This is a genomic window from Actinocrispum sp. NPDC049592 (genome assembly GCF_040675465.1).
Lineage (GTDB): Bacteria > Actinomycetota > Actinomycetes > Mycobacteriales > Pseudonocardiaceae > Kibdelosporangium.
In genome coordinates, this window is the sequence record NZ_JBFAPA010000005.1 from 226,557 (window position 1) to 282,627 (window position 56,071).

55 protein-coding genes (2 of these 55 only partly in view) are annotated in these 56,071 nt (G+C 68.8%); 25 read left to right on the top strand and 30 right to left on the bottom strand.

The genetic code is table 11. From position 1 onward, the window contains the following. The 6 genes from AB0J95_RS15700 to AB0J95_RS15725 all read right to left on the bottom strand — a co-directional run. Nucleotides 1-1,165 carry the 5' portion of a glycoside hydrolase family 48 protein gene (locus AB0J95_RS15700; protein WP_364757559.1) on the bottom strand. 1,736 nt of this gene lie to the left of the window's left edge, so 1,165 of the gene's 2,901 nt are visible here — the first part of the coding sequence; the start codon lies at nucleotides 1,163-1,165; its stop codon lies off the left edge, out of view. A gap of 10 nt (nucleotides 1,166-1,175) precedes the next feature. Continuing rightward, nucleotides 1,176-2,078, bottom strand: coding sequence for a hypothetical protein (locus AB0J95_RS15705; protein WP_364757561.1), 903 nt, complete (start codon nucleotides 2,076-2,078; stop codon nucleotides 1,176-1,178). Then, complete coding sequence (locus AB0J95_RS15710) at nucleotides 2,063-3,073, bottom strand: lytic polysaccharide monooxygenase (RefSeq protein WP_364757563.1); 1,011 nt, start codon at nucleotides 3,071-3,073, stop codon at nucleotides 2,063-2,065. The genes AB0J95_RS15705 and AB0J95_RS15710 overlap by 16 nt, the downstream gene beginning before the upstream one ends. Nucleotides 3,074-3,297: 224 nt before the next feature. Then, the gene (locus AB0J95_RS15715) at nucleotides 3,298-4,650 is read right to left on the bottom strand and encodes an RICIN domain-containing protein (RefSeq protein ID WP_364757565.1); all 1,353 of its coding nucleotides are present in this window, start codon (nucleotides 4,648-4,650) and stop codon (nucleotides 3,298-3,300) included. Between the two features lie 175 nt (nucleotides 4,651-4,825). Beyond that, complete coding sequence (locus tag AB0J95_RS15720; RefSeq protein WP_364757567.1) at nucleotides 4,826-6,196, bottom strand: PHB depolymerase family esterase; 1,371 nt, start codon at nucleotides 6,194-6,196, stop codon at nucleotides 4,826-4,828. Between the two features lie 604 nt (nucleotides 6,197-6,800). Next, nucleotides 6,801-7,442, bottom strand: coding sequence for a TMEM175 family protein (locus tag AB0J95_RS15725; protein ID WP_364757569.1), 642 nt, complete (start codon nucleotides 7,440-7,442; stop codon nucleotides 6,801-6,803). Nucleotides 7,443-7,799: 357 nt separating this feature from the next. Here AB0J95_RS15725 and AB0J95_RS15730 point away from each other — a divergent pair, with 357 nt between their 5' ends. Then, complete coding sequence (locus tag AB0J95_RS15730; protein ID WP_364757571.1) at nucleotides 7,800-8,096, top strand: hypothetical protein; 297 nt, start codon at nucleotides 7,800-7,802, stop codon at nucleotides 8,094-8,096. Between the two features lie 108 nt (nucleotides 8,097-8,204). Here AB0J95_RS15730 and AB0J95_RS15735 read toward each other — a convergent pair whose 3' ends face one another. The 9 genes from AB0J95_RS15735 to AB0J95_RS15775 all read right to left on the bottom strand — a co-directional run bounded on the left by AB0J95_RS15735 (nucleotide 8,205) and on the right by AB0J95_RS15775 (nucleotide 17,863). Then, entirely contained in the window at nucleotides 8,205-8,693 is a 489-nt protein-coding gene (locus AB0J95_RS15735) for a roadblock/LC7 domain-containing protein (protein WP_364757573.1), read from the bottom strand. Further along, the gene (locus AB0J95_RS15740) at nucleotides 8,690-9,064 is read right to left on the bottom strand and encodes a hypothetical protein (protein ID WP_364757575.1); all 375 of its coding nucleotides are present in this window, start codon (nucleotides 9,062-9,064) and stop codon (nucleotides 8,690-8,692) included. The genes AB0J95_RS15735 and AB0J95_RS15740 overlap by 4 nt, the downstream gene beginning before the upstream one ends. Nucleotides 9,065-9,295: 231 nt before the next feature. Continuing rightward, on the bottom strand, nucleotides 9,296-10,462 hold the full coding sequence (locus AB0J95_RS15745) for a hypothetical protein (RefSeq protein WP_364757577.1): 1,167 nt from the start codon (nucleotides 10,460-10,462) through the stop codon (nucleotides 9,296-9,298). Between the two features lie 48 nt (nucleotides 10,463-10,510). Beyond that, nucleotides 10,511-10,927 (bottom strand): hypothetical protein, encoded by a 417-nt coding sequence (locus tag AB0J95_RS15750; protein ID WP_364757579.1) that lies wholly within the window; start codon nucleotides 10,925-10,927, stop codon nucleotides 10,511-10,513. A gap of 321 nt (nucleotides 10,928-11,248) precedes the next feature. After that, nucleotides 11,249-12,925 carry a CBM35 domain-containing protein gene (locus AB0J95_RS15755; protein ID WP_364757581.1) on the bottom strand — a complete coding sequence of 559 codons (1,677 nt, stop codon included), beginning with the start codon at nucleotides 12,923-12,925 and terminating at the stop codon, nucleotides 11,249-11,251. A 26-nt stretch (nucleotides 12,926-12,951) separates the two neighbouring features. Continuing rightward, a complete protein-coding gene (locus tag AB0J95_RS15760; protein WP_364757583.1) occupies nucleotides 12,952-14,832 on the bottom strand; it encodes a beta-L-arabinofuranosidase domain-containing protein in 1,881 nt (626 codons plus the stop codon). 15 nt (nucleotides 14,833-14,847) lie between these two features. After that, complete coding sequence (locus tag AB0J95_RS15765) at nucleotides 14,848-15,648, bottom strand: carbohydrate ABC transporter permease (protein ID WP_364757585.1); 801 nt, start codon at nucleotides 15,646-15,648, stop codon at nucleotides 14,848-14,850. Between the two features lie 5 nt (nucleotides 15,649-15,653). Continuing rightward, on the bottom strand, nucleotides 15,654-16,571 hold the full coding sequence (locus tag AB0J95_RS15770; RefSeq protein WP_364757587.1) for a sugar ABC transporter permease: 918 nt from the start codon (nucleotides 16,569-16,571) through the stop codon (nucleotides 15,654-15,656). Nucleotides 16,572-16,576: 5 nt separating this feature from the next. Then, nucleotides 16,577-17,863: a sugar ABC transporter substrate-binding protein gene (locus tag AB0J95_RS15775; protein WP_364757589.1), complete on the bottom strand. Its 1,287-nt coding sequence runs from the start codon at nucleotides 17,861-17,863 to the stop codon at nucleotides 16,577-16,579. Between the two features lie 155 nt (nucleotides 17,864-18,018). On the opposite strand from AB0J95_RS15775, the gene AB0J95_RS15780 reads away from it, so the two are divergent. After that, nucleotides 18,019-19,050, top strand: a complete 1,032-nt coding sequence (locus tag AB0J95_RS15780) for a LacI family DNA-binding transcriptional regulator (protein ID WP_364757590.1) — start codon at nucleotides 18,019-18,021, stop codon at nucleotides 19,048-19,050. On the opposite strand, the gene AB0J95_RS15785 is transcribed toward AB0J95_RS15780, so the two are convergent. After that, a complete protein-coding gene (locus AB0J95_RS15785; RefSeq protein ID WP_364757592.1) occupies nucleotides 19,047-19,505 on the bottom strand; it encodes a helix-turn-helix transcriptional regulator in 459 nt (152 codons plus the stop codon). The genes AB0J95_RS15780 and AB0J95_RS15785 overlap by 4 nt on opposite strands. Nucleotides 19,506-19,581: 76 nt before the next feature. Between AB0J95_RS15785 and AB0J95_RS15790 the strand changes: the two genes are divergently transcribed. The 3 genes from AB0J95_RS15790 to AB0J95_RS15800 all read left to right on the top strand — a co-directional run bounded on the left by AB0J95_RS15790 (nucleotide 19,582) and on the right by AB0J95_RS15800 (nucleotide 22,843). Continuing rightward, nucleotides 19,582-20,790: an MFS transporter gene (locus AB0J95_RS15790; protein ID WP_364757594.1), complete on the top strand. Its 1,209-nt coding sequence runs from the start codon at nucleotides 19,582-19,584 to the stop codon at nucleotides 20,788-20,790. Between the two features lie 48 nt (nucleotides 20,791-20,838). Beyond that, on the top strand, nucleotides 20,839-22,014 hold the full coding sequence (locus AB0J95_RS15795) for a cytochrome P450 (RefSeq protein WP_364757596.1): 1,176 nt from the start codon (nucleotides 20,839-20,841) through the stop codon (nucleotides 22,012-22,014). Nucleotides 22,015-22,099: 85 nt separating this feature from the next. After that, on the top strand, nucleotides 22,100-22,843 hold the full coding sequence (locus AB0J95_RS15800; RefSeq protein ID WP_364757598.1) for a TerC family protein: 744 nt from the start codon (nucleotides 22,100-22,102) through the stop codon (nucleotides 22,841-22,843). Nucleotides 22,844-23,142: 299 nt separating this feature from the next. Here AB0J95_RS15800 and AB0J95_RS15805 read toward each other — a convergent pair whose 3' ends face one another. Further along, on the bottom strand, nucleotides 23,143-24,924 hold the full coding sequence (locus AB0J95_RS15805; RefSeq protein ID WP_364757600.1) for a DUF1996 domain-containing protein: 1,782 nt from the start codon (nucleotides 24,922-24,924) through the stop codon (nucleotides 23,143-23,145). A 297-nt stretch (nucleotides 24,925-25,221) separates the two neighbouring features. Between AB0J95_RS15805 and AB0J95_RS15810 the strand changes: the two genes are divergently transcribed. Both AB0J95_RS15810 and AB0J95_RS15815 read left to right on the top strand, forming a co-directional pair. Then, nucleotides 25,222-25,893, top strand: a complete 672-nt coding sequence (locus AB0J95_RS15810; protein ID WP_364757602.1) for a hypothetical protein — start codon at nucleotides 25,222-25,224, stop codon at nucleotides 25,891-25,893. 44 nt (nucleotides 25,894-25,937) lie between these two features. Beyond that, entirely contained in the window at nucleotides 25,938-26,216 is a 279-nt protein-coding gene (locus AB0J95_RS15815; RefSeq protein WP_364757604.1) for a hypothetical protein, read from the top strand. Here AB0J95_RS15815 and AB0J95_RS15820 read toward each other — a convergent pair. After that, the gene (locus AB0J95_RS15820) at nucleotides 26,213-27,190 is read right to left on the bottom strand and encodes a LacI family DNA-binding transcriptional regulator (RefSeq protein WP_364757983.1); all 978 of its coding nucleotides are present in this window, start codon (nucleotides 27,188-27,190) and stop codon (nucleotides 26,213-26,215) included. The two genes, AB0J95_RS15815 and AB0J95_RS15820, sit on opposite strands and share 4 nt — an antisense overlap. 115 nt (nucleotides 27,191-27,305) lie before the next feature. Between AB0J95_RS15820 and AB0J95_RS15825 the strand changes: the two genes are divergently transcribed. From AB0J95_RS15825 to AB0J95_RS15840, 4 genes are all read left to right on the top strand, one after another. Continuing rightward, a complete protein-coding gene (locus tag AB0J95_RS15825) occupies nucleotides 27,306-29,036 on the top strand; it encodes a beta-galactosidase family protein (RefSeq protein WP_364757606.1) in 1,731 nt (576 codons plus the stop codon). A gap of 18 nt (nucleotides 29,037-29,054) precedes the next feature. Beyond that, nucleotides 29,055-31,016, top strand: a complete 1,962-nt coding sequence (locus tag AB0J95_RS15830; RefSeq protein WP_364757608.1) for a glycoside hydrolase — start codon at nucleotides 29,055-29,057, stop codon at nucleotides 31,014-31,016. Between the two features lie 83 nt (nucleotides 31,017-31,099). Next, a complete protein-coding gene (locus AB0J95_RS15835) occupies nucleotides 31,100-31,771 on the top strand; it encodes a CBM35 domain-containing protein (RefSeq protein WP_364757610.1) in 672 nt (223 codons plus the stop codon). Nucleotides 31,772-31,849: 78 nt separating this feature from the next. Next, entirely contained in the window at nucleotides 31,850-33,643 is a 1,794-nt protein-coding gene (locus AB0J95_RS15840) for an RICIN domain-containing protein (protein WP_364757612.1), read from the top strand. Here the strand turns inward: AB0J95_RS15840 and AB0J95_RS15845 are convergent. After that, nucleotides 33,631-34,185: a TetR family transcriptional regulator gene (locus AB0J95_RS15845; RefSeq protein ID WP_364757613.1), complete on the bottom strand. Its 555-nt coding sequence runs from the start codon at nucleotides 34,183-34,185 to the stop codon at nucleotides 33,631-33,633. The genes AB0J95_RS15840 and AB0J95_RS15845 overlap by 13 nt on opposite strands. 53 nt (nucleotides 34,186-34,238) lie before the next feature. On the opposite strand from AB0J95_RS15845, the gene AB0J95_RS15850 reads away from it, so the two are divergent. Beyond that, a complete protein-coding gene (locus AB0J95_RS15850) occupies nucleotides 34,239-34,640 on the top strand; it encodes a hypothetical protein (RefSeq protein WP_364757615.1) in 402 nt (133 codons plus the stop codon). Nucleotide 34,641: 1 nt separating this feature from the next. Here the strand turns inward: AB0J95_RS15850 and AB0J95_RS15855 are convergent, their stop codons facing one another. Together AB0J95_RS15855 and AB0J95_RS15860 are read right to left on the bottom strand one after the other, a co-directional pair. Next, nucleotides 34,642-35,157 carry an AAA family ATPase gene (locus AB0J95_RS15855; protein WP_364757617.1) on the bottom strand — a complete coding sequence of 172 codons (516 nt, stop codon included), beginning with the start codon at nucleotides 35,155-35,157 and terminating at the stop codon, nucleotides 34,642-34,644. A gap of 231 nt (nucleotides 35,158-35,388) precedes the next feature. Continuing rightward, nucleotides 35,389-36,000, bottom strand: coding sequence for a TetR family transcriptional regulator (locus tag AB0J95_RS15860; protein WP_364757618.1), 612 nt, complete (start codon nucleotides 35,998-36,000; stop codon nucleotides 35,389-35,391). 44 nt (nucleotides 36,001-36,044) lie between these two features. Here AB0J95_RS15860 and AB0J95_RS15865 point away from each other — a divergent pair, with 44 nt between their 5' ends. Together AB0J95_RS15865 and AB0J95_RS15870 are read left to right on the top strand one after the other, a co-directional pair. After that, the gene (locus tag AB0J95_RS15865; RefSeq protein ID WP_364757620.1) at nucleotides 36,045-36,542 is read left to right on the top strand and encodes a PPOX class F420-dependent oxidoreductase; all 498 of its coding nucleotides are present in this window, start codon (nucleotides 36,045-36,047) and stop codon (nucleotides 36,540-36,542) included. Between the two features lie 9 nt (nucleotides 36,543-36,551). Next, nucleotides 36,552-38,114, top strand: a complete 1,563-nt coding sequence (locus AB0J95_RS15870; protein ID WP_364757622.1) for an acyl-CoA synthetase — start codon at nucleotides 36,552-36,554, stop codon at nucleotides 38,112-38,114. A 3-nt stretch (nucleotides 38,115-38,117) separates the two neighbouring features. On the opposite strand, the gene AB0J95_RS15875 is transcribed toward AB0J95_RS15870, so the two are convergent. Then, nucleotides 38,118-38,492 carry a TetR-like C-terminal domain-containing protein gene (locus AB0J95_RS15875; RefSeq protein ID WP_364757624.1) on the bottom strand — a complete coding sequence of 125 codons (375 nt, stop codon included), beginning with the start codon at nucleotides 38,490-38,492 and terminating at the stop codon, nucleotides 38,118-38,120. Between the two features lie 43 nt (nucleotides 38,493-38,535). Between AB0J95_RS15875 and AB0J95_RS15880 the strand changes: the two genes are divergently transcribed. Next, on the top strand, nucleotides 38,536-39,174 hold the full coding sequence (locus AB0J95_RS15880; protein ID WP_364757625.1) for an alpha/beta hydrolase fold domain-containing protein: 639 nt from the start codon (nucleotides 38,536-38,538) through the stop codon (nucleotides 39,172-39,174). Here the strand turns inward: AB0J95_RS15880 and AB0J95_RS15885 are convergent. Beyond that, nucleotides 39,171-39,836, bottom strand: coding sequence for a DNA alkylation repair protein (locus tag AB0J95_RS15885; RefSeq protein ID WP_364757627.1), 666 nt, complete (start codon nucleotides 39,834-39,836; stop codon nucleotides 39,171-39,173). The genes AB0J95_RS15880 and AB0J95_RS15885 overlap by 4 nt on opposite strands. Before the next feature lie 14 nt (nucleotides 39,837-39,850). Further along, a complete protein-coding gene (locus tag AB0J95_RS15890) occupies nucleotides 39,851-41,386 on the bottom strand; it encodes a carboxylesterase family protein (RefSeq protein ID WP_364757629.1) in 1,536 nt (511 codons plus the stop codon). A gap of 259 nt (nucleotides 41,387-41,645) precedes the next feature. Between AB0J95_RS15890 and AB0J95_RS15895 the strand changes: the two genes are divergently transcribed. The 4 genes from AB0J95_RS15895 to ligD all read left to right on the top strand — a co-directional run bounded on the left by AB0J95_RS15895 (nucleotide 41,646) and on the right by ligD (nucleotide 44,362). Then, on the top strand, nucleotides 41,646-41,861 hold the full coding sequence (locus AB0J95_RS15895; protein WP_364757631.1) for a hypothetical protein: 216 nt from the start codon (nucleotides 41,646-41,648) through the stop codon (nucleotides 41,859-41,861). A 209-nt stretch (nucleotides 41,862-42,070) separates the two neighbouring features. After that, a complete protein-coding gene (locus tag AB0J95_RS15900) occupies nucleotides 42,071-42,748 on the top strand; it encodes a signal peptidase II (RefSeq protein ID WP_364757633.1) in 678 nt (225 codons plus the stop codon). Nucleotides 42,749-42,823: 75 nt separating this feature from the next. Then, entirely contained in the window at nucleotides 42,824-43,276 is a 453-nt protein-coding gene (locus AB0J95_RS15905; RefSeq protein ID WP_364757635.1) for a DUF4383 domain-containing protein, read from the top strand. Between the two features lie 45 nt (nucleotides 43,277-43,321). Continuing rightward, entirely contained in the window at nucleotides 43,322-44,362 is a 1,041-nt protein-coding gene (gene ligD, locus AB0J95_RS15910) for a non-homologous end-joining DNA ligase (protein ID WP_364757637.1), read from the top strand. Here ligD and AB0J95_RS15915 read toward each other — a convergent pair. The 3 genes from AB0J95_RS15915 to AB0J95_RS15925 are packed head-to-tail and all read right to left on the bottom strand — an operon-like array spanning nucleotide 44,348 to nucleotide 46,839. After that, nucleotides 44,348-44,830 (bottom strand): hypothetical protein, encoded by a 483-nt coding sequence (locus AB0J95_RS15915; protein WP_364757639.1) that lies wholly within the window; start codon nucleotides 44,828-44,830, stop codon nucleotides 44,348-44,350. The genes ligD and AB0J95_RS15915 overlap by 15 nt on opposite strands. Further along, nucleotides 44,827-45,228, bottom strand: coding sequence for an STAS domain-containing protein (locus AB0J95_RS15920; protein WP_364757641.1), 402 nt, complete (start codon nucleotides 45,226-45,228; stop codon nucleotides 44,827-44,829). The genes AB0J95_RS15915 and AB0J95_RS15920 overlap by 4 nt, the downstream gene beginning before the upstream one ends. 36 nt (nucleotides 45,229-45,264) lie before the next feature. After that, nucleotides 45,265-46,839 (bottom strand): MFS transporter, encoded by a 1,575-nt coding sequence (locus AB0J95_RS15925; protein ID WP_364757643.1) that lies wholly within the window; start codon nucleotides 46,837-46,839, stop codon nucleotides 45,265-45,267. Between the two features lie 230 nt (nucleotides 46,840-47,069). Between AB0J95_RS15925 and AB0J95_RS15930 the strand changes: the two genes are divergently transcribed. Further along, complete coding sequence (locus AB0J95_RS15930; RefSeq protein ID WP_364757645.1) at nucleotides 47,070-48,854, top strand: sigma-70 family RNA polymerase sigma factor; 1,785 nt, start codon at nucleotides 47,070-47,072, stop codon at nucleotides 48,852-48,854. A gap of 147 nt (nucleotides 48,855-49,001) precedes the next feature. Further along, nucleotides 49,002-49,502, top strand: a complete 501-nt coding sequence (locus tag AB0J95_RS15935) for a PadR family transcriptional regulator (RefSeq protein ID WP_364757647.1) — start codon at nucleotides 49,002-49,004, stop codon at nucleotides 49,500-49,502. Here the strand turns inward: AB0J95_RS15935 and AB0J95_RS15940 are convergent. Continuing rightward, nucleotides 49,499-50,476, bottom strand: coding sequence for a hypothetical protein (locus AB0J95_RS15940; RefSeq protein ID WP_364757649.1), 978 nt, complete (start codon nucleotides 50,474-50,476; stop codon nucleotides 49,499-49,501). The genes AB0J95_RS15935 and AB0J95_RS15940 overlap by 4 nt on opposite strands. A 223-nt stretch (nucleotides 50,477-50,699) precedes the next feature. Between AB0J95_RS15940 and AB0J95_RS15945 the strand changes: the two genes are divergently transcribed. Beyond that, on the top strand, nucleotides 50,700-50,954 hold the full coding sequence (locus AB0J95_RS15945; RefSeq protein ID WP_364757650.1) for a hypothetical protein: 255 nt from the start codon (nucleotides 50,700-50,702) through the stop codon (nucleotides 50,952-50,954). A gap of 373 nt (nucleotides 50,955-51,327) precedes the next feature. Beyond that, on the top strand, nucleotides 51,328-52,869 hold the full coding sequence (locus tag AB0J95_RS15950; RefSeq protein WP_364757652.1) for a glycoside hydrolase family 76 protein: 1,542 nt from the start codon (nucleotides 51,328-51,330) through the stop codon (nucleotides 52,867-52,869). A 280-nt stretch (nucleotides 52,870-53,149) separates the two neighbouring features. On the opposite strand, the gene AB0J95_RS15955 is transcribed toward AB0J95_RS15950, so the two are convergent. Both AB0J95_RS15955 and AB0J95_RS15960 read right to left on the bottom strand, forming a co-directional pair. Then, entirely contained in the window at nucleotides 53,150-53,947 is a 798-nt protein-coding gene (locus tag AB0J95_RS15955) for a methyltransferase domain-containing protein (RefSeq protein ID WP_364757654.1), read from the bottom strand. A gap of 18 nt (nucleotides 53,948-53,965) precedes the next feature. Beyond that, nucleotides 53,966-54,877, bottom strand: a complete 912-nt coding sequence (locus AB0J95_RS15960; protein ID WP_364757656.1) for a LysR family transcriptional regulator — start codon at nucleotides 54,875-54,877, stop codon at nucleotides 53,966-53,968. A 98-nt stretch (nucleotides 54,878-54,975) separates the two neighbouring features. On the opposite strand from AB0J95_RS15960, the gene AB0J95_RS15965 reads away from it, so the two are divergent. Together AB0J95_RS15965 and AB0J95_RS15970 are read left to right on the top strand one after the other, a co-directional pair. Next, nucleotides 54,976-55,584 carry a dihydrofolate reductase family protein gene (locus tag AB0J95_RS15965; protein WP_364757658.1) on the top strand — a complete coding sequence of 203 codons (609 nt, stop codon included), beginning with the start codon at nucleotides 54,976-54,978 and terminating at the stop codon, nucleotides 55,582-55,584. Between the two features lie 19 nt (nucleotides 55,585-55,603). Then, nucleotides 55,604-56,071 carry the 5' portion of a hypothetical protein gene (locus AB0J95_RS15970; protein WP_364757660.1) on the top strand. It continues 81 nt past the right edge of the window, so only the first 468 of its 549 coding nucleotides appear in the window; the start codon lies at nucleotides 55,604-55,606; the stop codon falls past the right edge of the window.

A 56,071-nucleotide genomic window follows, 5' to 3' on the forward strand; every position in this document is an offset into this window, starting at 1 on the left:
AGTAGCTGAACGCCTCGGACGTGGTCTCGTGGCCCTGGTCCGGCGCCTCGACCATCAGCGTCTCCACCGAGTGGTACGGCACCAGCAGGTCGCCGAACTTGCGGAAGTACCCGCTCGACGGGTCCTTGAGCTTGTTGTACTGGGCCAGGAACGCCGTTTTGTACTCGGGTGTGTTCGGATCCAGCTCGGATGCGGTGATCGTCGCCGGTGTGTAGCCGGTGGCGCTGGCCGTGAATGTCGCACTCGCCAACGCTCCGCCGTTGTTCGCCGAGGAGATCGTGACCGGCTGCCCGGTGTTCCAGTTGGTGGTGGTGAACGTCAGCTGGGCCGGCGCCGCGGTCAGGTCCGTGCTGCCGGATGTCCTTGCCACGGCAACGGTGACCGAGGACGAAGGCTGGGTCGCCAGCTTCAAGTCCACTGTGGACGATGTACCCTGCTTGACGCTCACGGTCGACGGCGACGCCACGATCGTCGGCGCACCGAGCACGGTCACCGCCGCCGGGGACGAGATCGACGAAGCACCCTTGTCGTCATAGGCCTTGGCGCTCACCGAGTACTGCCCGGCGGCCGCCCCGGTCCAGCTGAACTGGTAGGGAGCGGACGTGTCCGTGCCGAGCAACGTCGTGCCGTTGTAGAACTCGACCTTCGAGATCGTGCCGTCCGAGTCGCTGGCCGTGGCGGCGAACGGGATGGCCTGCCCGACGGTGTAGCTGGAGTTGTTGGCAGGACTGGTCAACGCGACTGTGGGCGCCTTGTTCGGGCCGACACACGCGGTTCCGTTGACCGCGAAGTCGGTCGGCGCCCGGTTGGCACTGCCTTTGCTGCCGTTGAACCCGAACGCGGCCGAGCCGTTCGCCGGGATGTTGGCGTTCCAGTCGACGTTGCGCACCGACACGGAGGCGCCGTTCTGCGACGGAACCCCGTTCCACAGCTGGGTGATCCGCTGGCCGTCCTGGAACGTCCAGGTCAGGGTCCAGCCGTTGATGGCGTCGGTACCCACGTTCTTGATCGTCACACTGGCGCCGAAACCGGTGTCCCACTGGCTGGTGACCGAGTAGTCGACCGTGCAGGACACCGCTAGTACAGCAGGTTGCGCGACGGCCGGCTGGCTCGCCGCGATGAGCCCCACCGCGACGAACGCGGGCAGGGCGCGTTTGGGTCTCATACTTTCTCCTCTAACGTGCGGGCACGACAACCGTGAACGCGGCGGTGTGCACCTGGCCGTCCACTTGGAACTGTGCGAACAGCCGCCAGGTGCCGCTGGCCGGGAGCATCGCGTTCGCCGTCAGCGACCCGGCGTCGTCCTTGCCGGTGGCCAGGAACCGGGTGAAGGCAAGGTCTCCGGCGCGGAACGCGGTCAGATGCGCATAGCCGTCAAGAAAGCGTTCGACGTGCGGTACCGGCTTGCCGTCCTTGGCGATGCCGATCCGCACGGGCGTGGAAGCACCGGCTGCCGGCTGCCCGGACCACGTCACCGTGAACCCGTCCGCCGTGGCGGTCGTGGCGGCCGCGGGCAGCGGCGTGTCCGCCGGCCGGCCCGGCACGGTGAACGGCTGCGAGAGCGTGTACCGCAAAGGGGTGCCCTGGCTGGAGTCCGGGGCGGCGAAGGTGACGAACGCGCGGTACGAGCCGGGCGCCAGCGCGGGCAGCCGGGCGGTCCACGCCCCGTCCTCGCGCATGGCGGGCTCGAGCAGCTGGAAGCCGGAAAGGTCCGAGCGGATGACGTACAGCACCACGAGTCTGCTCTCGTAGGGCTGGTAGCGCGTGACCGCCCGGCCGTCGGATCCGGTGATCCGGAAGGTGAACGTGTCCGGAGCCGTCACCGCGGCGGCGAACGAGTACCCGCCCGCCGAGCCGGACAGCCCGGTCCCGCCCGGCTGGGCGTCCGCCACCTCCGGCGGCGCCTGGACGCCCGCGTCGTGCGCGTGCACCATTCCCGGCATGTCCGGCATGCCGGCCATGTCCGGCGTCGCCGAAGTGCCGCAGCCGGACAGGAGGACCGCCGCCACCACCGCCATGACCAGGCGGCGCCGCGGGTGCGCCGCGACGCCGCCGGTCATGCTCACGGACTCTGACATGTGATGCTCGTGGGCGCCGCGGGGCTGCCCGGCTGGTTGGCGGTGAACCCGAACGATGTGCTCGCACCGGGTGCCAGGGTCCGGTTCCAGTCCGTGGCCTTCACCGTCGCCAGCGATCCCGCCTGGGTCAACGTGCCGTTCCAGGCACTGTTGACGGTCTCACCGTTGGCGAGCACCCAGCCGACCGTCCAGCCGTACATCGTGGACGTGTTCGGGTTGGTGACGGTGACCTGCGCCTGGAACCCACCCGGCCAGGTGCTGGTGACGGCGTAGGTCGCGGTGCACTGGGCGGCGGGCGGTGGCGGTGCGCCCGAGCCGATCCCGGTGACCTCGCCGTTGCCGCCGTCGAACACCACGTCGGAACAGCCGTAGAACGTCTCCGAGCTGTCCGACCGCGCCCAGACCGAGTAGATGATGTGATAGCCGGTCTTGTTGGCCGGCAGTGCCGCGTTCCAGTAGTAGTAACTGTTGACACTGCCCGGGTTTCCGACCGATGGCGGGTCGGTGACCGAGTAGAACGGCGTGGTCTCCATGTCGGCCCACGTCAGCGGCCGGTTGGGGTTCCAGCCGTCTTTGCTGATGTACAACCGGAACGTGCCCGGGTGGGCCGCCCATTTGTTGTACCGGTACTGGATCGTGGCGCCCGAGGTCAGGTGCGTCTTCGGCCAGTCGGCACCGGCCTGGTCGAACCCGGAGAAGTCGTAGTAGTTGCTGTTGCCGCTGCACAGCTTGCCGTCCGGGATGAAGCCGACCGTGCCGCCGCTGGTGGCGCCGCTGCGGTTGCCCACAGCGAACCAGTTGTACAACGGGGTGACGCCGCTGCGCGTGACCGCCGACTGGCACGCGGGGTTCTGCGGGACGATCTGCCCGGTCGAGGTGATCCCGTCCTGGTAGCACAGGAACGTCCGGCTGCCCGCGACCATCAGGGCGCCATGTGCCTGGGCGGGTCCAGCGGCCAGCAGAGCCATGCTCAGGGCCGCAACGACGGTGATCACGACGGCCCATCGGGATCTGGGTCCGCAAGGTCTGGTGGTCATGCAGGGACCTCCACTCGCATCACTGGGAGCGCTTCCAGAATCCAACGTCCAGAAGTCGTTGTCAACCGCGTGCCAATGTCCGAAAGTTTCTGGGAACGTTCCCAGACATCGGACCTGCGCCGAACACACAGCTGCTTCGCCGTACCGGGCCGTGCGGTACGGCGAAGCAGTCCGTTGCCGTGCTATGCGCGTTGGAGTTGGAACCGCTGGCTGGCACTGCCGGTGTAGGCGGACTGGGAGATGTGGGCGCCGTCGGCGGTCGACGACCCCGCGACACCCATCGCCAGGCCGCTTTGCCGGTTGGTCAGGCTCACGGCGCCGTTGCCCAGGTCGGTCACCTGCCACTGCTGGCTCATGGCGTTGGTGTCCGGCTGCTGGGCGATGTCGGCCCCGGCGTTGGTGCCGGTGGCCTGCAGGACCAGGTTGCTGTGCCGCGCCCTGACCCGGTAGTAGCCACCGCCGGAGTCGATGAAGTCGAACTGCTGGTTGAGACCACCGTTGCTGGGCCACTGGATCAGCACGGCACCGGCGGCGGTCGACGCGCCGTTGATGTCGGCCAGCTTGCCGCTCTGCGCGACCGCCATGCGGTAGTTCACGCCGATCTCCACCGGGCCGCCCGGCGGTGGCGGGTTGCCGGAACCGAACTGCGTGAAGAACTTCCAGACCTCGCCGGACGTCCAGGTCTGCCAGCCACTACAGCCACAGCCGTCACGCGGGCCCGGGTCGTGCCCGCCGTCGAACGCGGCCCAGACGACCGGATACCCGGCCCTGCACCCGGAGTAGGCGGTGACGATGTGCGTCCGGCTGCCCGGGCCGGGTTCCGGCGGGTTCTGCGGGGTGCAGCCGTTGTTGCGGACGAACGTGTCGCGCAACGACCGTCCTTGGGAGATGTTCAGGACGTTGTCCCCGATCCCGTGCATGCCGATGTACGCGACCGGCTGGGTGCCACCACTGCACCCACTGAGGTTCGCGCCGGAGTAGACCGCGACCGCGCGGAAGACCGACGGCCGGGCGCAGGCCAGCGCGTAGCTCATCGCGCCGCCGTAGCTGAAGCCACCGGCGAAGATCTGGGTCGTGTCGATGCACAGGCCCGCCTGCAACAGCCGGAGCAGGTCGTCCACAAAGGTCACGTCCTGACCGCCAGGGTTGGCCCAGCCGTTGTTGTTCCCCTGGGGTGCGACGAAGATGGTGCTGTTACCGGCGTTGTCGGCCAGCCGCCGGAGTCCGTAGTAGGACCAGTTGTACCCGTCGGTCCCGCCCGAGTCGACGTCGTTGGCGGTGCCGCCGAGCCAGTGCAGGCCGACGAACAGGCGGTACGGGTGGTTGTTGTCGTAGTTGCTGGGAATCCTCAGGATGTAGCTGCGGTTCTGGCCGCCGCTCTGGATCGTGTGCGAACCGCTGGTCAGCGTCGGCGCCTTGCCACATCCGGCGGTCGGCGCGGCCGCGCCGGGACCGCCCGCCTGTGCGGTGCCCGCGGCCAGAACGACCAGCGCTCCGGCCGCGACAGCCGCGAACAGGGATCTGTACTTCGACATCAAGCGACTCCTCGGTGTCACGAGAGTTGTTGTGCCGCGCCCTGGTCCGGTGGCAGCCACCACCGGAGTCCACGAGATCGAACTGCCGGCCGGGACTGGACCGCAGCCGGACCGGGCCTCATCGGCCGGACCGGCGGACCGCTCGTGGCGTCGAGCGGGCCGAACGAGCCGGTGATCATCCGGCCGCAAGTCCGGTCACCGCCACCGACGGGCCCGTCCACTTCTGGTTGGCGCCACCGTGACAGGTCCACAGGATCACCCGCGTGCCGTTGGCCGTAGCGGCTCCGGACACGTCGAGGCACAGTCCTGATTGGACGGTGGTGACGGATCCATCCGTGGTGAGCCGCCATTTCTGGGTTGCCCCGCTGTCGCAGGCGGAGATGACGACCGCCGTGCCCGCCGTGGTTGCGCCGCCTTCGGGAGCCAGGCATCGCCGTGATTCCCCGGAGTAGACAGTCAGTTCTCCGGCCGGGCTGGCGGTCCACTGCTGGTTCGTCCCACTCCCGCAGTCCCAGATCTGCAGCCGTGTCCCGGGCGTGGTCGCCTGGCCGGGCACGTCCAGGCACCGGCCCGCGGCCACGGACCGCAGCCGGCCGGTGGTGCCCCCTCCCCCGCCGCCGCTGTCCAGGCCGAGGAAGGAGATCGCGTACGCGATCATCCCCGCCTGCGGCAGAGTGTGGCCGGTACCGGCGATGCTGACACCCTCAACGGTGGCCCGGGTACCGGTGTCGCCGTACCGGGTACGTGTCCAGCTCGACTGCGGATGGTCGGTGAACGCGGGCGTCTGGCTCAGCCCCCGCAGCTGGGTCCACTGCTTGATCTCCTCACCGAAGTTCGGATACGCCAGCGTGGTGTCCGTGGTGCCGTGCCACAACTGCATCCGCGGGTACGCGCCGCTGTAGCCCGGATACATGGCATGGGCCAGATCGGCCCACTGCTGCGGGGTTTTGCTGATGTTCCCACCGGAGCACTGGCTGTTCCACAGCGATCCGTCGGTGGTGGCGAAACACCCGGCCGGCACCCCGGAGAAGGCGGACCCGGCGGAGAACACGTCGGGGTACTCGGCGGCCAGGACGTTGGTCATCATGGCTCCCGAGGAGAACCCGCTGACCACGATCCGTGCCGGGTCGACGTTGTAGCGCTGCCGGGTCCACGAGACCATCGACATGATGCCGGTGGAGTCGCTGCCACCGTTGCGGGTGAGACCGGCCTTTGTGGACACATCGAAGCAGTGGCCGTCCCGGGTGGCCTCCGGCACGACGACGATGTACCCGTACCGGTCGGCCGCGGTCGCGAAGTCGTGCCCGTTGCCGTTGAAGATCGCACCGGCCGAACCACTGCAGTAGTGCACGAGAACGAGCAGTGCCGGCTGGGGCGCCACCCGGTCGGGCACGTAGATGTACATGTTGAGGTTGGTGGGATTGGTGCCGAAGCCGGTGATCCGGGTCAGCGCGGCGGCCGACGCCCGGCCGGCCGTCAACAGCAGCGCGCCGGCGGTGAGCGGCACCAGTAATGCCGCCACCAGGATGCGCAAGACGTGCCTCATCAATGACTCCCTGATGAGTAGCGAATAGTGAATCCGGCCTTGGTAATGCCCCATCAGGCCGTGATGTGGTTTCTCATCAGACTGCGCAACGTGTTCGCGCTACGAATACCGCCCACCCAGCCGCGAATACCACCCCCATGGCCTGCCGCCCGAGCGAACGACCAGGCCCGCGGGAATGCGCCGGAGCCGGCATTGTTCTCCCTTCTCCCGGATGAAGCCCGGCCGCTCAGTCCACAGTAGATACTCCACAATGGACATGCGCCCCGGGCTTTGACCGACGGCAAAGGGTGCTCCATCACATTCGCGCGAATCCTCGGTTCACCTATGTGAACGTTAACACAATGTCACGTGAGCGAACAAGCAGTGATTTCTAGTATTACGTTTGAAACTTTCAGAGCGGCCATCGCGAATATGTGAACGCGAACAGCAGGCCTCCGGTGAACAGGCACGAAACGGCCCGCAGCCGGAAAGGAACAGACCAATCCGGCCGACGGGACCGGGTGAAACCGCCGGAAAAATTCCGGTCGGCAGGTGTCCGATCGGCAGGCGGATGAAAGTTACATCGTCCGCCGGCGGCCGGGCGACCGCGGCCAGGAGCCGGAACTCACCGGTTGCGCAACCGCTCGTACCCGTCGAGGAGTAACCCGATCAGCAGGGCCGCGGGCACCCAGAGGTACTTGACGACGTCGTTGACCACGAACGCGAACGGGATCGACAGCACGAACGCGGACACCGGGACCAGGATCCCGCGGGTCATCCGGGCCGGCCACTCCGGATCGTCCGCCTCGGGCACGACGCCATGCTTGCGCACCAGCCACAGCAACGCGAGCAGACTCAGGCCGACCGCGGCCACGGTCACCGCGTAGAACACGGTCCCGAACGCCGACGAGCCCCGCTCCCCCAGCACCTTCGTGGCGAACGGCAGCACGACGATCGTGAACAGGAAGGCCATGTTCGCCGTCACCAGGCCCGGCGCCATCCCCGTCACGTGCTGGAAGAAACGGTGGTGGGAGCGCCAGAACAGCGCGATCACCACGAAGCTCAGCACGAAGGTCAGGTACTGCCGGGGCAGCAGGTGCACGAAGGACCGCCAGAGATCCTCGTCGGTCTCCCCCTCCGGCACCGGTAGCTCCAGCGCCAGCAACGTCATCGCGATCGCGATCACCGCGTCGGAGAAGAACGCGAGCCGTTCCACGGCCGGGACGGCCTCGCGGGGCGGTGAACCGGCGTCAGTCGAGTGTGTCACGGTTGATCATTGTGCCGCCGGGTGCGGCGATCCCCGGCGGAGATGTGGCCGGTGTTTCTCACGATTTCGCTTCGGCCCCAACACACCTGCCGCGATCCCGGCGCACTGCGCCGACAGCACCAACGCGATCCCAGCCAACTGGCCCCGGCACCCTGCGCGAATTGTCCACTTTGGTCGTTGGGGTGTGGTCCGGTCCCGCGGGAGGATCATGAATCGCGCGAGGCACCGACGGTGTTCAGCAGCAGCCGCCCGGCCTCCCCGGGCTCGGTATGTCCGATCCGGACGAGCCCACCGTGCCAGACATGGTCCGTCATACCGGGATTGTGCGTCGTCGTCCCATCCGGCCACCGCCTCTGGGTGACCCGGTACGACCCGGCCGAGATGCACGCCGCGGGCGACTATCCCAACCAGCACCCCGGCGACGGGCTGGGCGAGTGGGTCAAACAGGAACGCGACCTGGTGAACCAGGACATCGTGGTCTGGCACACCTTCGGCACCTCGCACCTGCCCCGCCCGGAGGACTGGCCGATCATGCCGTGCGAGTACGTGGGTTTCTCGCTCAAGCCCGCCGGTTTCTTCGACCGCGACCCATCACTGGACGTACCGCCACCCACCGCTCACACCACCGCCTCCTGCCACACCCACCAGGACTGAGACCGGCGCCATCAAGTCCGATGTGGACGAACGGCGGTGAGTCCGGCCCGTTGCACGGTAGTCCTGGCCGGCGCGGCGATCGGGTGCCGATCCGCCGCGCCGGCGTTTTCACGAAACTGTGTGCCGGTTGATGGCCATCTGGACCTGGGCGAGGGCTTGCCTTGCCGCCACGGTGAAAAGCCCGGTGTTGGTGTCCCGCTCACCGAAGACCACCAGCAGGATGGCGGTGTCGACCGGGAAGATGCAGACGTGCCCGGACATGCCCTCGAACACCGCCGCCCGCGGCTCGCCCACCATGGCCTGGTCGGTGAACTTGCCCGCGAGCCCGATCGTGGCCGCCGCCATGGCCGCGACGCTCTCCTCGTGCGGCCCGCGGGTGTCCCCGCACAACAGCAGGCCGTCGCGGGAGGCCAGCAGCAGCCCGTTGATCCGGTCGACCCGGCCGCGGATCACCTGCAGTTCGCGGCCCATCGCTTCGGTGTCGACGCGGGGCTGGCTCTGGTGGATCTCGGACACGGCCGACGGGTCCTGTCTTGACTTCGTACGCTCGCGCATGGGCAGGGGGAGGGACACCGGTGACTGTCGGATGTCGCTCATACCAGCAGGTCGGCCTCGATGTGCTTGAGGTAGTGCCGGGCCAGCGCCAGGTTCGCGCGTTCCCGGTCCAGCACGAGGTACAGGAACAGCGAGGACGCCTTGCCCCGCTTGGCATCCAGCAGGCGGATCAGGTGGTACTGCCGGTGCAGGGTGATCAGGATGTCCTCGATCTCGTCGCCGAGCCCCAGCGAGGCGATGACCTGCAGTTTCGCCCGGACGACCTCGGTATTGCCCGCGGCGGCCACTTCCAGGTTCAGCCAGTCGCCGCCGCCGAGCGTGCCGAGCGCCATCCCGCTTTCGAAGTCCACCAACGCGACCCCCACCGCGCCGGTAATTCCCATGGCCTCTTTCAAGGCGGTGTCGATGTTCATTCGCGCCTCCTCCAACTCGGCCCGAAACCCCATGCGCACAAGGGTTTTCAGGTGCGCCGACGGGCCGATCATGTCCGACTGCCGAGCGACCCTACGCCAGATGATCCCCCGCGTACATGAGCATTTGGAGTAAATCGCCGTCACTGATCAGTGCTTCACATTAGCGAACACATTCGTCCACGGAATGCATGGGGCGAATGTTTCTGGCTCACCGCGAATTACACACGCTTTTCATGGCCGGCGCCCGAAATGCGACAGGTAGAGCGCCCGGCCCGCGAGGCTGACCTCGAGGTGGTCCAGCACCGGGTCGAAGAACCTCTTGCGGTGGGCGGCATCGGTGACGATGGTGGCCACGAAGTACAGCCCGGAGAACGCGGCGATGAACAGGCACACGCCGACCAGCTCGTTCGCCATCGGAACCTGGACACCGAAGAGCTTGCCGGGTGTGGGGTCGTGGCTGACCCACGCCTTGATGGCGCCATCGGGCACCGCCAACCGCCCGAGCACCGCGAACACGACGAACACCAGCACGCCGAACACCAAGGCCTGCAACAGCTGGGTGAGCAACAGGATCAGGACCATGTTCGCGCGTTCGAGCCGGCTCAGCGGCGGCACGGTCCCCTCCGTCGCGGTGAGACCGCCAAAGGTCTCCGCGGGCAGGGCTTCGACGCGTTCGGGCCACCGGGCCGCGGCGATGAGCGCCTTCAGCTCCGTGGCGAACACCGAGCTCAGGAACAGTCCACTCAGGACGAGGAAGAACCCGGCCACCAGCCACATCCGGCCGCGGGACACCAGCCCGGCGATCTGCCAGATCTCCGCGGTGAAGAACCCGAACGTCGTCACCAGCAACAGCAACGGCATCGCCCGGCTGGTCATCTCCCCCACCCCGCGCAACTGACGCACGGCGGCCCGCAACGCCCACCCGAAGATCGATCCCACCCCGATGGCGGTCAGTCCGATCAGGACGGCAACCTCGACGAGATCGACCACGATGGTGGCGAACATCTCGGCGTCGGCCAGCACGTAGTCCACCACCGGCCACACCACCACGTACACAGCCGTGACCAACACCGCGGTCACGAACCCGCGGTTGCGCAGGACGCGGTCACGAGCCCACCACGCGGCGAGCCACGCCCCTACGGCCGGGACGACGAGCGACCCGGCCAGCGTCACGGTGTAAAGGGCCTCGAAGGCGTCGCTTTCCAGCCGTGTCTCGAATGCCGCGTCCCCGTCGATCGCGGTCAGCACGTCGTACAACACATCGGACAGCGCGAGCCAGACGACCGCCGGCACGATACGCACCAGCAGGTCACCCTCCAGCCCACGGACCACCGAGGGCAGACCCCGGCGCCGGAACCACTGCTCGGCCCCACGCCGGTCCACTTCGGACATACTCATACCGCGATTAGAGCACGACGACCCCACCACCCACAGTGAGCGTTGTGCTCACCGAACCGACGGTATCCCAACCACCGTGCTGGGTGTAGAGACGCCGACCGCCGCAGCACCGCTAGCGCTCATGGTCAACGAACGCCCCTCACCGGACGCGTAGAAGACCGAGACGGTGTGCGGCCCTGCGGTGGCGTTGATGTTGTTGAACTGCAGGTAGTTGGCAGTCCCGTTGCCCACGTACCCCACCAACGCCCCGCCGGAAGCACCCGGCGAACCACGCACCGCCGCCTGTCCCGCCAAGGTGTTCCCGGCCGCCTCGGCTTCATAGGTGGTTCCTGGTGGCGGCGAACCACCATCCTGAGCGCGCCAGGAGTCGTTGGCGTGGCCGATCGTGAACGTCATCGACGGGCAGTCGAACCGGCTGCCCGCGGGCGGGTTGCCGAGCGAGGAGTTCGCCGGACTCGCGGGCACCCAGGTTCCACCCCGCGACACTTTGATGTCGGTCGCCTCGATGGTCGTGCCCGCCAGGTCCCGGCAGTAGTACCCGGTGCCCGGTCCACGTGTCGGTGCTGGACGTGCGGTGTTCGTCCATTGTGGCCGCTCGGTGACCGTTGACTGTGGTGGTATATGTGGTCAGGAACGCGGAATCCATGTTCACAAGCTTGCCGATCCGGTCCCTCCGCCGCACCAGTCCCAAGCCCACAGCTTCGGCCCGTCGCTTCATCGAGTCCTCACAATATCAGCGATAACACTCCTATGTGGATTTATCGGGCGATCAGGAGAGGTGCGGGGTCAGGTAAGGGTGATGTAGTCGAGCTCGGCGTACCCGGTGGCGCCGTTGAAGAACGGCGCGCCCTTCGCCAGGCGGATCACGTTGTATCCGGCGTGGAGGGTGACCGACGTCGAGACCGTGCCGAACCGCCCCCACCCAGCAGTGGGTGGGTAGCTGACGGTCGACCACGCTCCCCCGTTGTACGCCAGGCCTTGCGTCGAGGTGGCGCCGGTTCCGTTGGCGTAGCCGATGGTCATCGTGTACGCGCGAGCGGTGGGAACGTTCACGATGAAGTCGACGTAGCTGTCGTTGCGCGGGTCACCAGCGTTGTCGATGCGGCCGACATAGCCGCCGTTGGATGCGCTCGTGCTGGTCAGCCGTTGAGCCCGGAACACGGAGGCGTTCTCGGCCTCGTAACGTTGCTGGTACGCGGTGGTGGGCTGGACCACCAGGTGATAGGCGTCGGAAGCCGACATACCCGGCACCGCAACGGTGATCTGTCCATTCGCGACGGTGTAGGTCGACGTGGAAATCGTCGTCGGCGCGGTGACCGCCGTGAACCGGCCCGAGGCGGGCGTCGACTCCAGGGTGACCCGGACACTGCCGCTCAGTTCGCCGAGGCCGGTCACCCGGACGGAGTTGGCGCCGGACTCGTCCCCGAACACCACATCAACCCTGCGCCGGCTGGGATCATAGGCAGCGAACCCGTCGATCCCGCTCTGCGCGGGCGGAATCGTGGTCACCATCGACCCGGCCATGTCGCCGTACCACTTGTACAGCCACCACGTCCCGGTCGGCTGGTTGTTGTTCACCACCAGCCCGTTGACCGTCCCATACTCGTACCAGAACGCGCGATCCGCGGCCTGCACCCCGGCACGCTCGAACTTCGCGATGTAGTTCGCGACCCGCCCTGGCACGTCGACCTCGTCGGTCCACGCGTATTCGTTGATGAAGATCGGCCGCGGGCTGATCCCGAGCGAGGCCTCCAGCGACCGGTAGGCGGAGACATGGGCGGCCACGGACCCGCTGCTGTGGTCCAACTCGTGCCAGATCACGATGTCCGGCAGGACGCCGTTGGCCTGAGCGGTGGTGAGGAACGCCCGCATCCGGTCGGTGTTCCAGGAAGCGTACCCAGGCCCGGCCACCGGGGTGACCGTGTCGCGGGTACGGATCCGCTGGACGGTCCGCACCCAACCGGCGTTGAAGTCGCCCGCTGCCGCGGTGTCCCAGGTCCAGTCGGGCTCGTTCCAGATCTCCCAGGCCGACACGTTGCTGACGTTCGTGGCGTTGCGCCGATCGGCGACCATGGTGTCCACTTTGGCCAGCCAGTCGTCCCAGCCCAGCCACTTGTACGGGAAGTCCGGGTAGATGTCCGGCATCCGGACCACCTGGGCGGCACCGACCCGGTCGGCCTGCGGGGCGATCTTCAACGCGTCGCCGCCGGGCGGCTGACCGTTGGGCTTCTGCCCCACCCGCGGCGGCGGCTGGGTGAGCGTGTTCAGTTTGAGGGGCAACAACATCGAGTCGGCGGGCCGGTTGTTCTCGGCCAGTGCGTACAACCCGCCGGCCCCGACGTGCGTGACCGGTCGGAACCGCGAGGCGACGTCGACCACGAGGGTGTGGCCAGCGGCTTCGGCGGGTGGAGCGAGCAGGGTGGCGAGGACAGTGACGGCGATCCCGAGACTTCGTAGGGACATCGGGTACCTCAGCAGGTGGCAGGGATTCAGGGTGTGGTGACGGGGATCCAGACCCGCATCGGGCCGGGATCCCGGTTGCCCCACAGGAAGTAGGGCACAGCGAGGAGCTGGAGTGGCTTGCCGCGGGGCTTGGCAGGTGCCTCGGGCGGGTACAGCTGGTTCGACAGGGACGGCTCGGCGGTACCGGCCACCCGGAGTGTCACCGGAATATCAGGCAGCCGCCCCTCGATCACTGGAACGGCCGGGTCGATCCGGACGTCCTCCAGCGTGATGTCCGAGGGGAGGTCGGTCTGTTCGACGCAGTAGACGAGCGGGCCGCGGGCGAGCGCGACACAGCCGCGAACGGCGTCGATCCGCGAATGTGGCTGGACCGTGCGGGGCCGCATCGGCAGGTCGAGCGTGACGGTGGCGCCCGCCGACCAATCCCGGCGGACCCGCAGGTACCCGTCGCTGCCCGCGATCGGCTCGCCATCGAGCCGGACCTCCGCCGCCGGGCACCATTCGGGGATCCGCAACGACAGGGTGAGCGGCGCCTCGGTGGTCACGGTCAGCGAGATCCGGCCGTCCCAGGGGTAGTCCGTGTCGATCGCGATCCGGACGGGCACACCGTCCACAGTGGTCTCGACCGAACCGGCGAAGTACAAGTGAACCTGCAGCTCGTGCCGGCTCGTGGTCACCGCGTAGCCGGACAACGAAGCCACCAGCCGCGCGAGGTTGGGCGGGCAGCAGGCGCAGGAGTACCACGGCAACCGTGTGGAGGGCGCGTCCTCGTGCGAACCATCATGATCGGTACGCAGGTGTAAGGGGTTGGAGTAGAAGAAATGCGTGCCGTCCAGTGCTGTCGATCCCGCGATCACGTTGTACAGCGCGCGTTCCATCTCGTCGGCGTGCCAGGACCCGCCGGTCGCCAGCAACAACCGCCAGTTCCACTGAAAGCTCGCGATCGCCGCGCAAGTCTCCCCGTAAGCGCGGTCCGCAGGCAGCTCGTACGGGTCACCGAACGCCTCGTCTCGGTGCCGCGACCCCTGAGCGCCGGTGATGTAGGTCTTCCTGCCGAACGCGTCGTCCCACAACCGGTCGGCCGCGTCCAGCAACGGCTCGTCATGCGTCTCGACGGCCACGTCCACCATGCCCGCGAGCAGGTACAGCTGGCGGACAGCATGCCCGGCAACGCTTTCCGCCTCCCGCACCGGGACGTGGTCCTGCAGGTAGGCCGAACCGAACCGTTCGCCGTTGAGCAACCCGTGCCCGCGCAGGTCGAGGAACCGCCTGGCCATGGCGAGATACGGCTCGTGCCCGGTCACCCGATACAGCTCCACCAGTGCGGTCTCGATGATCGGGTGCCCGTCGAGGTCATCGACCGTGCTGAACCGCTCGACGATCAGATCCGCGAACCGCCGGGCGACCGTGACCAGCTCGGCGCCCACCCCGGCCCGCTGTGCCGCCACGGCCGCCTGGATGAGGTGGCCGGCGCAGTACAGCTCATGGCTCCAGTGCAGCTCCTGCCATCGCTTGTCCGGCTTCACGACGGTGATGTGCGAGTTGAGGTACCCGTTCTCGCCCTGCGCCTTGGCCAGCAGCGCCGCCGTGGTGTCGATGAACGCCCGAAGCTCGGCGCCGTCCGGGCGGCGGCCCAGCTCCCAGGCCGCGGCCTCCAGGGTCTTGTAGACGTCCGAGTCGGCGAACCACATGTTCTGGTAGTCGCCATCGGCCTCACCGGTCACCCGGCGCAGGTTGTCGATGTTGCCCGCCTGCTCGAGCCGGCTCACGCAGTGCGGCAGGGTCCGGGCGGCGTTGCGCTCCTGCCAGTCGCCGAGCAGGCTGCCGGGCGCGAACCGGACGTCGGTGAGCGCGACCGGCCACAGCTCCGCGAGCGCGGTGGGTGTGGGATGGACGGGCTTGGGCATCGAGGTCCTCCCTTGTCAGCCCTTCAGTGCGCCCGAGGTGAAGCCCCGGACGTAGTACCGCTGCAGCACCAGGAAAACGGCGACGCACGGCAGCGCGGACGTGACCACCCCGGCCTGCAACGCGCCGAAGTCGACCGAGCCGAGGTTGCCGGACTGGAGGTTGAACAGCGCCAGCGGCAGGGTGAACTTCTGGCCGTCGGTGAGGAAGATCAGCGGTGCGACGAACTCGTTCCACGCGGCCAGGAACGAGAACAGCGCGACCGTGACGATCCCCGGCGCCACCCCGCGCAACAGCACACGCCACAACGCGCTGGTGACCGTGCAGCCGTCGATCAGCGCGGCTTCCTCGATCTCCGCGGGCAGCGCCTCGAAGGAGTTGCGCATCATGAACAGGCCGAACGGCAACTGCAGCACGGCGATCACCAGGCCCAGCCCGACCAGCGAGTTCTGCAGGCCGAGCCAGCCCAGCAGGATGTACAGCGGGACCAGGATCGTGGTGTACGGCACCATCAGGATGGCCAGGGTGGCCAGGAAAAGCAGGTTCCGTCCGGGGAACTCCAGGCGTGCCATGGCATACCCGCCAAGCGTGGTAGTCACGACGGTCACGATGACTGCGACGAGCGCGACGACGGCCGTATTGGCCAGGTAGAGCCCGATTCCGCTGCCGTAGTGGGCGAGCCGGTCGTAGTTGGCCACCCCGACGCCTTGGTCACCGGCCTCCCGGCCGGTCACCGACGAGTAGACCGTCCACAGTAGAGGAAGCAGGAACAGCACGGCCAGCGCGGCGCTCGTGACGTGGAAACCCGCTCTGCGCATGACTGTCACCGCCCTTCCCGGCGGATCAGCCGCAGCTGGGCGATGTTCACCACGATCAGCACGGCCAGGGTCGCCACCGAGACCGCGGCCGCCCGGCCGAGGTCCTGCGACAGGAACGCCTCGCGGTAGATGTCGATCACGACGGTGGCGGTGTCGTGGCGGCCGCCGGTGAGGATGAAGAACTGGTCGAACGCCAGCAGCGAGCCGGTCAGCGACAGCACCATGGTCAGCGCGAGCGTCGGGCGCAGCAGGGGCAGCGTGACCCGGCACATGATCTGCCAGCGGTTCGCGCCGTCGATCCGCGCCGCCTCGTAGAGCACCGGGTCGATGCTCTGCAGGCCGGTCATCAGGATGAGCATGTAGAACCCGGCGAACCGCCAGGTGATCATGCCGACCGTGGAGCCGAGCGCGCTGCCGTTGGACCCCAGCCAGTCCACGCGCCCCAGCCCGAGAGCCTGCACGACCTGGTTGAGCGGTGACGCATCCGTGTTGAACAACCCGTAGAACAGCAGGCTGGTCGCGGCCAGCCCGACCGCGCTGGGCAGGAAGAAGATCGTGCGATAGGCGCCGACCCGTTCGTGCTGCATCAACAGCGCCAGCCCGAACGCGACCAGCCCCAGCACGATCGTGGTGACCGCGGTGTACTTCAGCGTGAACCAGACCGCGCGCAGGAACAGCGGATCGTCCAGGGCACGGTAGTTCTCGACACCGTTCGGCGCGGACGCCCCGATCAGCGGCCAGTGGTTGACCGACATCCACACCATCAGCACCAGCGGGATGACGAACAACACGACCACCAGCAACGCCATCGGCGTCGCGTACAGCAGCCCCAGCCGCCGCCGGTGGCGTCCGATCGACGCGCCACGGCGGGGTGCCGGCGCCGGGGAGGCCGGCGCCGACAGCCTGGGAGGGGACAACGACACCACGGTCAGCCGCCGCTGGACAACGAGTCGGTGATGGCCGAGTTGTGTTGCCGCAGAACCGATTCCACGTCACCGCCGCTGAACACGGCGTCGATCACCGTGGCGGTCCACGGTCCGTTGGTGTCGTTGAACGTCTTGCCGAAGTTGACCGAGATCGGCGTCTGGCCCTCGCCCGCGAGCTTGTTGAACACGCCCAGCCGCGGGTCCTGCTTGGCGTAGGTGTTGTCGGCCAGGTCCGAGCGCACGGTGATGTTCTTGCTCTTCGCGACCGACTCCACCTGTGCCTGCTCCGAGAGCGTCCAGGAGATGAAGTCCCACGCGGCGGCCGCGTGCTGGCTGTTGGAGCCGATGCCGAGCACGTCCCCGCCGACGAACGAGGAGCTCCCGCCGGTCAGCCCGGGGATCGGTGCGACGCCGACCTGCAGGTCCGGTCCCTCCTTGATGCCCTGCAACGCGGTGGCGCCCATCGGCTGGATGCCGACCTTGCCCTCGCCGAACAGCTGCGTCCAGGTCGGCCCGGACTCGTTCTTCGCCGACGCGGGCACGACTTTGTCGTTGTACAGCTGGCGGAGCACCGAGTACACCTTGGCGGCGACCGGGTTGTCTATTGTGGACGCTGTGCCCTGGTCGTTGAGCACGGTCCCGCCGGACGCCCAGATCATCGGCCAGCTGGTGAACAGCTGGCAGCCCGGGCAGGCGCCGCCGAAGAAGTAACCGCTGACATCGCCGCCGAGGCCCTGGATCCTCTTGGCCGCGGCCACGATCTCGTCCAAAGTGGCCGGTGGCTTGGCCGGGTCGAGGCCTGCCTTGGTGAACAGGACCTTGTTGTAGAACACCGCCGACAGGTCGATGTCGTGCGGGACGGCGTAGTTCTTTGCCTGGTAGGTGGCGGCTTTCATGTGCGCGGGGGCGAGCGCGGCCTTGAACTGCAGCTGGTTCACGCGCGAGGTGATGTCCAGGTACACGCCCTTGGCGGCGTAGTTCGGCGCGTACACCACGTCCGCGGCCAGCACGTCCGGCAGTTGCTTGGCACCCGCCGCGGTGCCGACCTTCTGCTGGTACGAGTCGGCCGGGAAGACCGTCAGCTGGACCTTGTTCTTGTGGCCGGCGTTGTAGGCGTCGATCAGGGTCTGGCTGAAGGTGGCGGTCGGCGCGCGGGTCCACATGGTGATCGTGGTGCCGTCGTCGACCGATCCGGTGTCCCCGGCCGGGGTGGCCGCCGGACCGCTCTGACACGATGTTAGCGCTAACACAGACAAGACGGCGATCACCGCACGGGCGTGCGAAATCATCTTTTCCCCTAACGGCCGCTGGCGCTCGCGGGCTTCGCGGAGATTCGGAAACCGGTTGCCGCCAAGCTAGGGCAGCCGCCGCGACGGTGTCAAGGACCTTGTTTCCGCCAGGTGAACGGCGGTAGTTTCGACAGGCCGCGGGGTAGGGTGCGGTTATGCCCGCGCGGAAAACCACGGAAACTCCCGGAAACGACCGGCCGGCGACGATCTCCGACGTCGCCAGGCTCGCCGGGGTGTCGGCGGGGACGGTCTCCAAAGCGCTCAACGGTCGCGGCACGCTGCGCACCGAGACCCGGCGGCGGGTGCTCGCCGCGGCGGAACAGCTTGGCTTCCAACCCAACCGCGCGGCCGTCGCGCTGAACTCCGGCCGCACCTACACGGTCGGCATGATCACCACCGACACCATCGGCCGGTTCAGCATCCCGCTGCTGATGGGTGCCGAGGACGCCCTGGGCGCGGGCGAGATGTCGGTGTTCCTCTGCGACGCGCGCGACGATCGCATCCGCGAGCAGTACTACCTGCGGACGCTGCTGTCCCGCCGGGTCGACGGGATCATCGTCACCGGCCGCCGCACCCAGTCCCGCCCGCCGATCGGCACCGGGCTGCCGATCCCGGTGGTGTACGCGTTCATCAGCTCCACCGACCCGGGCGACTGCTCGGTGGTGCCCGACGAGGAAGGCGGCAGCCACAAGGCGATCGACCACCTGCTCGCCGTCGGCCGCCGCCGGATCGCCCACATCACCGGCCCTGAGCACCACCATTCGGCCGCCGTGCGGGCCGCCGCGGCCGCGTCCCGGCTCGAGGCGTCCGGCCTGCACCTGGCGCGCGCACCGCTGTTCGGCGAGTGGAGCGAGGCCTGGGGCCGGCAGGCCGCGCGGATCCTGCTCACCACCGCGACCGACTTCGACGCGGTCTTCTGCGGCAGCGACCAGATCGCCCGCGGCGTGGCCGACGCCCTGCGCGCCGCCGGCCGCCGGGTACCCGACGACGTGGCCCTGGTGGGCTTCGACAACTGGGACGTCATGGCGCTGGCCTGCCAGCCCCCGCTCACCAGCGTCGACATGGAACTGGAGAAACTCGGCCGGCACGCCGCCGGCCTCCTGCTGGCCGCCATCAACGGCGCCCCCTCCCCCGGCCCGCACATCCACCCGTGCCGCCTCGTGGTCCGCGACTCCACCAGCGGCTAGAGCGTCCGCGGGTGCAGGGTGACCAGGAGCAGCGCATCCAGCAGGCGCGACCAGTCTGGTTCGCTCAGGTCCCGGCCCGCGACCTCGGCGAACCCGGCCAGGGTGGCCAGGATGCGCCCCGCCAGGCCGGCCGGGTCCTCGCCGAGGGCCTCGGCCATGAGCCGCACATCGCGCCGGAACCGGGTGCCCCGGCCCAGCCGCACCAAAGCGGCGGGCAGGGCGACGGCGGGCGTATCGGGTTCGGCCGTGTCCTCGGTGACGAACCCGATCGTGGCCCGCGTGCCCAGTGCCTGGGCGATCCGGCTGAGCGCGTCGACGGTCGGGTTCCCCCGGCCGTTCTCCAGGTTCGCCAGGTAGGGAACGGACAGACCCGCGTCGGTGGCCACGGCGGCGACCGTCCGCCCGCTTGCCGCCCGCAGTGCGCGCAGCCGCTGCCCGAGCTGACGTTTGTCCATCTGACCCCGTCCACTGTCTTGACAAGATAACAACCATCAGGGCTATCTTCACAGAATAGAGCCTGGGGGTGGTGCTGTGCTCGATGCCCTGCGGATTCGCGACTTCCGGCTGCTCTGGTTCGCGCGGCTGATCAGCCAGCTCGGCTCGTGGCTGCTGGTCGTCGCGGTGCCCGCGCACGTGTTCACGCTGACCGGTTCGCTGGCCGCGACCGGGCTCACGCTGGCCGCGGAGTTCCTGCCGCCGGTGGTGCTCGGCCCGGTCGCGGGTGTGCTGGCCGACCGGTGGGACCGGCGGCGAGTCATGATCTGCGCCGACATCGTCCGTGCCGCGGCCATTGCGCTGCTGTCGCTGGTCCGCTCGCCCGGCGACATCTGGCTCGTGTACCTCGCGCTGGTGGCCGAGAGCGTGGGGACGGTGCTGTTCCAGCCCGCCGCGCGGGCCCACACCCCCGTGGTCGTGGGCACCGGGCGTGCCCTGAGCAGCGCCAACGCCCTGAACGCGATCACCGACGGCACCGTGCGGCTGGCCGGTGCCCCGCTCGGCGGCGTCCTGCTCGGCTGGGCCGGATTCGACCTGCTCGTCTGGCTCGACACCGGCACCTACCTGGTGTCCGCAGCGGCCATCGTGCTCACGACTCCTGCCGGGCGAAGCCGCATCCGGGCCGAACCGCGCTCCGGCCTGGCGTTCCTCCGCGCGGACCGGACAGTGCGGGCGTTGCTGGTGGTCAACACGTTGTTCCTGGCGGCCAACGCCTGCCTGACCGCGATACTGGTCCCCTACGGCGTCACCACACTGGGCGGCAGCGGGCAGATCGGCCTGGTGATGTCGGCCCTCGGCATCGGCTTCCTGCTCGGCGCGCCGGTCATGCGAGTGCTGGTCGACCGGCTGCCACCCGCCTACGTCCTCGCTGGGACCCTTACGGCCACCGGCGTCGGCTTCGTCCTGTTGTTCTCCGCCACGGCACTGCCGGTCGCGCTGCCGGCGGCCGCCTTCGTCGGTCTGACCGGTTCGGTGTCGCTGGGCGCGATCCAGACAACCCTCCAGCGCGTGACACCCAACGACCTGCTCGGCCGGGCCAGCTCCGCGGTGTTCACCGGCGAAGCGATGGCCACGTTCGCCGGGGCGATCGCCGGCCCCGCCATCGCGCAGGCGCTGTCCATGACCTGGGCCGCCTACCTCGCCGGAACGGTGACAGTCCTGAGTGGACTCATCGGGCTGGCGCTGCTGCCCGCTGTCCGATCGGGCATCGCTCCTGACCGATCAGGCACCGGCCGTCACAGGTGACCGCGCGCCGCTGTCTGAGCAGGCGAGCCGAGGAAGGGATTGCCGAGAATGACCGCAGCACCTGACTTCCCGCAGGCACGGACCTGCCCGTACCACCCGGCACCCGGATACGCGGCCTTTCGCGACGGACAGCCGTTGCACCGGGCCACTTTGCACGACGGGCGGCAGACGTGGGTCGTCTCCGGGCATGCCGAGGCACGGCACCTGCTCGCCGACCCGCGGGTGTCCGCGGACCGTGAGCGGGATGGGTTTCCGTTCACCAGCGACCGGTTCGTGGACATCAACTACCAGGCACCCTCGTTCATCACCCAGGACGACCCGCAGCACAGCCGGATCCGGCGGATGCTGATCCCCGAGTTCACCGCGCGCAGGCTCAAGGACCTCGAACCCGGGATCCAGGAGACTGTCGACGCCGCCATCGACAACCTCCTGGCGGCAGGCCCGCCGGCGGATCTGGTCACGCACTTCTCGCTGCCCATCCCGTCGATGGTCATCTGCCGCCTGCTCGGGGTTCCCTACGAGGACCACGGCTTCTTCGAGCAGCAGAGCCGCGAGATCATGCGGGGCGGGGCGGACGAGAACACTCAAGCTCTCATGGCGGTGGCGGGCTACCTGACCGCGATGGCCGAGGACCCGCCGCCCGGCCTGATCGCGCGGCTGAAAGCCGGGCACGTGGACACCGGCGAGCTCACCACCCAGGAACTGGCTTTCAACGCGATGCTGCTGCTCGTCGCCGGGCACGAGACCACCGCGTCGCTGCTGTCCCTGGCGGTGATCACCCTGCTGGAGCATCCCGGCGAGCTGGCGCTGATGCGGGAGCATCCGCGGATGGTGCCCGGCGCGGTGGACGAGCTGCTCCGGTATCTGTCCATTCTGGACGACGGACCGGCCCGGATCGCCACGCAGGACATCGAGATCGGCGGCGTCACCATCAAGGCCGGCGACGGTGTCATCGTTGTCAACTCGGTGGTCAACCGGGACCCGGCGGTGTTCGCCGATCCGGACCGGTTCGATGTCACCCGATCCGCGCGCCACCACTTGGCGTTCGGCTATGGCGTGCACCAGTGTCTCGGCCAGAACCTCGCCCGGATGGAGATCGGGCTGGCCCTTTCCGCGCTGTTCGACCAGGTGCCCACGCTCCGGCCGGCCGTCCCGGTCGAGGAGCTGAACCTCCGCGACGCCACCATGATCCAGGGTGTCGGCAGCCTGCCGGTCACCTGGTGACGCCACTGTCCACAGGGGACTATTACGCCACTATGGGTTTTCCTCGTGTAGATTCGATGGCACGAAGACCTTCGGGGAGGCCTGCGTGGAGTGGATCAGCGATCCGGCGATCTGGGTTGCGTTCCTGACCTTGTTGTTGCTGGAGATCGTGCTCGGGATCGACAACGTGGTGTTCATCTCGATCCTGTCCGACCGGCTGCCGCAGGAGCAGCGCAAGCGGGCGCGGATGATCGGGCTGAGCCTGGCGCTGGTCACCCGGCTGCTCCTGCTGGCCGCGTTGTCGTGGGTGGTCGGGCTGACCGCGACCTGGTTCACCCTGTTCGGCCACGAGATATCCGGCCGGGACACCATCCTGCTCGCGGGCGGGGTCTTCCTGCTCGTCAAGGCGATCCACGAGATCCACCACAGCTTCGAGGGAGCGTCCGGCGACAAGCCCGGCGTGGTGGCCTCGCTGGGCAAGGTCATCGTGCAGATCGTGTTGCTGGACATAGTGTTCTCGCTCGACTCGGTGATCACCGCGGTCGGCATGGTCGACGAGCTCGCCGTGATGGTGGCCGCGGTGATCGTCTCGATGGTGATCATGCTGCTGTCCGCGGGCGCGATCAGCGGCTTCGTGCAGCGCCACCCCACGGTGAAGATGCTCGCGCTGGCGTTCCTGGTCCTGATCGGCGCGAGCCTGGTCGCCGAGGGCTTCGACGCGCACGTTCCCAAGGGGTACATCTACGGTCCGATCGCCTTCTCCATCGTGGTCGAGCTGCTGAACCTGCGCATGGGCGCGCTGAAAGCCAAGCGCGCGGCCGAAGAACGGGCCAAGGCCCCGGTGGAATGACGCAGTCCTGCCGATGAGGAGTGAGTGGTCGGCAGGACTGCGCCGGACCGGGTGGGTTCCAGATGTTGGCGCTAACATCTACGCGATGAGAGAACCCACTGGTCGTGTCCTGGGCTCCACCCGGTGGTCTGGTGGCTCGTCTCGGAAGGTTGCTGGGTTTCTTCGAGGGATCCAGGTTTCCGCTGGGCGTGCGGCCGGAAGGTGCTCGTACCGGGTTGCACTTGGGCCTTTCGGCGGTGCGCCCAGCGGGAAGCCGGGCCGTCGAGAAACCCGGCGAACCTTCCGAGACGAGCCACTCCTCACTCCTTGCAGGACTTGCCGTTGTTGATGCAGTCGACCACGCGGCTCATGATGGCCTGCGACATCACGTTGGCGAAGTCGTCGTGGTCACTGAACGGGTTGTGCTTCTCCTGCGGGAAGGAGTCCACTTTGTACTGACCCTTCACCTGGACGTCGTGCGGGATGTTGTAGGTCAGCGTCACCCGCAGCTGCGGCACCGCCTTGAACCCGTTGCGGCACTTGCCGTTCTGGTCCGGGTAGACGATGTGGTCGCGGTGGTTGGCGCTGTCGGTGTTCTTGCCGTCCCAGCAGCTCGGGAAGTCGTGGATCCGCTTGACCTTGCTGCCCTCGGGGCAGATCGGGTACTTGTTGATCAGCACGCGGTCCTCGAACCCGCTGCAGGTCCACGAGTCGCGGGCGTTCTTCGGGCCGTTGGTGGACACCTTGGCGTCACCGTACAGGATCCGCAGGAACTTCGGCATCGCGGTGACCTTGCCTGCCGGGCTGCCGCGGAAGGTCAGCTCGGCCTTCTCCGGCCGCTGGATCTCGCCGTCGTTGCCCTCGAGCTCGTTGTTGTCCGACTCGTCCGCGCCGCCCTTGAGCCCACACGGGGCCAGCTTGTCCAGGCCCTGCGGCTTGGCGGCGTTGCGGCCGATGGCGATCGCGATCCGGTCGATCGTCGCCACCCGCTTGTCCTTCAACGGACCCAGGATCGCGTTCTGCACGAAGTTCGCGCCGCCCTCGCCCTTCGACGTGATGAGCCGCTTGTTGGCCTCGTCGATCTGGGTCTTCAGCAGGTCCAGGTTGCGCTGGACCTCCGCCTGGGCCTGCGCCGGGATGGCGGGCAGCTGACCGGCGACATCCGGGCAGTCGACCTGCTGGTTGCCATCGTTCTGGCCGCCGTTGTTCTGGTTACCGCCGTTGTTGTTCTGACCGCCGTTGTTGTTCTGGTTGCCGCCGTTCTGGTCTCCGCCACCGTTGCCGTTGCCCAGCGAGCAGGCGGCGAGCCGGTCGAGGCCCTGCGGCTTGGCGGCGTTGCGGCCGATGGCGATCGCGATCCGGTCGATCGTCGCCACCCGCTTGTCCTTCAACGGACCCAGGATCGCGTTCTGCACGAAGTTCGGGCCGCCCTGGCCCTTGGTGCTGACCAGCCGGTCGTTGGCCTCGTCGACCTGCTTGTCGAGCAGGTCCAGGTTGCGCTGGACCTCCGCCTGCGCCTGGGCGGGCACGTCCGGCAGCTCACTGGCCACGTCCGGGCAGACGATCTGCCCGTCCTGTGCGGCCTGCCGGTCGCTGGCTTGCTGCTGACGGCGTTCCTGCTTCTTGGCGGGCGGGTTCTTCTTCCCGCCCTCGTCATCCTTGTCGATCCGGATCACCGGCCAGAAGTACGCCGACTTGTCGCCGTTCTTACAGGTGGTGCCCGCCTTCTCCAGGCTCTTGTTGTTGGAGTCGGCGTTGGTGGACAGGTTGCCGACGTAGTCGTGCAGGTGCTGGGCACCGTTCTTCACGCCGGGCTGGGCGATGAAGTTGTCCGGGTTGAAGTGGCCGTTCTCGTTGCGGCCGCAGTCCACAGTGAACGTTCCCTTGGACGCGTTCCCGGACTGCCGGGCCTGCTTGACGTTCGGCTGCACCTTGGTGATGTCGACGAAGAAGGACGGGTCGGCCGCGTCGGCCCGTGCCGAGCCGGGGTCGCCGGCGGTGGTGATCACGACCAGACCGCCGACGGCGAGCGCTAGGCCCAGTGCGCCGGTGGCGATCTTCGTGCGACGAGTGATGCGATGTCGCCCAGGGTTACGAGACATTGACTCACCTCTGATCGGGAGCAGCGCGAGATGTGCTGTCGACTCGTAATACGGACGTGATCCGAATCCGGCTCAGATTTTCTGCCATGCCAACAGTGTTGAACGACACACCACTTCGGACAGTCATGACATCCTTGTCATAGCAAGGGAAAGCGCCGTCCACGCGCAGCGGCCACCGTTCGCGGGCGTGCGAGGATCCCGCGGGTCCGACCGGCGCAGGACAGATAGTTGACCGTTGAAGTTCTTCTGTCAAGTCCCTTGTTATCGTTAACACGGAGGTCTAAGGTGTGGCGGACCATGGACACGGTCAGATCGATCACAATGGCAGCAGTCGCGCTGGGTTCACTCACCGTTGCCGTCCTGCTCATCGACCCTGGCCGGCCACCGTCGAGGCTCGTTGTCCCCCAACGTGAGGACACCGCCGTACCGACGATCACCCGTAGCACCACGACAGCCGCGCCGACCGGCCTCGGCGCGATCATCCCGGACACCGTGGCACCCCAGGCCGTGACCCAGACCAGGGCAAGCAGCTCAACACCCAGCGGCACAACAACATTGCCACCACCAGCAACGTCGTTGGTCACCAGGCAGCCAGCGCCGCCACCAAGTTCCGGTCCAGCGCCGGTACCGGTACCGCCACCGGTCCCGCCGCCTCCGCCGCCACCACCACCACCGCACTCCCCCACCGTGTCCTGCCCGAGCCCGGTTCAGGCCATCGGCACCGTGCCGTCGGGTGCCCGCGCGGAGGTCGCCGCGAACCTGGCCGAACTGGACCGGCAGATCGCCGAGGCGAACCGGCAGTTGCGTGCCTTGGGTCCCCTGCCCGACCCACAGTTCATCCAGAACACCATCCTCGGCCCGTTGACCGCCCGCCGGATCGCCACGCTCGACCGGATCGCCATCGCGATCGGCCGCTACGGCCCCCGCCCCCAAGGCCTGCAACGGTTCGCCAGCTGCGACGTCGTCTGAAGCGGAAAGCGCCGGCTCGCCGGGCGCATCCCGGATGCGTGGGGATGGATCACGCGCAGACTCCCGGCGGACTGGGCATCACGGTCGGGTACGCCGACGCGCTCACGCGGTGGCGGACCAACGCCGAGCACCGCGAGGCGCAGAAGCGCGGGCGAGCCGAGTGGTACCAGAACTACACCCTGCACGTGGCGAAAGTGGAGCGCAGCCACGGATTCACGCGCGCCTGGATCCCCGCATCCGGCCTACTGCCGCCACACAGACCCCATGACCCGACTGCCGTGATCGGCGGCTGCCGTGCGCCCGATCGCCGGGATGTCGGTTAGTTGGGAGGGGCTGTGCTGGAGCGGACGATCAGTTCGGTCGGCACGCTCACCGCGGCCCGGACCTCACCCGCGATCTCGGCGAGCAGGGCCGCCACCGCAGCACTGCCGACCGCCTCGAACGACTGCCGGACGGTGGTGAGCGGCGGCCAGAAGTACGCGGCCTCGTCCATGTCGTCGAAGCCCACGACGCTCACGTCGGCGGGCACGGATCGGCCCTTTTCGTGCAACGCGTGCATAAGCCCGAGGGCCATCTGGTCGTTGGCCGCGAAGATGGCCGTCGCGGCCGGATCCCCGGCCAGCCGGAGCCCGTGCTCGTAGCCCGACTGCGCCGACCAGTCGCCGGTGAGCACCGGCGGCACCTCTCGCTTGGCTCGTTTCAACGTTGTCTGCCAGGACTTCCGGCGCCGTTCGGCGGCATATGACTGGGGTGGGCCGGCGATGTGCCAGACCGTCCGGTGGCCGAGGTCGAGCAGGTGGCGGGTCGCGGACGCGGCGCCCGCGGCCTGGTCGGTGTCCACCACCGGGTGGGCATACCGGGCGCTGGAGTCGATCACGACCACGGGCAGCCCGGTGGGCAGCTGGATCTCGCTCTCGTCGAGCTGGTGCTGCTCGATGAGGATGATCACGCCGTCGACGGCCTGCTCGTTGAGCCGGGTGAACGCGCCGCTGACCTCGCCCTGGCTCGGCCGGGTCAGCGGCATCAGGCTGATCGAGAAGCTCTCCGCCACGGCCGCGGCGGCGATCGCGTTGAGCGTGCGGCTGTTGCCGAAGGTCGGCACCGCGGCCATGATCACGCCGATGGTCCGGAACCGGCCGATGCGCAGGGCACGCGCCGCGCTGTTCGGCCGGTAGCCGACCCGGCGCATCGCGTCCAGCACCCGCTCGCGGGTGGCCTCGTCCACATTGGTCCGGCCGTTGGCGACCCTGGACACCGTCTGCCCGGACACCCCTGCCTCACGGGCCACGTCGGCCATCGACGGCACTCTGCTGCTCACGACCGGCGACTCCTCGGCGTCCTGGACATGTTCACGTCAACAGGATAGCCTCGGCCCGGTCCATGTTGACGTAAACATCGCCGGGAGAGGCCGGATGCCCGAGTTCACCATCGGCGCGGCCGACTTCATGCTCGACGGACGGCCGCTGCGGATCCTGTCCGGGGCACTGCACTACTTCCGGGTGCATCCGGACCTGTGGGCCGACCGCATCGAGAAGGCCCGGCTGATGGGGCTCAACACCATCGAGACCTACGTCCCGTGGAACGCGCACGCCCCGCGCCCCGGCGAGTTCGACCTGTCCGGCGGGCTGGACCTGGACCGGTTCCTCCGCCTGATCGCCGAGGCCGGGATGTACGCGATCGTGCGGCCCGGCCCGTACATCTGTGCCGAGTGGACGAACGGCGGCCTGCCCGCGTGGCTGTTCCGCGACCGGAGCATCGGCGTCCGCCGGTCCGAGCCCCGGTATCTCGCTGCCGTCCGTGAGTACCTCGACCAGGTCTACCGCGTCGTCGTGCCGCACCAGATCGACCGCGGCGGGCCGGTGCTGCTGGTCCAGGTGGAGAACGAGTATGGCGCGTTCGGCGACGACAAGCGTTACCTCGCAACGCTCGCGCAGTACACCCGGGAGGCCGGGATCACCGTTCCACTGTCCACAGTGGACCAGCCGGACATGCTCGAAGCGGGCAGCCTGGAAGGGTTGCACCGCACCGCGTCGTTCGGTTCGCGCAGCGCCGAGCGGCTGGCGGCGTTACGCGCCCACCAGCCCACCGGTCCGTTGATGTGCGGGGAGTTCTGGAACGGCTGGTTCGACCATTGGGGCGCGCACCACCACACCACGTCGGTCGAGGAGTCGGCGGCCGAGCTGGACGCCCTGCTCGCCGCGGGCGCGTCGGTCAACCTCTACATGTTCCACGGTGGCACCAACTTCGGCCTGACCAACGGCGCCAACGACAAGGGCGTCTACCAGCCGTTGGTGACGTCGTACGACTACGACGCGCCCCTGGACGAAGCCGGTCACCCCACCGCGAAATACCACGCCTACCGCGAAGTGATCGCCCGCTACCACAAGGTTCCCGACACCGTTCCGCCGCCACCTCAGCCCGCACCCACACCGGCCGCACGACTTCGCGATCCCGTATGGTTGCTGGACGCCCCCGCACGGTGGGGCTCCTGGCAGACGTGCGATCACCTGCCAGTGTTCGATGATCTCACGCCGATCCCCCACCTTGCGTTGCTACGCACCACAATCGACGAGCCTGGAGTGCTGACGTTCGGCGAGGTCCGGGATCGGGCGACCGTGTTCCTCGACGGCCGCCAGGTGGGCACGCTGCTACGGGAACACCACGACCGCGCGATCGCCCTGCCCGCGCCTGGCGAGCTCCTCGTGCTGGTGGAGGATCTGGGCCGGGTCAACTACGGCCAGCGGATCGGCGAGCCCAAGGGCATCATCGGCGGCGCCACCCTCAATGGCCGACAACTGTCCACTTGGAACGTCCTGCCGATCGACCTCGCTCAGGTGGCCGGCCTGCGGCCCGCCGCGGACAGCGCGGCCATGTCGGGCCCGGTCGTGATGCGCGCCGAGTTCGAGGTCGCCGAACCCACGGACCTGTTCCTCGACACCATCCACTGGGGCAAGGGAATGGTGTGGATCAACGGTTTCCTCCTCGGCCGCTACTGGCGCCGGGGCCCACAACGGACACTGTACGTGCCTGGTCCCGTAGTGCGGCCGGGTGGCAACGAGATCGTCGTTCTCGAACTCGGCACCATGCTCGACTCCGAGGTCCGGTTCGTGCCCTATCCCCTGCTCGGCCACACCGAATTCTGACCGGAGGGCAGTTCAACGATGAAACGCCTGTTCGCCACCCTGTGTGTCGCCTTGGCCGTTCCGGTGGCCGCGCCCGCCGCGGCGGCCGATTCGGTGACCGTGCGACCCGATCCGACCTACCGCCAGCAGCCGTTCGAGGGCTGGGGTTCGAGTCTGGCGTGGATGGCCGAGGTCACCGGCGGCTACCCGGACCAGATCCGCACCAAGCTCGCCGACATGGTCTTCGGCCCTGATGGCCTGAACTTCACCATCGCGCGCTTCAACATCGGCGGCGGCAACGCTCCCGACGTGCCCAACTACCTGCGTGCGGGTGCTGCGGTGCCGGGCTGGTGGAAGGCGCCCGCGGGAACCACGCGCGACGACAAGGACTGGTGGACGCCGGGCGATCCGGCCGAGTTCAACCCGGCGGCCGACCCGAACCAGCGGTGGTGGGTCGACCGGATCAAGAAGCGGGTGACCAAGTGGGAGACGTTCAGCAACTCCCCGCCCTACTTCCACACCGTGTCCGGCTATGTCTCCGGCGGGTTCAACGCCACCGACGACCAGCTGCGGACCGACAAGATCGGTGACTACACCGCGTACCTGGCCCAGGTCACCAAGGCGCTCGAACGAGCCCACGGCATCACAGTGTCCTCAGTGGACCCGTTCAACGAGCCCAACACCGGCTACTGGAAGACCACGCTCGGCAGTGACGGCAACCCCACCGGCGGCCGCCAGGAGGGCGCGCACATCGGGCCTTCGTTGCAGTCGCAGGTGATCCCGGCGATGGCGCAGGCATTGAGCGGCACCCGCGCGGTGGTGTCGGCGCCGGACGAGACCAACCCCGACCTGTTCGCGGCCGACTGGGCGGGGTGGTCGGCGTCCTCCCGTGCCTTGGCCGGGCGCCTCAACGTGCACACCTATGGCACCAGCAACCGCCAGATTCCCCGGGATATCGCGAAAGGCGCGGGGAAACCGCTGTGGATGAGCGAGGTCGGCGGGTCCTGGCTGGACCGCCAGGACTTCACCAGCATGGACCCGGGCCTCGGCCTGGCCGCTCAGGTCACCGATGACCTGCGGCTGCTCGAACCCAGCGCGTGGGTCAGCTGGCAGCCGATCGAGGACTACAACAACATGAAGCCGGGCGGCGAGTCCGCGCTGGGCATGAACTGGGGCGAGATCCAGATCCCGTTCGACTGCCCGCCGAACGCCACCCTGCGGACGTGTCCGATCAGGACGAACACCAAGTACAACACCATGCGCAACTTCACCCACTACATCAAGCCGGGCGACCGGCTGATCGGTGTGAACGACACCGCCAGCACGGCGGCGATGCGCGGCGAGGACCTGGCGACCGTGGTCCACACGAACGCGAGCACCTCCGCCCAGAACGTGGTGCTCGACCTGTCCGGATTCGCCTCCGTCCACAATGGCGCGTCCGTCACGCCGGTTGTCACCGATGTCGACAACGTCCTGAAGGCCGGCAAGCCGGTGCGCGTGACCGGCAAGAAGGCGACCATCCAGGTCCCGGCACGCTCGGTGGTCACGTTCGTCGTCAACGGTGTCAGCTCCGCCGCGCCCGGCACCGGACTCGGCTCGGGCAAGCCGTTCTCGTTCACCGGCGTGCAGAGCGGCAAGTCGCTGTCCGCGGAGAACGGCGCACTCGTGCAGCGCACCACAGATGCCTCATCCCCTGCACAACGCTGGACGCTCACTGACCGCACCGGCTGCCACGGCAGCCGCGACCAATTCGTTATCAGCAACGCGGCCGGTGTTCTCAGCACGGCGAACGGCGGTGTGACCCTCGCCCCGGCAGGTACGAACAACCCGGCCGCACGCTGGATTCTGTCCAGCACTGGCGACGGTACGTGGACTTTTGTCAACGTTGGCACCGGACAGCTGCTCGACGTGATCGGCGAGTCGCGTGAGGACGGTGCCCGGATCGGGCTTTATCGTCCCACCAATGGCCCGAATCAGCGGTGGGCCGCCGTCAGCCGCTGAAGTCCGAATATCCGGCATGCATTCCGTCCATGATCCTTTGTGGAATGTGCTACTTGTAGTGGAGGCGTCTGGGAGGACATCGAGTGAAGCGCAAGCTGAGGTGGAGTGTGTTCGGGGCCGGTTCGTGCGCGGCCGTGGCCGTGGTGGTCACGCTGCTGCTAAGACCGGCGGACCAGCCGGTCTTAGCACCCATCAGCGTGCCGCAGGCGCAGGACGTGGAGCCGGAGACCACCACCACGACGAAGCCGTCCATGGTGTCCATCCTGCTGCCGTCCGCGCCGGTCGAGGCCCCGCCGAGCCCTCCGGCGCCACCCCCGGCCCCACCGGAACCCCGCCGGCCGGCGACCACCCAGCAACCGGCACCACCGCCCGTGGTGAGCACCGACTTCCAGGCCGAGAACGCCAGAATCCAGTACGGGCAGGTGGATTCGAACTACCCGGGGTTCACCGGCTCGGGATTCGTCAACTACGACAACGCGGTGGGCGGTTCCGTGGAGTGGACGGTGCCCGCATCGGCTGCCGGAAGCGCGGATGTCGTGTTCCGGTTCGCCAATGGCAGTGGTGCCGCTCGCATGCTGCTCATCTCCGTCAACGGGGTGTCGGTCCGGCACATCGCGTTCCCGGCGACGAACGGATGGGCCGACTGGCAGACGTTGACGGTCCACGTGGACCTGGTGGCCGGCAACAACTCCATCAAGGCGATCGCGACGACCAGGGACGGCGGGCCCAACGTCGACAAGATCACCTTGACGTGATTGCCCTCTCACCGTGAAGGCACTACCATCAGGTTCCGGCGCCTATGTTAGCGCTAACATACCCTGCTGGAGGCCGCGATGAAGCTCAGCCTCGCAAGACGCATGCCCGCACTGGTGGCCGCGGTGGCGCTGGCGATCACGATGGTCGTCGCGGTCAGCACGCCGAAAGTGGCCCAGGCTTGGGACAACGGCACAGCCGACACCCCACCGCTGGGCTGGAACAGTTACGACGCCTTCAACTGGAGCGTCACTGAGGCGGACGTCAAGGCGAACGCCGACTACATGCGCGACAACCTCAAGCAGTACGGCTGGCAGTACATCATCGTCGACTGGGCCTGGTACTTCCCTGGACGGCACACCGGCAGCCCGAACCAGGACGCGAACCTCAACCCGCGGCTGCGCATGGACGCCAACGGCCGCCTCCTGCCGGACACCACCCGGTTTCCCTCAGCGGCAGGCAACAACGGCTTCAAACCGCTCGCGGACTACATCCACGGGCGAGGCCTGAAGTTCGGCGTGCACCTGATGCGCGGCATTCCCAGGCAGGCCGTGGCGGACAACGTGCCGATCCTCGGCACCTCCTGCCGTGCCAACCAGATCAACAATGACACCACGGCGGCCTGGCTGAACCTCATGTGGGGCTTGAACATGAGCCAGCCCTGCGCGCAGGCGTACCTCGACTCGGTGTTCCAGCTGCTGGCCGGCTGGGGCGTCGACTTCGTCAAGGTCGACGACATCGCCGCGCCGACCTACCGGCAGGGCGAGATCGAGGGCTACCGGCAGGCCATCCAGCACAGCGGACGGCCGATGGTGCTCAGCCTCTCCCCTGGCCCGACACCGCTTTCCGCCGGGTCGCACGTGCAGGCCAACGCGAACATGTGGCGCATTGTCAACGATCTGTGGGACGACTGGGGCAGCCTCAACGCCTTGTTCGACCAGCTGCGCAACTGGACGCCGTACCGGGCGAAAGGCGCATACCCGGACCCGGACATGATCCCGATAGGACGGTTGTCGAAGGTCGGACCCGTTGGCTCGCCTCGCTATTCCAACCTGACGCCGGACGAGCAACGCACGCTGATGTCGTTGTGGGCCATCAACCGGTCGCCGTTGATGTGGGGTGGCAACCTCGTCGAGAACCGGCCCGCCGACCTGGCGCTGATGACCAACGCGGCAGTGCTGGCCGTGGACCAGAACAGCACCAACAACCGCCAGATCGTCGACGGCGTCCGTCAGGTGTGGGCCGCCGACATCCCTGGCAGCAACGACAAGTACGTCGCACTGTTCAATAGGGACGGTGCCGCCGGGAACGTGTCGCTCAGCCTGGCCGCTCTCGGCGCGGGCTCGGCGGCCGTGACGGATCTGTGGTCCGGAGCCGATCTCGGCACGGTCAGTGGAACTTTCACCCGGTCGCTGCCTGCCCACGGCGCCGGGCTGTACCGGATCTCACCGCGGTCGACCGCCACGGTGTCCACCCTCACGGCCCGTCACAGCGGCAAACTGCTGGACGTCTACAACCTGTCCACTGCGGACGGTGCGGACGTCGTTCAGTGGACCGGCAACGGGCAGAACAACCAGCGGTGGGAGTTCCGCGATGCCGGTGGCGGCTATTCCACCGTGGTCAACGTCAACAGCGGCAAGTGCCTCGACGTGTACGGCGAGTCCACCGCTGACGGCGCCCGGATCACGCAGTGGACCTGCCACGGCGGCACCAACCAGCAGTGGCGGATCCAGGACGTGGGCAGCGGCTACCTCGAGCTGATCGCCCGGCACAGCAACAAATGCCTGGCCATCAAGGATGCCGCCACCACCGACGGGGCCCTGGCCGTGCAAATGCCCTGCGGCAGCCAGCAATGGCAGCGTCAAACGGTCTGAGCCAGCGCGCCTCGGACGACGGTCTCGAAGATCGGCCGTGCGTCGGTCTCCACGTGCCGCGCGATGCGGTTCATGAACAGGCCGTCGAAGCAGGCGGCCAGCGCTTGCGCCGCGGCGTCCGGATCCCGGGCGCCGAGGCGGGCCAGCGCCGGCACGACGAGGTCGGCCATCCTGGCCCGGCCGCGCATGAGCGCCTGCCGCAGGGTCTCGTCATGGGCGCCCTCGACCCACAGCACCATCCGGGCGGCCGTCACGGTGCGGTTCGGGCCGGTCATGAAGTCGATGAGCCGGCACGCCTCGTCCACGAACTCGTCCGCCGATGAGGGCCGGTGGAGCGCGGCGCTCACCGCCGGGGTCTCCTGCTCCAGCATCCACTCCACCACCCCGGCGAGCAGCGCCGCCCGGGTGCGGAAGTAGTTGGACGTGGTGCCTTTGGGCAGTCCGGCCTGTTCGTCGATGCGGGCGTGGGTCAGGGCACGCAGCCCGCCGGTCCCCAGCAGCTCGATCGCCGCGCTGAGGGCCTGTTCTCGCTTCGCGGTCACCCTAACACTATATACCTAGTGTTTTTTCACGACGAACATAGTACGCTCGGGCGATGACAGCTATCGCAGCACTCGTTGCCTGGGTGATCAGCGCCGGTGTCGGCGTGGTCATGCTTCTTCGTTGGCGCCGTGCCGTGCCTCCGCCGCCGGCCGCGCTCATCCACCTCGCCGCCGCGGCGACCGGCCTGGCCCTGTGGATCACGTACCTGTCCACCGACCGGCCCGCCGCCCTGGCCTGGGTGACGTTCGGCGTGCTCATCGTCATCAACGGCCTCGGCGACATGCTGCTGACCGTTCGCTGGCGCGCCCGCCGGGCCAACACCGGCCACGGTTCGGCGATACTCGACTACTTCCGGGCGGCGCGGGAAGTCATGTCCGGCAAACGACCGGCCGCCTTGGCGCACGCCTTCCTCGCCCCCGCCATCCTGGTCCTGGTCCTGGTCACCGCCCTGTGACTCACTTCAGCCGGAAGTCACCGCGCCGGACCTCGGCGGCGGTCTGTTCGACATCCAGGTCCCTGGTGTCGATCACATAGTCCTCAAGCTCGCCGAGCTGCGCGAACGCGCCGTACAACCCGGTAATCGCCGCAACATCCTTCAACTCCCGGCCGGCCCGCTCCCGTGCGCGCGTCAACGTCGTCTCCAGGTCCGGCCGGAGGACCACATAGGACAGTTCGCTGAACGCGTCCCGGAACGGCGCCAGAAACCACGGCCCCACAATGCCATCCACCACCACGTCGTAACCGCCACGTGCGAACGTGCGTGTGGTGCCCACGATCGCCTCGATGACCACCTCGTTCTGCCGCTGCGCCTCGGGCAGGAACGGCAGAACGAACCCCGCGCGGATCGACCGGTAGAACTGGTCGGTCACCAGATGCACCGTCGGCACGCTCGCGTTCGTCGCCAGCACCTCCGCCACGGTCGTCTTCCCCGCACCGGGCGGGCCGGTCAAGATGATCACTTCACCGCTCATGACCAGCGAAGTTAGCCGCGAAATCTCCCGAGAAACAGTCTTTTCTTTCCGGCGGCGCTCAGCCGCCTGCGGCTGTCTGCCGTTGGCACCGCGGGCGACTACAACGCCGCCGGTAGCAGGTCCCTGGCGAGGCCGCGCCGAGGAGGAAGGTGTTCCCAGGCGAGGATTTTCTCAACGTCGCCGCCGGCGGCACGATCCGGAACCGTCGTTGGACCGACGAGCGGGCGGCGGTCATTCCGTGTCGCGGATGGTGATCGAGGCCAGGGCGCGGTGGATGAGGTCCGGGAGTGCTCCGCCGTGGTGGAGCCAGTCGTCGAGGGCGATGCGGACGGAGGCCATCGCGAGGGCGGCGAGCAGGCGGGGGCGCGGGTCGGGGGCGGCATGGGGGTCGGGGAGGTCGGTGAAGCGGGGGGTGAGGAGGTCGGCGATGGCGTGTTCGTAGCGGAGGTAGGCCTGGGCGGTCCAGGCATTGAGGGCTGGGGAGGAACGGGTGAGGCGAGCCAGTTCGCGGATCTGGTCGCGGTAGGCGGGGAACTGGCCGGCGAGCTCGCCGAAGGCCGCGACCAGCGCCTCATGCGCGGGGAGGTGGCCGGGTTGGTGGGCGATCGCGTCGGTGACGAGGGTGAGCCATGGACCGGTGATGCCTTCGGCGACGGCGCTTTCCTTGGTGTCGTAGTACCGGAAGAACGTGGCCCGGCCGACCTCGGCGTCCGCCGCGATCTGGTCCACGGTGGTGTTGCCGACGCCCTGCAGACCGGCGAGCCGGGCCGCTGAGGCGGCGATCCGGGCGTTTGTCGCCCGCCTCTTGCGGACCGCAAGCCCCTCCGGTTCACTGTGAGACATAGTCTCATTCTGGACTAAGTCTCACCGAGCGGCAAAGGGGCCTCATGGGAGTGAACCAGCGCGGTCAGGTCGTGATGTCCGCCGAAGAGATCGCCCAGTTCCTCACCGAGCAGCGCGTCGCGACGCTGGCGACCATCGCTCCGTCAGGGCAGCCACACCTCGTCGCGATGTGGTACGCCGTGATCGACGGTGTGCTGTGGTTCGAGACGAAGGCCAAGTCGCAGAAGGCCGTGAACATCCGGCGCGACAGCCGCGTCACCGTCATGATCGAGACCGGCCAGACCTACGACACCCTGCGCGGGGTCGCGCTGGAAGGGCACGCCGAGATCGTCGACGACCCCGACGCGTTGTGGGCGGTCGGCGTGAACGTGTGGGAACGCTACAACGGGCCCTACAGCGAGGAAGTCCGGCCGATGGTCGAGTTCATGCTGACCAAGCGGGTGGCCGTGCGCGTCGACGTCGCCCGCACCCGGTCGTGGGACCACCGCAAACTCGGCCTGCCCGCGCTCCCGCTCGGCGGCAGCACCGCCGCCCACCTGTGAGGCACGGCAATGGAATTCAACCTGGCCGACCTGTTCGAGCACATCGCCGACGCGGTCCCCGACCGCGAAGCCCTGTCCGTGAACGGAAAGACCCTCACCTACCGCGAACTCGACCGGCGCGCCAACCAACTCGCCCACCACTTCACCGCGGCCGGTATCGGGCCCGGTGACCATGTCGGCTGCCACCTGATGAACGGCGCCGAATACCTCGAGACCATGCTCGCCCTGATGAAGATCCGCGCGGTGCCGATCAACGTCAACTACCGGTACGTCCGCGACGAACTGCGGTACCTCTACGACAACGCGGATCTCGTCGGACTGGTGTACGACACCGAGTTCGCCGACCGGATCGCCGAGGTTCTGCCTGCCGTCCCCCGGTTACGGCACCTGATCGCCGTCGGCGCGGAACTGCCCGGCTCGCTGCGGTATGAGGAAGCGTTGGCGGAGCAGCCCGTCGACCGGACCGGTTTGCCCGACCGTTCCGCCGACGACCTGGTGATCATCTACACCGGCGGCACCACCGGCCTGCCCAAGGGCGTCATGTGGCGCCATGAGGACCTGCTCTTCGGCGGCATGAGTGGTGGCGCGCCACCACTTGCGCGCCCCGAGGACGCCGGGCCTCGCGCGGCCGCCGCCCCTCCCCTGGTGATGTTCGCCGCGCCGCCGCTCATGCACGGCACTGCCGTGCTCGCCGCCTTCATCACGTTCCTTGGTGGTGGCAAGGTCTGCCTGGTCCGCAAGTACTCCGGCGGCGAAGCCGTCCGCGTGATCGAGGAACAGGGCTGCCAGACCATGATGATCGTCGGCGACGCGATGGCCATGCCGCTCGTCGAAGCCCTGGACGCACAGCCCCGGCCGCTGCCGTCGCTGCGGATCATCGCCAGCGCCGGAGCCCTGCTGACCGAACCGGTCCGCGACCGGCTGCGCGCGCACTTGCCCGATCTGTACATTGTGGACAGCTTTGGGTCCACGGAGACCGGACACAGTGGAGCGGGCATGGACCATGGCCTGCGCTTCACCGTCAATGACACCACAACCGTCCTTGACGACACCCTCCGGCCGGTCGCGCCCGGCAGCGGCGTGGTCGGCCAGGTGGCCCGCCGCGGTCACATCGCGCTGGGTTACTACGGTGATCCCGGCAAGACGGCCCGCACGTTCGTTGAAGTCGAAGGCGTCCGCTGGGTCCTGTCCGGCGACCACGCCACAGTGGACAGTGACGGCACCGTGAACTTCCTCGGCCGCGGCGCCATCTGCATCAACTCGGGCGGCGAGAAGATCCACCCCGAGGAGGTCGAGGCCGCGCTCAAGACCCACCCCGCGGTCACCGACGCCGTGGTCGCGGGCATCCCGGACCCGCGCTGGGGCCAGAAAGTCGCCGCGGTACTGCAAATCCGGCCCACCGCGGCCGTGCCGACCCGGCAGGACCTGGAAAACCACCTCGCCCCGCTGATCGCCCGGTACAAGCTTCCCCGCTTCACCCACGTCGTGCCCCAGATCCAACGGTCCCCGTCGGGCAAACCGGACTACCGCTGGGCCACCGAAACCCTCGTCGACGCAGCCCGGGACAGCTGAATCTCAGGTCTCCTCGGCGAAGTACCGCAGGACCATGTCGCTCAAGGCGGTGACGTCGGCCTCCACCATCGGGGCGCCGGTCATGCCGAGGCGGTGCAAGAGTGTGCCGACGACGACGTCGATGAACAACAGCACCCGGTGTTCCGGTTCGCCAAGGGCCTCCTGGGTGGCGATCCGGTACGGGTCCTGGAACCGGCTGGACAGGATCTCCCGCAGCGAAGGGTCGCTGACGGCGTCGACGAACACGCCCGCGAACGCCGCGCCCAGCCCGGGTTCGCCGATCTTGGCCGCGATCCAGCGGATGGCCGACGCCATGTCGGCCCGCGGATCGGCGCCCGTCAACGGAACCGGGCCCAACGCATCCAACAGGCAGTCCACGATCAGCGCGCCCTTCGACGGCCAGCGGCGGTAGATCGTCGTCTTGACGACGACCGGACCGCGGCGCCGCGATCCGCTGGCAGGAGGTGACCTTGCCCGACCGCGAGGTCCGCGTGCGGGTGTACCGGCCGCGGCGCGACGGGGGGATGTCCTGCGGCACGTCCTGGACCATGCCACGGTCTGGGGCATCGATCCGCCGCGGACCGCCCTGTTCGGCGAGAGCTGCGGCGCGTTGATTGCCGCGCTGATCGCGTTGCGCGGCAAGGATATCCGGGCACAGGTGATGGTCAATCCCGCCCTGGACGTGACCGCCAAGATGTTCGACCACGACTCGATGACCCGGCATGCGCAGAGCCCGATGCTGACGATGAACCTGCTGCGGTTCTTCCACACGCTGGCGATTCCGTTGGGCACGGACCCAGAACCGCTGCCCCCCTTGCACGCCGATTTGACCGGCGTCGCTCCGGCGCTCGTGGTGGTGCCGACCGTCGACCCGGTGGCCGACCACGGCCGTCGTTACGTCGAACGGCTCCGCGAGGCGGGCACCCCGGCGAGGCTGACCGAACATCCCGGGGCGCCGCACGCGTTCCTCAGCCTGCCGAACCTGATGCCCCAGGCCAAGATCGCGCGCGCGGAGATCACCGCGTTCCTCCGTGAACACCTCGCCGACCAGTCCTCTTAGGACTGTCGTCGCACCATTTCGGTGATCCAGATCGGCGCGAACGGGGACGTGCAGTTCGGTGGCGTCGGGTAGTCCTTGAGGACTTCGAGGCGCTCGCCGATGTCGATCGCGCGGGTGCGCTGGCCGGGGTGGTCGATGCCGATCTGGGCCAGCGTGTGGTTCATCGCCCATTGCAGGCGGTCGGGGGCCTGCTTCATCTCGGCCTCGATCACGTCGAGCAGCCCCGGCAGGTCGAGACCGTCGGGTTTCCTGGTGACGCGTTCGGTGGTCAGCGCCCAGCCGGCGCTCGCGACCACCGGATCGGGATCGTCGAACCAGGCCAGCCGCAGCTCCTCGGCGTGCGGGCTCTTCTTGACGACGTAGTTCACCAGCCAGTCGTGCACCTTGGGGGCACGCGCCTCGCGCAGCATGGTGTCCAGCTCGTCGCGCGTGAACGCCTTCGGACGGCAGACCAGCAGCGCCAGCAGCCGCGCGGCGGTGTCCCCGGTCGCCCACAGCTCGCGCGCCAGGTCCTGCTGCGTTTTCAGCCGCTTCGCGACCGCACGCAGCTTGCTGAGGTTCAGGCCGTGGTCGTCACCGCGTTTCTCGTTGGCCGCGCGCATCTTCGGGTCCTCGAGCGCGGCCAGCTCGGCCATCACCTCAGCCAGCTGGGTACCGGTCATCCCGGCATCCTGCCCTACCCCGGCAAACCGGACCAGAACGCGCACTTGTGGACGGTGGCGAAATCGGTCTCGACCTGTGGCTTCGGCGGGACCAGCGACAGCAGCGGCTGGGTGGCCGGGGTGAACTTCGGCCAGACCGCGGGCGGCCTGCCGGACGCCGCGAAGGTGGTCCAGGCCTGCCGCATGGCCGCCGCCAGCCGTTCCTGATCGGGCGACAGCGCTCCACCGATGGGCAGCTTGAACAGGTACTCCAGCTCGGTGCCGTGCGCGGCGCCCTGCGGGAAGCTGACCGGCGGGAGCAGCGGCGGCGCGTTCTCGTCGTTGAACTCGTAGCCGAACGTCGGCACGTACTTCGACAGCACCGTGTCCACCTTCAGCGCCGGGCAGGCGAAGATCGCGTCGGTGCCCACCGCGCTTAACGCCAGCGGCGGGCTCGGGTAGGCGCTCAGCGGGTACTGCGCGGCGATGACGTTCGCGACCTGGGCGGGCACGTTGAGGACCTGCTGGATCGAGGCGAAGTAGTTGTCCGCCGTGACCCGTTGACCTGCCAGTTCGGCCTGGGCGACGAACAGCCGCCACTCGTCGCGGTTCGACCCGTTGATCACCGGAACACGCGCGAACTGGCCGGACGCGAACGCGGTGCCGATCGACTGGGTGAGCACCTTGCCGTCGATGTTCGGCTCGTAACCGTCCTGGTTCTGGTGGGCGAGCACCGCGGCCACGGACAGGCCCCGCAGGCAGGCCGCGGACTGGTCGGCGCAGCTGGCCGCCGTGGCGAACGCCTGACCCGCGGCTTCGGCCGACTGCAGGGACCGCTGGGTCAGCGCGTAGGCGCCGCTCTGCGCGATGGCGCGGTCGAACAGTCCCCGTGCCGTCGGCGACGCGAGCTGGGAGAGCACGCTCAGGCCGCCCGCGGACTCACCGAAGATCGTCACGTTGCGCGAGTCGCCGCCGAACCGGGCGATGTTGCGTTCCACCCAGCGCAGCGCGGCCTGCTGGTCCATCAGCCCGTAGTTGCCGGACGGCCCGCCCGGCTTGTCCGCGAGGGCGGCGTGCGCCAGGAACCCGAACGCGCCGAGCCGGTAGTTGATGGTCACCACGACCGTGCCGTTGCGAACCAGTCCAGTTGGGTCGTACAGGTCACCCGACCCGCTGACCAGGCCGCCGCCGTGCAGCCACACCATCACCGGCCGGCCATACGCGGGCCTCGATGGCGTGTACACGTTGAGGTACAGGCAATCCTCGGAGTCACTCGCCCGGCCGAACGGGCCGGCCGGCTGCGCGCACGCGGCGCCGAACTTGCTGGCGTCGCGGATGCCGTGCCAGCGGGCGGCGGGCTGGGGCGGCTGCCAGCGCAACGCTCCGGTCGGCGGTGCGGCGTAAGGAATGCCGAGGAACTGGTCGCTGGAATCGGTGGCCACGCCCCGGACCAGGCCACCTGTCGTAAGCACAAGTGGTGCGTGCGGTGCCGGGCTCGCACTGGCCGTACCGGTCAGCGCCGCCGCCAGTGCGGCCACCACGACACCAAGCCTTCGCGCTCTTGGAGACATCCCCAGGCTCCTTCTTGCGAACGTCGGCGGATACCCCACCTTGGCAGGACCGCCGGACGTTGAGAAGGGGTCAATCGGGGCGGGAGTTCTCCTGGTCGTCGGTCGCGTCCTGCTGCCCGTAGACGCGCTCGATGACGTCAGAACAACGCCATTGCGGGAAGTCCGGGTGTTCCCCCGTCCGGTCCGTGCTCGTTTGGAATGATCAGGCGGGGGGTAGCCGGACCGGAAGAGAGTCATCCCTTCGGAGAGGGAGCAGGCTATGAGCGACGTGAACTTCCTCTACCGCCTCCGCGACATCTACCGGATCATCGACTGTTCCCTGGACGCCCGTGACCCCAAGATGTTCCACCGGGCCTGCAAGCAACTGCGAGAGGCCCTCGGCCGGGTGCAGGTTCTGATCGACGGCGCGTCGGTCGCCGACATCGTGTTGAACCAGCCACCGCACCCCGAGCCGAGCACCTCCGGCATGGCGTAGGTGGCTTCCCAGGCGGACATGGGATAAACACCTGCCCCCTAACGGGACCACAACAGGTTTATAACGGCACGGCCCGGGGGATCCTCGCGGTACGGCAGTCGATCCGTCCGGGCCGGTCGCCGGAAGTGCCGCCCGGCCGCGATGCCGACGTTCCCGAGCGCGCTTTTCCTTGGTGCGCCGGGATTTCCGGTATCCAGCAGGGAGGCGCGATGACCCATGCCCGGGTCGACGGGCGGCAGCAGTCCGCTCGTCTACAGTGGACAGTGTTCGCCCTCGTCGCGGTCATCCTCACCGATCAGGCGACCAAGTGGTGGGCCTGGCGGGAAGTGCCGCACGCGCGGATCAACTTCGGCGGCGACCCCCTGGTCAGCCCGGCGGTCGACCGCTGGTACGCCGGCCCGGTGAGCGGCGCGGTGCTCGACTTCCTCGGCGCCGTCGTGCTCGTCCTCGCCGTGTTCGCCTTCCTGCGCAGGCGGCATCCGGTGGTGCTGCGGGCATCCGCCGCCCTCGCGATCGGCGGCTGGATCAGCAACCTCCTTGACCGGCTTGGCATGCACCGGCTGACCGCGCCGGGCAGCGTCCGCGGCGCCGTCGACTTCGTCCCGATCGGCCGGTACTACTTCAACGTCGCGGACTTCTTCATCATCGGCGCCACGCTCGTGTTCGTCGGTGCCCGCATATACCGTTGGGCCACAACGAGTCTGCCCGCCGTCCGGCCCGAGAAGACCGGCACCCCGGCAACAATGCGGCTGCCCGCGCGCATGGGGGCGGTCACCGGCCTCACCGCCCTGGTCGTCGCCGTGACGCTCGGCGCGGCCCACTACGGCGGTGTCACCGTGCCGCCGCAGCTCGACCACAGCACCCGCGTCCCGGCAACCACGAGCTGACGCCCGTTTCGAGCGATTCCAGCCGGGTAGCCGCTCGCGAGGCCGGGAGACTCCCGGACCGCGCAGGGAGGACTCATGTCCCAGACGCAACGTGTCACCCGAACCCCGGTCCAGGCGGCGGCTCTGGTCGTCGGGATCGTATTCCTGGTGGTGGGGATCGCCGGGTTCATCCCCGGCATCACCACGAACTACGACACCATGACGTTCGCCGGACACCACTCCGAGGCCCAGTTGCTGGGCTTGTTCAACGTCTCGATCCTGCACAACCTGGTGCACCTCGCCTTCGGGGTGGCCGGGATCGCGATGGCGCGGACGGCTTCGGCCGCTCGCGCGTTCCTGATCGGCGGCGGCGTGATCTACCTGGTTCTGTGGATCTACGGCCTGGTGATCGACATGAACAGCGCCGCCAACTTCGTCCCGCTCGACGACGCGGACAACTGGCTGCACCTGGTGCTGGGCATCGGCATGATCGCGCTGGGCATCCTGCTGAGCCGCCCCGCGCGTGCATCCCGCATGACGCAACGCTGATCCGGGCTGGTGCGTAGCCGCTGCACACGCGGGTAATCGGCAGGTGTGACGGACAAGCCGAGCCGAGCCGTGGTGCAGCGGCAGCGCGCTCGCCGGGCCAATGGCGAGGGTGCCGCCGAGCCGGGCGCGGTGGGGCACAGCGACTTCAACGGACCCACCGAGGACGAGCTGGCGGCGCTCGACGCGATCAAGGACACCGGCCGCTGGACGGTCGGCGGTCAGGAGGTCCGGCTGACCAACCTCGGCAAGGTCCTGTTCCCCGCCGATCCGCCGATCACCAAACGGGAACTGGTCCGGTACTACGCCACGATCGCCCCGTTCATGCTGCCGTACCTGGCCGACCGCCCGGTGAACGGCCACCGCTACCCCGACGGCGTCGAGCAACCCGGGTTCTGGCACAAGGAAGTGCCGGGTCACGCCCCGAAGTGGTTGACCCAGTGGCACAACAGGAACGCCGACGAGGACGAGACGCAGTGCTACGCGGTCCTCGACAGCGTGCCCGCGCTGGTGTGGATGGCGAACTTCGGGGCGATCGAACTGCACCCGTGGACGTCGAGCCTGACCGATGTCCAGCAGCCGACGTGGGCGCTGGTGGACATCGACCCGGGGGCGCGCACCTCGTTCGACGAGGTTCTGGTGCTCGCCAGGCTGTACCGGACGGCCCTGGACCACCTCGGTGTGACCGGCATGCCGAAAGTGACGGGGCAGCGCGGCATTCAGGTCTGGATACCGGTGCGGCCGGGCTACACGTTCGACGACACCAGGCAGTGGGTGAAGAAGGTCTCCCGCGCCGTGGGGCACACGGTTCCCGACCTCGTCAGCTGGCAGTGGTACCGCGACGACCGGGCCGGGCTGGCCCGGCTGGACTACACCCAGAACGCCATCAACAAGACCCTCGTCGCACCGTTCAGCGTGCGACCGAAGCCCACCGCGCCGGTGTCCGTGCCGATCACGTGGGACGAGCTCGACGATCCCGGCCTGCGCCCGGATCGCTGGACCGTTCGCACCGTGCTCGACCGCGTCGGCCGGACCGGCGATCCGCTGGCCCCGCTGATCGGCATGGCCCAGGACCTACCGAAGCTCTAGCGCCTCGACGCCCGCGCGCACGCGGTATGGTTCCAGGGTCCGCAGCTGGTGCTCGGCCCGGTCGATCAGCGCGTCGAAGTCGATGTCCGGCAGGGACGTCCCGAGCCCGGCCAGGTCGCGCAGCGTCCCCCACAGCTGCTTCTTGCCCTGGAGGCCCATCACCAGGAACTCGAGCTCCTCGAACCGGCTCAGCGGCGAGTACGAGGCCAGCCGCCCGTTCGGCTTGAGCCGGCCGATCCGCTCGGCCACCATCACCATGCCCACCTTGACCGGGTCCGGCCGGATCCCGAGCCTGCGCATGATGGTCCGGAACGTGTCGACGTCCTCGGCGATCTCCGCCGACACCAGCTCGAGTGCCCGGCCGAGTTCGGAATCCTGGTTGCTGCCCCGCGAACGGCGCGCCAGCTCCCGCCAGGCCACGCCGAGCGCGAGCTGGTCCTTCAGGTAGATACCGAGAAAGTTGGTCACCCCGACGGCGTACCCGTCCCGCGGGCATCGAACCGGGTCAGGCAGGCGATCATGGCCGAAGGCATGCTGGGGTGGATGTTGAGCGCGCCCGTGGCCTCGGTGAGCCGCAACAGCCGCACCATGTGCGGGGTTGACGCGACGGTCAGCATCCGGCGGCCGCTGCCGGCCAGCCGCTTGGTGTGTTCCAGCAGCACCCGGATCCCGGCCGCGCCCATCAGCGTGACCTCGCTCAGGTCCACGATGAGATACCGGCTGGCGACCGGCATCCGGGTGCGCAGCTGGTGGTCCAGGGTGCGGCTGCTGTCGGCATCGACCTCGCCGGACAGGCGCACCACCGTCGTCAGATCGCCGGGCTGCGAAACCGTTGTGATCCGCAGCGTCCTTCCCGTACCGGGCACAGGTCCCGTGTACCCGGCTGTCGGGTCGCGAACCCTTCAGACCCAGATCAAGTGCCGCACATGGGGTTTCGCACCGGGCAAGAGCATGCCGCGGGCTTCGGTTTCGAGGTCCCGGTCGCCAACGGTGCCGCGCTCGACATGCTGGCGCCAGTGTTCGTGCCAGGTCGCCACGGTGAACGTCTCCACGAACAGGCACCTGTCGCCGGTGTCCTGGAACAGACCCCACAAGGTCGCGCCGGTTCGCCGGCGCGAGCGGCGCATGCGTTGCCGCATCAGCCGGCCGAAGGTCTCGGCGTGCGCCGGTTCGACCGGCCACTCCACCATGACGAGCACCGGGCCGGCCTCGGAGTCCACGCTCATCGCGCCGGCCGGCTCCGGCCAGTGCCGCACGGCGGTCACGTCGAACCGGGCCTCCGGCAACGGAAGCGCTCGCACGCTGATCAGGGTCGCGACGAGCAGCCCGGCCGCCGGGATGACGAATGCCGCGGTGAGGCTGCCTTCCGCGACGGCTCCCCAGCCCAGCGCACCCAGCGCCTGGCCACCCATGAACACGAACTGCATGTAGGCCAACGCCCTGGCGCGGGTCCACGCCGGGAGCAGCATCTGGGCGGTGGCGCTGAGGGTCGACTGCACGCCGATCCACGCGATGCCGGCCACCAGCAGCACGCCCACGACCACGATGGTGGAGCCGGACAGTCCGACGGCCATCATGGTTCCGCCGAAGACGGCCATGGCGAGGTTCACCATCGCGCCCGTGCCGATCCGGTCACGCAGTCCCGGGACGACCACCGTACCGATGACAGCGCCGAGACCGACGCCGGCCAGCAGCAACCCGTAGCCGCCCGCGCTGAGTCCCAGCTGGTCGCGTGCCACCGCGGGCAACAGCGCCCACAGACCGCTGGCGAACACCATGAACAGGGCGGACCGGGCGAGCACCGTCGCGAACCGGGGCGCGTTGCGGATGTAGCGCAGCCCCGCCCTGGTCGCGCTGAGGATGTGCTCGCTGCCCAGCGGGCGGCGGTCGGGCGGCCGGTCCCAGCGGTACAGCACGAGCAACACACCGAAGAACGAGACGGCGTTGAACGCGAACGTGGCCGCCGGGCCGACTGCCGCGATCAGCGCACCGCCCAGGGCCGGTCCGGCCGCGCGGGCCAGGTTCATGTTGGCGCCGTTGAGCATCGCGGCCAGCGGGATCTCGTCGCGCGGCACGAGTTCGGGCTGGATCGCCTGGTACGACGGCACCGACACGGCCTGCCCGACCGCCATCACGCCGATCAGCAGGAGCAGCAGCCACGGCGTCATGAGGTGCACGGCGGTCAGGATGGCGAGCGCTCCGGCGCCCACGCCCATGAACGCCTGCCCGGTCAGCAGGAGGCGGCGCCGGTCGACGATGTCGCCGAGTGCTCCGGAGGGAACCACCAACAGGAACACCGGCAGCGTGGTGGCGGTCTGCACGAGGGCCACCGCCAGCTCGCCACCGCCGAGGTCGCCCATCAGCCACTGCGCCCCGACCGTCTGCGCCCACGTGCCCACGTTCGCCACGAACTGCGCCGTCCACAGAGCGCGGAACGCCCGGCGGCGCAGCGGCGCCCACGCCGGCAACGCCACCATCGGCCACTCCCTCCGTATCTCCGGGCCAGGTACCCAGTTGTACGGGAGGTATTCGGTGATACCGGCGGCGGAAGGACATGACGGCCACGACTGTCCATTGCGGACCGGTCGGCCGGCGGAATGATCCGTCGCGCACGAAAGCGCACCAGAAAGAGGGATTCGACCATTCGGACTAAGCGACTCGGCCCACGACGCCATCACGGTTTCCCGGTAAAGTCCCGCCATTACGAATGTCACCGAGAGGGGACGACCGGGTGATCGGGCACCCAGATGAGGGCGAGTTAGAGCGGTGGCGGTCGAGCGACGCGACCGTCTTACGCGCCGATCTCGACCGCGCCCTCGGCCGTCGTCTCGGCACAGCGACCACCGACGCGGAGGCGCGCCGGAGGGCGACGCGTCCGCCGCGGGACAGCTCGGCCGCGATCGTCCGGCCGCCGGACCGGGAAAGGGACCGCACGGCCACCACCAGGTGGACCGAGAACGCGACCGAGGTCATTCCCTCGGACGTCGACCTGATCGAAGCCGTGCGCGGCGGGGACCTCGAGGCCTACGGCAAGCTCTACGCGCGCCACGTGGCTTCCGCCCGCAACCTGGCGCGCCAGTTGTCCCGCTCCCCCATCGAGGCGGACGACCTGGTGTCCGAGGCCTTCGCCAAGGTGCTGTCGTCGCTGCGCGCGGGCGGTGGCCCGGAGACGGCCTTCCGCCCGTACCTGCTGGCCGCGTTGCGGCACACCGCCTACGACAAGACCAAGCGGGAGCGCAAGCTCGAGCTGGCCGAGGACGTCGAGGCCGTCGCGGGCGCCGAGCGGTACACCGCGGTGCCGTTCGACGACACCGCCGAGGAGAAGCTGAACCGGTCGCTGGCCGCCACCGCGTTCTCCGCCCTGCCCGACCGGTGGCAGACGGTGTTGTGGCACACCGAGATCGAGGGTGAGCCGCCCGCAGATGTCGCGCCGCTGCTCGGCCTGACCAGCAACGGTGTTTCCGCACTGGCGTACCGGGCCCGTGAAGGCTTGCGGAAGGCGTACCTGCAGGCGCACGTGGCGCACGCCCCGTCGGAGCGTTGCCGCGCCACGGCCGCCAGGCTGGGGGCCTGGACGCGTGAGGGGCTGTCGAAACGCGAGACCGCCCAGGTCGAGGCGCACCTCGACAAATGCGACAACTGCCGGGCCCTCGCCGCCGAACTGGCCGACGTCAACCGAGCGCTGCGTGCGGTTGTCGCGCCGCTCGTTCTCGGCGCTGGGACCGCGGGCTACCTGGCCGCCACGGCGGGCAAGGCGAGCGCTGCGGCGACGGTCGCCGCCACCAGCGCGACCTTGACGCCTCCCTTGCTCAGCGCGGCGGCCTCGACCGTGGCGCTGACCGTTGCCATCGTGACGGGACTGGGCGGGCCGGCCACCCCCGCCGGGCCCTCGGCCATCGCCAGACCGCCCGCGTCCAGCGTTCAGGGCACGTCCACGGCGCCGGTCGGGCAGACCAGCTCCTCGGCGGCTTCCTCGGTGCCCAGCGGGAGCGTCGCGCCATCAGCCGGTACCTCAGTGGCACCGCCGGGTGCCGGTGGCGGCCCGAGTGCCGGCGCACCCCCGGGCACGCCAGGCACTTCGAGTGCTCCGAACGGCGCACCGGCCCTGACTCCGAACGCCCCTTCCGCGTTCGCGATGACCACCGGCGGCCCGCCCACGGACCTGCCCATCACCATCAGCAACACCGGCACGGGACCCGCACCGGCCCCGACCTTGACGCTGTCGTTGCCGGACAACATCAAGGTGGTCGGACCGGGCAACAACCTCGCCGGGCCGCCGCTGCTGGTGCTCAACGCCGCGCCGCGAACGGTCGGTTGCCCGGCGGGCAAGGGCACGGTCACGTGCTCGTCCGGCCAGCAGCTGGCGCCGGGCGAGTCGGTCACGTTCGTCTTCCGCCTGCACGCGGGCCCCAAGTCGGAGGGCGGCACGCTCACCGCCACCAGCGGCGCGCTGCGGATCACGATCCCGGTGACGGTCACGCCGAAGAAATAGCCGCGTCCACTGTGGACCTCAGTCGAGCATCGTCCATAGTGGACAATTCTCGGCGCCCTTGCTCGACAGCCCGACGTACGCCAACTGCGCGCCGCGGTGGGCGTCACCCGGGCGGTGACTCGCGTCCTGGGGCTCTAGGCTCTGGGCATGCAGTGGGCGTTGCCGGAGTGGGTCGTGCTGGCGTTGGTGGCCGAGGAGCCTCGGCATGGGTTCGCCATCGCCGCGCTGACCGCCGAGGGCGGCCCGGTCGGCCGGGTCTGGCAGATCCCACGGCAGATGATCTACCGGTCGATCGGCCGGCTGGAGACCGCGGGCCTGCTGGAACCGCGCACCGTGGAGTCCGGCCCCGGCCCGCAGCGGACGGTCTACCAGCTCACTCCCGAGGGCCGGGCCGCCGCCGAGGACTGGCTGCGGCAGCCGGTCGTCCACGTCCGCGAGTTGCGCTCGCACCTGTTGCTGAAGCTGGCGCTGCTCGACCGCCGCGGGATCGAGTCCGGTCCGTTGCTGAAACGCCAGCAGGAAGTGCTCGAACCCATCGTCGAAGCCCTTGCCACGGCCCGCAAACAGGACGGCTTCGACGCGGTGCTGCGGGCGTGGCGCTACACGAACGCGGCCGCGGCCCTGCGCTTCGTCGAAGACCTGCTCTAGGCCGAAACGCCTGCCCGGCGGCGGATCCAGGTCTCCGGCTGGCCGCTTTCCCTGGCGATCGCGCGCCAGCTCATCCCCGCGGCTCGGCGATCGGCGAGGTACGAGTCGATGCCGGGGAAACCGAAACGGCTCGCGAGGGCTGCGGCGCGTTCGTCGCGGACCTTGCGTTTGGTGGCGTGCGCGGTCTGCTGGAGGCCGTGGCGGGCCAGGGCCGACTCGACGGCGTTGCGGCTCGCCCCGATCTCGGCCGCGATGGCGCGGACGGTGCACGACCGCACGACATGACGATCGGTCAGATAGCTTGCCACGTCGGCGAAGCCGAGCTTTTCCAGCTTCGGCAGCCAGGGTGCGTCCCAGACCCGGCCGGCCGGGCTGGCCTCGGCGAACCGCGCGGCTTCGGGGTCCACAGTGGACAGATTGCGGCACATCCAGTCCTTGTGCAGCCCGGCTTCCCGGCTGATCGCGGCCAGGCTCGCCCCGGCGGCGACCCGGTCGCGCACCAGCGAGCCGATGTCGGCGAACCCCAGCCGGGTGGCCGCCTCGGCGGCGGTCTGCCGGAGCTGGTCGGCGACCTGGCGCCGCCTGCCCTCGGCGCGCGCCTCCGGTGAGGTGGCGGCGAGGGTCTGCAACGTCTTGCGCCGCCGTTGTTCCGGCTGCGGGCGGCCCCGCGAGGCGTCGGCGGCGGCCTTGGTCAGTGCTCCGGACCGGGCCAGCGCCCGCCCTTGCTCTCCCCCGGCCCGCAACACCGGATCGGCGTCCCGCCGCACCCGGAACGCCCGTTCCCGGCGTTGGCGGGTGGCCATGCCCTCCAGCGACACCCCGCGTTCGAGGCCGAACGCCTCCCGGTAGGCCAGGTGGTCCCAGCCGTGCGAGGGCAGGTGCGCGGTGACCGACCGGAACCAGCGTTCACACAGGTAACACTGCACGTAGTCGCCCTCCCGGACGACCGTCCCCACCACCGCGGCGCTGGACACCGGTCTACACCTCCAACCAACTAGTCACAGAGAGACTAGTTGGACCCGGAGCCCGGAATCAAGATCGGGCTATTCTCAGCGAGGTGCGGGGGCATCGCGGCGGCCGTGGCCGCGACAACGCGGCCGCCCGCAACCGACCCGCCCCGGAGATCACCATTGAGCGGTTCGGCGCGCTTGCTGGCACGAGGCCACGCTGGGTGAGGCCGCCGAGCTCGCCGGGCCGGTGCTGGACCGGCACGTCGCCGCCGCGGTGAACGGCCGCCAGGTCAGCCGCGATCCGTTGCTGCCGCCGGGAGCGGGCGATTCGGTGGCGTTCCTGCCAGCAGGCGGCCGAGCAGGCTCGAAGCGGGAACACTTGAGTCCTGTCCGGACAGTCCGCACCGGACTCAACCTCCTCCGCTTCGGCGCGAGCCACGACGAGGTGGTCGCGGCGCTGAGCCACCGGCTTGCCACCCCGCGCTACCGAAGCTCGGCCTGATCGTCCGCGTCCAGCGCGCAGGTGCTGTGGTCGGGGAGTTCCAACCCAGACCGTGTCAGCCGCTCTTCGGCCGGGGCCGCGATCGTGGTCGTCGACGTCCCACCATGAGCACTCAACCGTGCGCACCGAATCTTGCAACTAGTCCAAAAGGCCTACTCACCAGCACAAACACCGGCGCGGGGGCGCGGCACCATCCGATTCGGCCAGATCCGGCGACGCGGAACTGGACAAAAACCTGTCCGCCCCGGGATGTTGACGTCGCGGGCGGCACGACCCTAGCCTGCGATTGAGAGCGCTCTCACCTTCCATCGGACCACCCACCCTGCTCTGGGGAGGTCTCGTGTTGAGAGCCGTTCTACTCACCTCTGTCATGATGTCCGCGTTCGTTGCCGGCCTGCCCGCTCAGGCGGCGCCGAAGGCCCCGGAGCCCACCGTGGACTGCGACAACTACTGCGATAACCGCGATCCCGCGCTACCGCCCAGCAAACAGCGATCGCCCTACCGGCCCGGCGGCACCCGGACTTCGACGCCGGGCGGCCCACCGTCATCGGGAGCCGCCACACCCGCTCCGCTGGCCGTCATCTGCAACAAGTACTGCGATACCCGCGATCCCGCCCTCGCCCCGGCAGACCGGTTACCCAGCGCCGTCTCCGTCGGTGGACGGCAGGTCTCGTTGCACTTCGACGACGCGGACGCGATGGGATGGGCCGCGATCAACGGTGGCGGGCAAGGGGATGCCGTCTGGCTGGACCGGTCGTTCGACGCCGGGGTCAGCTGGGGTTCGGGATCCAAGCTCGGCAACACAACGGTTCCGCCGGGCTACGGCGGCTGGCGCACCCTGATGTACAACGTGGACGATTGGGCCAACCTCGGCGTCGGCCTGCTGCGCGCCTGTGGCCAGCCGGCCGGGTCGCCGTCCATCGCCTGCACCAGTTGGTATCGCACGACTTGGAACGCCGGTGAACGCCGGACCGCCGCGGCCACGGCGTTGATGGAACGCTACAACCTCGGCAACGGCCTGTTCGACACCACCGGCTGGTGGAACTCCGCCAACGCGCTCACCGCGACCCTGGACAACATCCGGGTCACCGGGATGGGCAGCTACCGCTACACCATCGCCCGCACCTACGACCTCAATCTCCCGGCCTGGCAAGGCAACTTCATCAACGACTACAACGACGACGTCGCCTGGTGGGGCCTCGCGTGGGTGACGGCCTTCGACCTGACCGGCGACAGCCGATACCTCAACACCGCCCGGGCGGACGCGGATCACATGTTCCGGTACTGGGATTCGGTGTGCGGCGGCGGTGTGTGGTGGAGCTCAAGCAGGACCTACAAGAACGCCATCACCAACTCGTTGTACGTCCAGCTCAACGCCGCCCTGCACAACAGGATCCCTGGCGACACCGCCTACCTGCAACGCGCGCGGACCGGCTGGACCTGGTTCCGCGCCAGCGGCATGATCAACAGCGCCAACCTGGTCAACGACGGCCTCACATCCACCTGCACCAACAACAACCAGACACCCTGGAGCTACAACCAGGGCGTCCCGCTCGCCGCCCTCACCGAACTGTCCAGGGCCACCGGCGACAGCAGCCTGGTCACCCAGGCCCGCACCCTCGCGAACGCCTCCACCACCAGCACGTTCCTCAACCCCGGCGGCATCCTGTTCGACAACGGGGGCGGCGGAGACGTCCCCTCCTTCAAGGGAATCTACGTCCGAGGACTGTCCACACTGAACAGAACTCTGCCCGACCACCCCTACACCGCCTACCTCACGCGCCAGGCCTCCACCGCCTACGCGCAGGACCGTTCCAGCGCCGACTCCTACGACCAGCCCTGGGCCGGCCCGTTCCAGCGCAGCGACGCCGCCCGCCAGCACAGCGCGCTCGACCTGATGAACGCCGCCGGATAGGCAGTACCCTGCGAGCTGTCGCAACCAGAGCCGCCGCAGGGTCTTGCGGGCCGAGGGATGCGAATAGGCCTTGTCAGCGATAAGGTGTCGGGCCTGGTGTGAGGACGCCCAGGCCCGACACGCTCCACTCGGATACCGTTCAGCAGCGGCAGCAGTTGCGGGTTGTCCCGGCCTGGCGTGGCGATCACCCGCATCGGCAATGCGCGGTTTTTCCATGTGCCATACCGTTCCGGCAGACCCGCACTGCAACGCCCTACAGGACACTGCCTGGTTCGGGCCGTCAGAGGTGACCCCAGGCGCCGACCAGCGCGGGTGGGCAGATGATGGTGTTACCGGTTTTCTGTTGTTCGGCAAGGCGTTGCTGGAGGGTGTCGATGCCGACTTCGGCGGCGGAGGCGATCCCGGCGCGTTCGATGGCGGGCAGCAGCGATCGCACCACACCGCCCAGCATCGCCGGCCCACCCGGGTCGCCGGGGCGCAGGTACAGCTGGCAGCCAAGGGATTTCACGTCCCGCAGGCCGGCCCGGTCCATCAGCCCGGCCAGGTCTGGGCCGAGCCGCTGGCTCTGGCCGACCACGGTGAACGCCTGGTCGACCCAGCCGATCGCGTCCTTGATCAGTCCCTCGTGCGGGATGCCGCGGCAGCCGCTCATGTCGTACTCCATCACCAGCAGCACGCCGCCCGGCCGCAGGAACCCCATCCAGCGCCGCACCACCTCGACAGGGTCGGGCTGGTAGGCCAGCACCAGCCGGCAGACCACGGCGTCCACTGGCGACTCGGGTTCGAACGTCCGGACATCACCGGCCAGGAAGGTCACCGCATCCGACCGGGACCGGGCGACCGCGAGAGCGGACTCCGCCTGGTCGACGCCGGTGACCTGACCGGACGGCCCGACCAGGTCACTGGCCATCCGGGCGACGTGGCCGAGCCCGGTGCCCAGGTCGAGCACCCGCATACCGGTCGTGACACCGGCCAGCCGCAGCAGGCTGACGGTCGAGTCGGCCAGCATCATCGCCTGCTGGTCCAGCCGCGCCAGCTCCTTGTCGTCATGCCCGAGGACATACTCAGAGGTCGTCATCGCCCCTCCCGTCGCCGCTTATGTCTGTTTATCGAGGTCAGCGACGCGATCATTAGCCTCGCGGCACTGACTCGCCGCTTCGGCGAGCGCGGCCAGCACGGCGGCCACGGCGGGCGGGTCGGGTGGGTCGCCGTAGGTGGCGGCGTGGATCTGGCGTTCGAAACCGGTGAGTTCGGTGGCGTGGATGCCGGGGTGGCGGTGGGCTTGGAGGGCGTAGCCGGGGAGGGTGCTGACGCCGATGCCGGCCGCGACGAAGGCCTGCACGACCACCATGTCGTCGCTGTGGGAGGCGATGCGGGGGGTGAAACCGTGGTGCTGGCACACGGCGTTCAGCTCGGCCTGGCACCGGTCGCAGCCGCCGATCCAGGCGGAGTGGCGGTGGTTGGCCAGGGTGTCATTGGGCCGCTGGCTGATCAGGTAGATCGAGTCGTTCCCGATGTGCAGCAGGCGGAACTCTTCGTCGCCGATGGGGTCGTCGGCGTGCCGGAACACGAGCGCGACGTCGATCTCGCCGAGCCGCAGCATCTCCAGCGCCTCGACGGGGTGCCGTTCGAACAGGCTCAGCTCGAGGCCCGGGTACGCCTGGGCCAGCGACAAGGCCGCCCGCGGCACGATCGTGCTCAGCGTGGACGCGTTGGCGGCCAGCCGGACCCGGCCGGACTGCAGGCCGACCTGGGCGGCGAGCTCGGTGGTGGCCGCGTCCACCCGGCCCAGGATCTCCGCGGCCCGGTTGGCCAGCAGCCGCCCTTCCGGCGTCAACCGGATCCCGCGGCCGACCCGCTGGACGAGCCGGACGCCGGTGGCGGCCTCCAGGCGGGACAGGTGGTGGCTCACCGACGGCTGCGAATAGTGCAGCTCCTTCGCCGCCCCGGTCACCGAGCCGTGCCGGGCGACCGCGGCGAGAACCTTGAGATGGACCAGGTTCAGCATCCATCAACGATATCAATGAATCCGGCGCGAGTTTGGCATTGGACGTCATACCTCGCCTGCTCCATGCTGAGTCCCAACAACACTGGGAGGACAGCACGATGACCCGCAAAGTGACCTGTGACCTGACGATCTCGCTCGACGGCTACACCGCCGGGCTCAACCAGACCGAGCAGCGCCCGTTCGGTGACGACGGCGGCGACGGCTGGGGCGACAAGCTGCACGCCTGGTACGCCAACGCCGAGGAGAACCGGGCCGAGCTCGACCGCGGGACCTCGGCCAGCGCGTTCATCATGGGGCGCAACATGTTCGGCCCGGTCCGCGGCGAGTGGGACCGGCCGTGGACCGGCTGGTGGGGCGACAACCCGCCGTATCACTCCGACGTCTTCGTGCTCACCCACCACCCGCGCGACCCGCAGCCGATGGAGGGCGGCACCACGTTCTACTTCGTCACCGACGGCATCGAGGCGGCCTTCAAGCGCGCCCAGGAATCGGCCGGCGACGGCGACATCTCCATCCACGGCGGCGCGACCACCGTCAACCAGTACCTCGCCGCCGGGCTGATCGACGAACTGCGGCTGCACATCGCGCCGATCACGCTCGGCGCGGGCACGCGGCTGTTCGACGGCGTCCCGCCGATGAACCTCGAGCAGATCGGGTCGCGGACCACCAGCAACGTCACCCACTTGATCTACCGCGTGCTGCGCTGACCCCGGAAAGGAGACCACCGTGACCACCTTGCAGGCCTTCATCGACGATGTGGACGTCGTGGTCGGCTCCACCGACGACGAACACGAGATCACCAAGCGGGTCGGCGAACTGCTGTCCGCCCTCCTGGCCGGCGGCTACCGGCTCCCACCCGAGTTCACCCGTCCATCGGCCGGCCATCACGTCAACTACCCGCTCTACATCGCTCCCGGCGACGCCTGGTGCGTGGCCGCCGTCGTCTGGGACATCGGTCAACGCACGCCTGTGCACGGACACGAGACCTGGGGCGTCGTCGGCATCTACTCCGGTGCCGAGCGCGAGTTCCGCTACCTCAAACCCGCCGACCCAGGCACACCACTCACACCAGCGGGCGAACACGTGTGGGAACGCGGGCAAGTCACCGTGTGCTGCACGACCGACGACGACGTTCACGCCGTCGCGGCCGTCGGCGACGAACCCACCGTGGGGATCCACATCTACGGCGCCAAC

Bases quoted from the DNA above. Each gene is read 5' to 3' on its own strand.
- AB0J95_RS15705 (WP_364757561.1), bottom strand. From the start codon at position 2,078: ATGTCAGAGTCCGTGAGCATGACCGGCGGCGTCGCGGCGCACCCGCGG.
- AB0J95_RS15715 (WP_364757565.1), bottom strand. From the start codon at position 4,650: ATGTCGAAGTACAGATCCCTGTTCGCGGCTGTCGCGGCCGGAGCGCTG.
- AB0J95_RS15720 (WP_364757567.1), bottom strand. From the start codon at position 6,196: ATGAGGCACGTCTTGCGCATCCTGGTGGCGGCATTACTGGTGCCGCTC.
- AB0J95_RS15735 (WP_364757573.1), bottom strand. From the start codon at position 8,693: ATGAGCGACATCCGACAGTCACCGGTGTCCCTCCCCCTGCCCATGCGC.
- AB0J95_RS15740 (WP_364757575.1), bottom strand. From the start codon at position 9,064: ATGAACATCGACACCGCCTTGAAAGAGGCCATGGGAATTACCGGCGCG.
- AB0J95_RS15745 (WP_364757577.1), bottom strand. From the start codon at position 10,462: ATGAGTATGTCCGAAGTGGACCGGCGTGGGGCCGAGCAGTGGTTCCGG.
- AB0J95_RS15755 (WP_364757581.1), bottom strand. From the start codon at position 12,925: ATGTCCCTACGAAGTCTCGGGATCGCCGTCACTGTCCTCGCCACCCTG.
- AB0J95_RS15760 (WP_364757583.1), bottom strand. From the start codon at position 14,832: ATGCCCAAGCCCGTCCATCCCACACCCACCGCGCTCGCGGAGCTGTGG.
- AB0J95_RS15765 (WP_364757585.1), bottom strand. From the start codon at position 15,648: ATGCGCAGAGCGGGTTTCCACGTCACGAGCGCCGCGCTGGCCGTGCTG.
- AB0J95_RS15775 (WP_364757589.1), bottom strand. From the start codon at position 17,863: ATGATTTCGCACGCCCGTGCGGTGATCGCCGTCTTGTCTGTGTTAGCG.
- AB0J95_RS15780 (WP_364757590.1), top strand. From the start codon at position 18,019: ATGCCCGCGCGGAAAACCACGGAAACTCCCGGAAACGACCGGCCGGCG.
- AB0J95_RS15785 (WP_364757592.1), bottom strand. From the start codon at position 19,505: ATGGACAAACGTCAGCTCGGGCAGCGGCTGCGCGCACTGCGGGCGGCA.
- AB0J95_RS15795 (WP_364757596.1), top strand. From the start codon at position 20,839: ATGACCGCAGCACCTGACTTCCCGCAGGCACGGACCTGCCCGTACCAC.
- AB0J95_RS15805 (WP_364757600.1), bottom strand. From the start codon at position 24,924: ATGTCTCGTAACCCTGGGCGACATCGCATCACTCGTCGCACGAAGATC.
- AB0J95_RS15810 (WP_364757602.1), top strand. From the start codon at position 25,222: ATGGACACGGTCAGATCGATCACAATGGCAGCAGTCGCGCTGGGTTCA.
- AB0J95_RS15815 (WP_364757604.1), top strand. From the start codon at position 25,938: ATGGATCACGCGCAGACTCCCGGCGGACTGGGCATCACGGTCGGGTAC.
- AB0J95_RS15820 (WP_364757983.1), bottom strand. From the start codon at position 27,190: ATGGCCGACGTGGCCCGTGAGGCAGGGGTGTCCGGGCAGACGGTGTCC.
- AB0J95_RS15825 (WP_364757606.1), top strand. From the start codon at position 27,306: ATGCCCGAGTTCACCATCGGCGCGGCCGACTTCATGCTCGACGGACGG.
- AB0J95_RS15830 (WP_364757608.1), top strand. From the start codon at position 29,055: ATGAAACGCCTGTTCGCCACCCTGTGTGTCGCCTTGGCCGTTCCGGTG.
- AB0J95_RS15840 (WP_364757612.1), top strand. From the start codon at position 31,850: ATGAAGCTCAGCCTCGCAAGACGCATGCCCGCACTGGTGGCCGCGGTG.
- AB0J95_RS15850 (WP_364757615.1), top strand. From the start codon at position 34,239: ATGACAGCTATCGCAGCACTCGTTGCCTGGGTGATCAGCGCCGGTGTC.
- AB0J95_RS15855 (WP_364757617.1), bottom strand. From the start codon at position 35,157: ATGAGCGGTGAAGTGATCATCTTGACCGGCCCGCCCGGTGCGGGGAAG.
- AB0J95_RS15860 (WP_364757618.1), bottom strand. From the start codon at position 36,000: ATGTCTCACAGTGAACCGGAGGGGCTTGCGGTCCGCAAGAGGCGGGCG.
- AB0J95_RS15865 (WP_364757620.1), top strand. From the start codon at position 36,045: ATGGGAGTGAACCAGCGCGGTCAGGTCGTGATGTCCGCCGAAGAGATC.
- AB0J95_RS15870 (WP_364757622.1), top strand. From the start codon at position 36,552: ATGGAATTCAACCTGGCCGACCTGTTCGAGCACATCGCCGACGCGGTC.
- AB0J95_RS15885 (WP_364757627.1), bottom strand. From the start codon at position 39,836: ATGACCGGTACCCAGCTGGCTGAGGTGATGGCCGAGCTGGCCGCGCTC.
- AB0J95_RS15890 (WP_364757629.1), bottom strand. From the start codon at position 41,386: ATGTCTCCAAGAGCGCGAAGGCTTGGTGTCGTGGTGGCCGCACTGGCG.
- AB0J95_RS15895 (WP_364757631.1), top strand. From the start codon at position 41,646: ATGAGCGACGTGAACTTCCTCTACCGCCTCCGCGACATCTACCGGATC.
- AB0J95_RS15900 (WP_364757633.1), top strand. From the start codon at position 42,071: ATGACCCATGCCCGGGTCGACGGGCGGCAGCAGTCCGCTCGTCTACAG.
- AB0J95_RS15905 (WP_364757635.1), top strand. From the start codon at position 42,824: ATGTCCCAGACGCAACGTGTCACCCGAACCCCGGTCCAGGCGGCGGCT.
- AB0J95_RS15925 (WP_364757643.1), bottom strand. From the start codon at position 46,839: ATGGTGGCGTTGCCGGCGTGGGCGCCGCTGCGCCGCCGGGCGTTCCGC.
- AB0J95_RS15930 (WP_364757645.1), top strand. From the start codon at position 47,070: ATGTCACCGAGAGGGGACGACCGGGTGATCGGGCACCCAGATGAGGGC.
- AB0J95_RS15935 (WP_364757647.1), top strand. From the start codon at position 49,002: ATGCAGTGGGCGTTGCCGGAGTGGGTCGTGCTGGCGTTGGTGGCCGAG.
- AB0J95_RS15950 (WP_364757652.1), top strand. From the start codon at position 51,328: ATGTCCGCGTTCGTTGCCGGCCTGCCCGCTCAGGCGGCGCCGAAGGCC.
- AB0J95_RS15955 (WP_364757654.1), bottom strand. From the start codon at position 53,947: ATGACGACCTCTGAGTATGTCCTCGGGCATGACGACAAGGAGCTGGCG.
- AB0J95_RS15960 (WP_364757656.1), bottom strand. From the start codon at position 54,877: ATGCTGAACCTGGTCCATCTCAAGGTTCTCGCCGCGGTCGCCCGGCAC.
- AB0J95_RS15965 (WP_364757658.1), top strand. From the start codon at position 54,976: ATGACCCGCAAAGTGACCTGTGACCTGACGATCTCGCTCGACGGCTAC.